This window comes from Tannerella sp., from assembly GCF_030528505.1.
Taxonomy (GTDB): Bacteria; Bacteroidota; Bacteroidia; order Bacteroidales; family Tannerellaceae; genus Tannerella.
This window is the reverse complement of record NZ_JAUMYS010000023.1, coordinates 1-40,502: the sequence shown is the minus strand read 5'-3', so window position 1 is coordinate 40,502 and position 40,502 is coordinate 1. Positions and strand designations below refer to the sequence as shown.

At 52.8% G+C, this 40,502-nt stretch carries 38 protein-coding genes; 17 read left to right on the top strand and 21 right to left on the bottom strand.

Going from position 1 to position 40,502, the window contains the following annotated elements; translation table 11 throughout:
• Positions 1-154 precede the first annotated feature (154 nt).
• From nagB to Q4A89_RS05240, 9 genes are all read right to left on the bottom strand, one after another.
• On the bottom strand, positions 155-967 hold the full coding sequence (gene nagB / locus Q4A89_RS05280) for a glucosamine-6-phosphate deaminase (RefSeq protein WP_303184199.1): 813 nt from the start codon (positions 965-967) through the stop codon (positions 155-157).
• A gap of 28 nt (positions 968-995) precedes the next feature.
• Positions 996-2,186 (bottom strand): FprA family A-type flavoprotein, encoded by a 1,191-nt coding sequence (locus Q4A89_RS05275; RefSeq protein ID WP_303184200.1) that lies wholly within the window; start codon positions 2,184-2,186, stop codon positions 996-998.
• Positions 2,187-2,215: 29 nt separating this feature from the next.
• On the bottom strand, positions 2,216-3,061 hold the full coding sequence (lgt, locus tag Q4A89_RS05270; RefSeq protein WP_303184198.1) for a prolipoprotein diacylglyceryl transferase: 846 nt from the start codon (positions 3,059-3,061) through the stop codon (positions 2,216-2,218).
• A gap of 85 nt (positions 3,062-3,146) precedes the next feature.
• A complete protein-coding gene (locus Q4A89_RS05265; RefSeq protein WP_303184197.1) occupies positions 3,147-4,043 on the bottom strand; it encodes a diaminopimelate dehydrogenase in 897 nt (298 codons plus the stop codon).
• A gap of 1,048 nt (positions 4,044-5,091) precedes the next feature.
• A complete protein-coding gene (locus Q4A89_RS05260; RefSeq protein ID WP_303184196.1) occupies positions 5,092-6,222 on the bottom strand; it encodes an aspartate aminotransferase family protein in 1,131 nt (376 codons plus the stop codon).
• A 32-nt stretch (positions 6,223-6,254) separates the two neighbouring features.
• Positions 6,255-7,229 carry an N-acetyl-gamma-glutamyl-phosphate reductase gene (argC, locus tag Q4A89_RS05255; RefSeq protein ID WP_303184195.1) on the bottom strand — a complete coding sequence of 325 codons (975 nt, stop codon included), beginning with the start codon at positions 7,227-7,229 and terminating at the stop codon, positions 6,255-6,257.
• Positions 7,226-8,473, bottom strand: a complete 1,248-nt coding sequence (locus tag Q4A89_RS05250) for an argininosuccinate synthase (protein WP_303184194.1) — start codon at positions 8,471-8,473, stop codon at positions 7,226-7,228. Before Q4A89_RS05250 ends, argC begins: the two co-directional genes overlap by 4 nt.
• Before the next feature lie 22 nt (positions 8,474-8,495).
• Positions 8,496-9,146 carry a GNAT family N-acetyltransferase gene (locus Q4A89_RS05245; RefSeq protein WP_303184193.1) on the bottom strand — a complete coding sequence of 217 codons (651 nt, stop codon included), beginning with the start codon at positions 9,144-9,146 and terminating at the stop codon, positions 8,496-8,498.
• 20 nt (positions 9,147-9,166) lie between these two features.
• Positions 9,167-9,592 (bottom strand): arginine repressor, encoded by a 426-nt coding sequence (locus Q4A89_RS05240; protein ID WP_303184192.1) that lies wholly within the window; start codon positions 9,590-9,592, stop codon positions 9,167-9,169.
• Positions 9,593-10,281: 689 nt separating this feature from the next.
• Between Q4A89_RS05240 and Q4A89_RS05235 the strand changes: the two genes are divergently transcribed.
• Complete coding sequence (locus Q4A89_RS05235) at positions 10,282-12,003, top strand: tetratricopeptide repeat protein (RefSeq protein ID WP_303184191.1); 1,722 nt, start codon at positions 10,282-10,284, stop codon at positions 12,001-12,003.
• Positions 12,004-12,183: 180 nt separating this feature from the next.
• Here Q4A89_RS05235 and Q4A89_RS05230 read toward each other — a convergent pair whose 3' ends face one another.
• Complete coding sequence (locus tag Q4A89_RS05230) at positions 12,184-13,482, bottom strand: MFS transporter (protein WP_303184190.1); 1,299 nt, start codon at positions 13,480-13,482, stop codon at positions 12,184-12,186.
• A 205-nt stretch (positions 13,483-13,687) separates the two neighbouring features.
• Between Q4A89_RS05230 and Q4A89_RS05225 the strand changes: the two genes are divergently transcribed.
• The 9 genes from Q4A89_RS05225 to Q4A89_RS05185 all read left to right on the top strand — a co-directional run bounded on the left by Q4A89_RS05225 (position 13,688) and on the right by Q4A89_RS05185 (position 23,085).
• The gene (locus tag Q4A89_RS05225; RefSeq protein WP_124788932.1) at positions 13,688-14,968 is read left to right on the top strand and encodes a radical SAM protein; all 1,281 of its coding nucleotides are present in this window, start codon (positions 13,688-13,690) and stop codon (positions 14,966-14,968) included.
• Between the two features lie 12 nt (positions 14,969-14,980).
• Positions 14,981-15,901: a hypothetical protein gene (locus tag Q4A89_RS05220; protein WP_303184189.1), complete on the top strand. Its 921-nt coding sequence runs from the start codon at positions 14,981-14,983 to the stop codon at positions 15,899-15,901.
• 16 nt (positions 15,902-15,917) lie between these two features.
• Positions 15,918-17,057 (top strand): beta-ketoacyl-ACP synthase III, encoded by a 1,140-nt coding sequence (locus Q4A89_RS05215; RefSeq protein ID WP_303184188.1) that lies wholly within the window; start codon positions 15,918-15,920, stop codon positions 17,055-17,057.
• 20 nt (positions 17,058-17,077) lie between these two features.
• A complete protein-coding gene (locus Q4A89_RS05210; protein ID WP_303184187.1) occupies positions 17,078-17,476 on the top strand; it encodes a hypothetical protein in 399 nt (132 codons plus the stop codon).
• Positions 17,473-18,495, top strand: coding sequence for a BtrH N-terminal domain-containing protein (locus Q4A89_RS05205; RefSeq protein ID WP_303184186.1), 1,023 nt, complete (start codon positions 17,473-17,475; stop codon positions 18,493-18,495). Before Q4A89_RS05210 ends, Q4A89_RS05205 begins: the two co-directional genes overlap by 4 nt.
• Positions 18,492-19,232, top strand: coding sequence for an ABC transporter ATP-binding protein (locus tag Q4A89_RS05200; protein WP_303184185.1), 741 nt, complete (start codon positions 18,492-18,494; stop codon positions 19,230-19,232). The genes Q4A89_RS05205 and Q4A89_RS05200 overlap by 4 nt, the downstream gene beginning before the upstream one ends.
• Positions 19,233-19,243: 11 nt before the next feature.
• On the top strand, positions 19,244-20,506 hold the full coding sequence (locus Q4A89_RS05195) for an ABC transporter permease (protein WP_303184184.1): 1,263 nt from the start codon (positions 19,244-19,246) through the stop codon (positions 20,504-20,506).
• Positions 20,507-20,574: 68 nt separating this feature from the next.
• Positions 20,575-21,789, top strand: a complete 1,215-nt coding sequence (locus Q4A89_RS05190) for a dicarboxylate/amino acid:cation symporter (RefSeq protein ID WP_303184183.1) — start codon at positions 20,575-20,577, stop codon at positions 21,787-21,789.
• A gap of 18 nt (positions 21,790-21,807) precedes the next feature.
• Positions 21,808-23,085: a replication-associated recombination protein A gene (locus tag Q4A89_RS05185; RefSeq protein WP_303184182.1), complete on the top strand. Its 1,278-nt coding sequence runs from the start codon at positions 21,808-21,810 to the stop codon at positions 23,083-23,085.
• A 5-nt stretch (positions 23,086-23,090) separates the two neighbouring features.
• Here Q4A89_RS05185 and ispF read toward each other — a convergent pair whose 3' ends face one another.
• The 3 genes from ispF to Q4A89_RS05170 form a co-directional block, all read right to left on the bottom strand.
• Entirely contained in the window at positions 23,091-23,567 is a 477-nt protein-coding gene (gene ispF, locus Q4A89_RS05180) for a 2-C-methyl-D-erythritol 2,4-cyclodiphosphate synthase (protein WP_303184181.1), read from the bottom strand.
• Between the two features lie 27 nt (positions 23,568-23,594).
• On the bottom strand, positions 23,595-24,773 hold the full coding sequence (gene porV, locus Q4A89_RS05175) for a type IX secretion system outer membrane channel protein PorV (protein WP_303184180.1): 1,179 nt from the start codon (positions 24,771-24,773) through the stop codon (positions 23,595-23,597).
• Between the two features lie 168 nt (positions 24,774-24,941).
• Positions 24,942-25,319, bottom strand: a complete 378-nt coding sequence (locus Q4A89_RS05170; protein WP_303184179.1) for a RidA family protein — start codon at positions 25,317-25,319, stop codon at positions 24,942-24,944.
• 367 nt (positions 25,320-25,686) lie between these two features.
• On the opposite strand from Q4A89_RS05170, the gene Q4A89_RS05165 reads away from it, so the two are divergent.
• Positions 25,687-26,709 (top strand): threonine-phosphate decarboxylase, encoded by a 1,023-nt coding sequence (locus Q4A89_RS05165; RefSeq protein ID WP_303184178.1) that lies wholly within the window; start codon positions 25,687-25,689, stop codon positions 26,707-26,709.
• Complete coding sequence (gene cbiB, locus Q4A89_RS05160; RefSeq protein ID WP_303184177.1) at positions 26,685-27,629, top strand: adenosylcobinamide-phosphate synthase CbiB; 945 nt, start codon at positions 26,685-26,687, stop codon at positions 27,627-27,629. Before Q4A89_RS05165 ends, cbiB begins: the two co-directional genes overlap by 25 nt.
• Here the strand turns inward: cbiB and Q4A89_RS05155 are convergent.
• The 7 genes from Q4A89_RS05155 to Q4A89_RS05125 all read right to left on the bottom strand — a co-directional run bounded on the left by Q4A89_RS05155 (position 27,602) and on the right by Q4A89_RS05125 (position 34,790).
• Positions 27,602-29,095, bottom strand: coding sequence for a cobyric acid synthase (locus Q4A89_RS05155; RefSeq protein ID WP_303184176.1), 1,494 nt, complete (start codon positions 29,093-29,095; stop codon positions 27,602-27,604). The genes cbiB and Q4A89_RS05155 overlap by 28 nt on opposite strands.
• Before the next feature lie 214 nt (positions 29,096-29,309).
• A complete protein-coding gene (locus Q4A89_RS05150) occupies positions 29,310-29,468 on the bottom strand; it encodes a hypothetical protein (protein ID WP_185711553.1) in 159 nt (52 codons plus the stop codon).
• Between the two features lie 143 nt (positions 29,469-29,611).
• Positions 29,612-30,310, bottom strand: a complete 699-nt coding sequence (locus tag Q4A89_RS05145) for a YjjG family noncanonical pyrimidine nucleotidase (RefSeq protein WP_303184175.1) — start codon at positions 30,308-30,310, stop codon at positions 29,612-29,614.
• Complete coding sequence (locus Q4A89_RS05140; RefSeq protein ID WP_303184174.1) at positions 30,307-31,176, bottom strand: hypothetical protein; 870 nt, start codon at positions 31,174-31,176, stop codon at positions 30,307-30,309. The genes Q4A89_RS05145 and Q4A89_RS05140 overlap by 4 nt, the downstream gene beginning before the upstream one ends.
• A 29-nt stretch (positions 31,177-31,205) precedes the next feature.
• Positions 31,206-31,901: a 16S rRNA (cytidine(1402)-2'-O)-methyltransferase gene (gene rsmI, locus Q4A89_RS05135; protein WP_303184173.1), complete on the bottom strand. Its 696-nt coding sequence runs from the start codon at positions 31,899-31,901 to the stop codon at positions 31,206-31,208.
• Positions 31,902-31,913: 12 nt separating this feature from the next.
• The gene (locus Q4A89_RS05130; RefSeq protein ID WP_303184172.1) at positions 31,914-32,552 is read right to left on the bottom strand and encodes a hypothetical protein; all 639 of its coding nucleotides are present in this window, start codon (positions 32,550-32,552) and stop codon (positions 31,914-31,916) included.
• Positions 32,553-33,365: 813 nt separating this feature from the next.
• Positions 33,366-34,790, bottom strand: coding sequence for an ATP-dependent RecD-like DNA helicase (locus Q4A89_RS05125; protein ID WP_303184171.1), 1,425 nt, complete (start codon positions 34,788-34,790; stop codon positions 33,366-33,368).
• A 92-nt stretch (positions 34,791-34,882) separates the two neighbouring features.
• Between Q4A89_RS05125 and Q4A89_RS05120 the strand changes: the two genes are divergently transcribed.
• The 3 genes from Q4A89_RS05120 to Q4A89_RS05110 are packed head-to-tail and all read left to right on the top strand — an operon-like array spanning position 34,883 to position 36,930.
• On the top strand, positions 34,883-35,569 hold the full coding sequence (locus tag Q4A89_RS05120) for a hypothetical protein (protein WP_303184170.1): 687 nt from the start codon (positions 34,883-34,885) through the stop codon (positions 35,567-35,569).
• A gap of 6 nt (positions 35,570-35,575) precedes the next feature.
• Complete coding sequence (locus Q4A89_RS05115) at positions 35,576-36,388, top strand: DUF3822 family protein (RefSeq protein WP_303184169.1); 813 nt, start codon at positions 35,576-35,578, stop codon at positions 36,386-36,388.
• The gene (locus Q4A89_RS05110) at positions 36,376-36,930 is read left to right on the top strand and encodes an RsmD family RNA methyltransferase (protein ID WP_303184168.1); all 555 of its coding nucleotides are present in this window, start codon (positions 36,376-36,378) and stop codon (positions 36,928-36,930) included. The genes Q4A89_RS05115 and Q4A89_RS05110 overlap by 13 nt, the downstream gene beginning before the upstream one ends.
• Here the strand turns inward: Q4A89_RS05110 and cls are convergent.
• Positions 36,902-38,335 carry a cardiolipin synthase gene (gene cls, locus Q4A89_RS05105; protein ID WP_303184167.1) on the bottom strand — a complete coding sequence of 478 codons (1,434 nt, stop codon included), beginning with the start codon at positions 38,333-38,335 and terminating at the stop codon, positions 36,902-36,904. The genes Q4A89_RS05110 and cls overlap by 29 nt on opposite strands.
• A 105-nt stretch (positions 38,336-38,440) precedes the next feature.
• On the opposite strand from cls, the gene surE reads away from it, so the two are divergent.
• The gene (gene surE, locus Q4A89_RS05100; RefSeq protein ID WP_303184166.1) at positions 38,441-39,211 is read left to right on the top strand and encodes a 5'/3'-nucleotidase SurE; all 771 of its coding nucleotides are present in this window, start codon (positions 38,441-38,443) and stop codon (positions 39,209-39,211) included.
• Positions 39,212-39,217: 6 nt separating this feature from the next.
• Positions 39,218-40,357 (top strand): lipid-A-disaccharide synthase, encoded by a 1,140-nt coding sequence (gene lpxB, locus Q4A89_RS05095; protein ID WP_303184165.1) that lies wholly within the window; start codon positions 39,218-39,220, stop codon positions 40,355-40,357.
• Positions 40,358-40,502 lie beyond the last annotated feature (145 nt).

Here is a 40,502-nt window from a genome sequence, read left to right as displayed (position 1 = left end):
TCTAAACAGATTTATTTCCTGCAAGCTGATTGATTAAAATATCTAAACAGATTTATCTCCTGCATCGATGATTGTAATCAATCTTCGTGAAGATATTAAAAAGGCTGTGCCGAGAGTTCATTTCGACACAGCCCGACCTTTGCTTACGGTCTGTTTATTTCAGCAACGATTTCGGATCGAGGTTGTCTTTCTCGATGTCTTTGAAATAGTTGTATGTCCCAACCTTGATTTCGGCACACGCGGCCTCGTCGCATACGATGATACCCTTCGGATGCATCTGCAAGGCGGTGATCGTCCACATCTGATTCACACTACCCTCGATGGCCTGCTGCAAGGCGCGCGCTTTGTTATGACCGTTGGCGAGGATAACGACCTCCTTCGCGTCCATAACGGTTCCGACGCCGACGGTGAGTGCCGTTTTCGGCACTTTATTCACATCATTGTCGAAGAAACGCGAATTAGCGATGATCGTATCGGTTGTCAACGATTTGATACGGGTGCGCGATGTCAGCGAAGAGCCCGGTTCGTTGAAAGCGACGTGTCCGTCCGGGCCGATGCCGCCGAGGAACAAGTCGATCCCGCCTGCCTGACGGATCCGTTCTTCGTAACCGGCACATTCGGCTTCGAGGTCTTTGGCATTACCGTCGAGGATGTTTACGTTCTTTTCCTGAATGTCGACATGGCTGAAGAAGTTCTTCTTCATGAACGTATGGTAGCTCTCCGGATGATCTTCGGGGATGCCTACATATTCGTCCATATTGAACGTAATCACATGTTGGAACGATATTTTGCCATTCTTATAAAGGTCAATCAACGCTTTATACGTGCCCAGCGGCGAGGAGCCTGTCGGCAGTCCGAGTACGAACGGTTTTTCGGCTGTCGGCTTGGCCTGAATCATTTTCGCAGCGATATAGTTGGCTGCCCATTGAGATATCAACTCGTAAGTCGGTTCAATAATTACTCTCATGAGAATATATATTGGATTAGTTTAGTTGTTATTTGTTTTTCTTTAATGCTTCCGCCATCGACCGGCCGAGGGAAATACATTCTTCTTCCGAAGAGATGCTTTGTTTTTGCTCAACAGGCGTGCCGATACATTCCCATTTCATGCTCTCTCCGAATGCGCCCAGTCGTTTGACGGCCGCACCGGCCCAGGTGAACGAACCGAAATAACCGTACACTCTGTTCTTGATTTCGCGCAGTTCGATTTTCTGAAGCAACGCGTCAATTTCGGGGAACAGCTGATTGCTATAAGTCGGACTACCGATAATCACGCCTTTGTAATTGAATAAGTCGCGCAGGATATAGGAAGAATGGCTCTTGCTCACGTTATGCATGGCGATGTTTTTGATACCTCCTTCGGCCAGTGCCGTCGCGATGGTTTCGGCCATCAGTTCGGTGTTTCCGTACATGCTTCCGTAAACGAGCGTCACCCCTTCGATGCCTTCGTAGCGGCTGAGACGGTCGTAAATTTCAATGACGCGACCGCGTTGTTCCGTCCAGACAGGGCCATGCGTCGAACAGATCATTTGCACATCGACTCCCGAAAGTTTCTGCAACGCTTTTTGCACCGGGCCGCCGTATTTTCCGACGATGTTCGAATAGTATCGCATCATTTCACTCCAATAACGGTCCGTATTCATCTCCGTATCGAGCACTCCTCCGTCGATGGTTCCGAACGTACCGAAAGCGTCGGCCGAGAACAGTACTCGTTCCGTTTCTTCGTACGTAAACATCACTTCCGGCCAGTGCACCATCGGAGCCATGTAGAATGTCAGCTTATGTGTGCCCAAATCGAGGCTCTCGCCGTCTTTTACTTCGTGCAGTCCTTCCGTAATGTTGTGATAGCCGGCCAGCATGCCGAACGTCTGCCGGTTTCCGACGATTTTCATGTCCGGATACTGCTGGCGCAGCAGGCGGATACTTCCCGCATGGTCCGGTTCCATGTGACCGACAATGAGATAATCGAGCGTGCGCCCATTTAAGATTTTGGCGATTTTTTTGAAAAACATATCTGAGTAGCAGATATCAACCGTGTCGACGAGTGCGGTTTTTTCACCGTCGATCAGGTACGAATTGTACGAAACGCCACTCGGAAGCGGCCAAATGTTTTCAAACAACTGTTTCTGGCGGTCATTGACGCCCACATAATAAATATTCTTCGCAATAGCTTTCATATCGTGTATATTAGCCTCATATATAGAATTAAAATTGTTTATGTCCTGTTGGGTTTGATGGTGTTGAGATTCGAACGTCTCCATGCTCGCACGACGAAATAAATGCCCATCACGATGAACGGGATACTCAGGCATTGTCCCATGTTGATCGGCATGGCCGCCTCGAAATCTTCCTGATTATTTTTCAGAAATTCGATAAAGAATCGCGCCGTAAAGATACAAATCATAAAGATACCGAAGATCAAACCTTCTTTTTTCCACGCATCTTTCTTGAAGTAAAGCCACATGCAGAGTGCGAACGTGAGCAGATAGCAGGCGGCCTCGTAAATTTGCGTCGGGTGAGACGGTGCCGAGAAGATCGGCTCCGCGCCTTGTCGCCATGCGTGCAGATTTTCAATGAAACGGAAGCCCCACGGCAGATCGGTCGGCAGACCGTACACCTCGTGGTTCATCAAGTTACCGATGCGTATCAGAGCGGCAACGAGCCCCGTCGGTACGACGAGCTTATCGAATGTCCAGAGCATGCTCTGCCGCGATACGTATTTGGAATAGAAATAAATTGCGACAATAATCCCGAGCACTCCACCGTGGCTGGCCAAACCGCCTTCCCAAACTTTCAGGATATCGACGGGATGCGACAGATAGTAGCCCGGATCGTAAAAAAGACAGTGTCCGAGGCGTGCGCCGACGACTGTACCGGCCAGAGTATAATAAAGCAGCGGGTCGATCCATTTCGGATTGATACTTTCGCGTGTCCACATCCGTTCCACGATTTTATAACCGATGCCGAACCCGATGATAAACATCAACGAGTACCAGCGTATTTCCTTCGATCCGATGGAGAAAATTGCCGGGTCTGCTGTCCAAGTGATTTCCGATAACATGTTCTTATAAGCTGATAATCGAAGCCGCAGGCCGCCATTATCCGATAAATTGATTGGTTTGTATTTTTGTTGATTTAGATGCGTATTAAACGAGTTTTTTGATCCATTCTTCGCGATCGCCGGGGAGCAAGTCGATCACCGGTATTTCGATCATCGTGTAAGCGCCGGGGGCTTGTTTCATCGAGGCCCGGGCGGACGCTACGAGAATCTGAGCCGTCAGCGCAGGGTTGTTGATCTTCATATCGAACGCGATCTGCTGATTTTGCGTTTTGCCCGAAGCGCCTTTGCGAACGAGATGAACGCCATGTCCCATGTCTTGTAAATCTTCGACCGAATCGACTTGAATGACGTGGGTCTCGTCGTGTGCGAAGTAGTCGTCTTTCTTGATGGCCTCGGCGACGGCAGCAAAGTCGTGTCCTTCGTTCAGCTCGATGTACACCATCCGCCGATGAACGCCTGTGCCTAACGGAATCGTCATGCTCAAGGCGGCTTTAACCCCTTCGACGGCTTTGACGGCGACGGTGTGCCCCATGCTCATGCCCGGCCCGAAGTTGGTGTACGTAATGCCTTTCGGTACGATGGCTTGCAACAAGGCGCGAACGATGGAGTCGCTTCCCGGATCCCAACCGGCCGAAATGACAGACACGACACGATGCTTTTTGGCTTCTTCGTCCAGAGAGCGACGCAATGCCGCGATTCCGGTATGGATGTCGAAGCTGTCGACGGTGTTCATGCCGAGTGCGATGGCTTCTTTGGCGTATGCTTCAACCTGTCGGGTGGGGGTGGACAGAATGGCGACATCGGTATCATTCAGTTTTTTCAGCGAGTCTGTTACGAGATAACCTTTCAATTCGTCCGGAACGTTTTCCGGATGGCGGCGTACGATGCCCGCGACCTCAAAATCGGGAGCCGTTTCCAGCGCCTCCAGTACATATTTCCCAATATTGCCATATCCTACGATGGCTGCTCTTATTTTTTTCATTGCTACGTGACTCCGTACTTCTTCATCGAATGGCTTTTATTTCATGTGCCCTGACCGTCGCGCCGGATGATACTTCCGTGCAGTGATCAGGCCGGTCATTCATATCCCCATCTTTTTTATTTTTCTGTTGCCTATCTATCATTCCAATCGGAAAGCGCCCGAAGCGCTTTCTTTTCTCCCTAAACGGGGCGATTTGAGGGTTCAAAAGTATTCTTTTTTTGAACATTCTCCAAGCTTTTGAGCGAAAAAGATGTATTTCTACCTCGATGGCATTTGTTTAACCGCGAAGTGTCCGGTTGGGCAGGTTTATTCGGAAGAAAGAGTCAAATTTTCACACTTTTCTTCGTTTGGTTAATCTGATGGCTGGTTGCCGATAGCTGATTACTTATTGCAAATTACAGACACTCCGCCTTGTCATTCCGAACATAGTGAGGAATCCCGCCAGAGAAGGACAGATTCATCGCTTCGCTCTGAATGACAAATGTCCGAACGCGAATTTCGCAAATTTCGCAAATGGACACAGTACGCGCCGTAGAGACGCAATGAATTGCGTCTCTACAACATGTACCCTGCATAACAATTGACAATTAACCATTAACAATTGAAATATATCAGGCTTTCAGCCCTCCCAATGGGGGGCTACCTCTTTCCCCAACGCTTCGCATTGGGCTGAATTATTACGCCCTTTCAGGGCCTAGCACGTACCTTGCAAATAACCATTAACCAGTGACAATTAACAATTAAATTACGCTGACCGCTGATTACTGAACACTGACGGCTAAAAGAAAAACTTGTGAAACTTGTCATAAACTTGTGAAACTTGTGGTTAAATCTGAATGCTGATGGCTGAATGCTGAAAACAGACAGCCGAATGTCCGAACGCGAATGACGCAAAAGGCGCCAATCAGAGCAAATGAAAACTTGAGAACTTAGCGAAATCCCTTGTGTGCCTTGCAGTTTATCCGAATACCGGCAGCAAAACAACAAACACCTAAACAATTCAACGTCCGAAGGGCTGAATGCTGAACTCCGCCCAACTTTTTCGCCATCACGCTGTTTCGAGCGCTTTACGGAGTTTGTGCAGAAACTCGTCTGCTTCCGTAAACGAGAGCGAAAGTGGAGGGAGCAGGCGCAGGATATGCGTACCCGAGCTGCCGGTAAATACGTGCTGTTCGTAGATGAGGCGTTTGCGTAGCGTTTGGATCGGAAAGTCGAATTCGAGGCCGAGCATCAGCCCTTTGCCGCGCACTTCTTTGATCCGCGGGAACCGGACGAGTTCGTCGAGCAGGTATTGCCCGACGGCGGAGGCATTTTCGACGAGCTTCTCTTGTTCGATGACGTCGAGCACGGCCAAGGCGCCGGCGCACGCGAGATGATTGCCTCCGAAGGTGGTGCCTAACTGTCCGTGCACGGCCGTAAAGCGTGGCGAGATGAGCAGAGCGCCCATGGGGAAGCCGTTGGCGATTCCTTTGCCGACGGTAATCAAGTCGGGCTTGACGCCGAGATGTTGGTGCGCGAAGAAGAGGCCTGAGCGTCCGTAGCCGCATTGTATCTCGTCGCAGATAAGGAGGGTGCCGTATGCGTCGCACGCTTCGCGCAGTCCCTGCATGAATGCGTGCGTGGCCAGACGGATGCCGCCCACGCCCTGAATACATTCGACGATACACGCGCACACATCGCCCTTAGCCAGTTCGGCATGCCACGCGTCGAGATCGTTCAGCGGCACGAAGGTGGCATGTCCGTTCGCGTTGACGGGCGCTGTGATTTTTGCATTATCCGTTACTTCGACGGCCAGCGAGGTTCGTCCGTGAAACGAATTCGTGGCGCAGAGCACTCGTCGGCGTCCGTTGTGAAACGAAGCAAGTTTGAGGGCGTTCTCGTTCGCTTCGGCGCCGCTGTTGATCAGGAAGAGCGCGTAATCATCGTATCCCGACACGTGTCCAAGCCTTTCGGCAAACGATTGTTGGAGTCTGTTCACGACGGAATTCGAATAAAACCCTAACGTTTGCACTTGCCGGGCGATGGCGGCCGTATAAACCGGGTGACTGTGCCCGATGCTGATCACGGCATGACCACCGTACAAATCTAAATAGTCGTTGCCTTGTTCGTCTCGGATACGACAGCCTTCACCTTTCGTGATGGCGATGTCGAAAAGCGGATAGACGTCGAAAAGATTCATGCTTTTGTCTTTGTTTTTAAGGTGTTTGATGATTAAAAAGCCACGGGCTTCAACCGCAAGCCCGCTGTTTCGTCCAGACCGAACATCAGGTTCATATTTTGGACGGCCTGTCCGGACGCGCCTTTGAGCAGGTTGTCGATAACCGCTGTGACGAGCCATTTATCCTCAAACGCGTCGGCGTGAACCAGTGCTTTGTTGGTGTTAACCACTTGTTTCAGGTCGGGAACCTGAGCGAGGTAGTGCGTAAAGGCGGCGTCGGCATAAAAATCGGCAAAGAGCTTGTCGGTTTCTTCCTGCGTGAACGGTTTTTCCGTTCTGACGACGGCGGTACAGAAAATACCTCGTGTGAAATCTCCCCGATAGGGAATGAATTCGATATCGCCGGCAAAGGCGGGTTGCAGTTGCCGCAGCGACTGTTTGATTTCGGGCACGTGGCGATGCCGGAAGGCCTGATAAATGCTGATGTTGCCGTTTCGCCAGCTGAAATGCGTCGTTTCCGTCGGTTTGACGCCCGCGCCCGTGGAACCGGTGATGGCATTCACCGCAACGTAACCGGAAAGCAGTCTGCGAGCAGCCAAAGGAAGGAGCGCGAGTTGAATACACGTGGCGAAGCAGCCGGGATTGGCTACGTGGCGCGCATGGCGGAGCGCGTCGCGGTTTATTTCCGGCAGGCCGTACACAAAATCGTGATCGGGCGAGGCCAAACGGAAATCCTGTGCCAAATCGATGACCTTGACGCGCGCAGGAATGTCGTGCGATTGCAGAAAACGCGTGCTTTCGCCGTGTCCGGAGCAAAGAAACAGCACGTCGACGGTATCGAGCAGTATGTGATCGGTAAAGCGCAGGTCTGTTTCGCCATAAAGTCCGGCATGGACGTCGGTCAGGGCGTTGCCGGCGTTGCTCGACGAGTGCACGAAAGCAATCGTCGCCTGCGGATGGTGCAGTAGCAGGCGTATCAGCTCGCCGGCGGTATAGCCCGCGCCTCCGATGATTCCCACATGTATCATATCAAGTTCCGTTCTTCCTGATGGTTCGTATAATAGACGCGCAACGGCGTGGAAAGGACTTTGATGAAGCCTTTCGCTTCGTCGGCCGTCCAGCCTTTCTGGGTTTCCCCGTATTCTCCGAACTTCGTCTTCACCAAATCGTCTTTCGACTCGACGCCGACGGTCGAGAACGAATAGGGACGCAGTTCGAGCGTAACGGTTCCGTTCACGTTCCGCTGACTTTCGGTCAGCATCGCTTCGATATCGCGCATCACGGGTTCGAGATACTGACTCTCGTGCAGAAACATCCCGTACCAGTTGGCCACTTGGTCTTTCCAGTATTGCTGCCATTTGGAGAGGGTATATTTTTCGAGGAAGCGGTGCGCTGCGATGATCATCATCGGCGCGGCAGCCTCGAAGCCCACGCGTCCTTTGATGCCGATGATAGTATCGCCCACGTGCATGTCGCGCCCGATCGCGTAGGCGGCGCCGATTTTCTCGATGGCCAGAATGGCTTTGATTTTGTCGGTATATTTTTTGCCGTTCACCGCGACAATTTCACCTTGCTTGAATTCGATTTTCAGTTGTTCGCTTCCGGTTTTCTCCACTTGCTTGAGATAAGCCGTTTCGGGCAGTCCCTGAGCCGAGTCGAGGATTTCGCCTCCGCAGATCGAGGTGCCCCAAATACCTACGTTATAGGAGTATTTGAGTTTTTCGAAGTCGGCTTTGAAGCCGTTTTGGTTCAGATAATCGATTTCGAACTGCCGGGTCAGGTTCATGTCGCGCGTAAGCGTGATGATTTCGACGTCGGGGCACATGACGAGGAACGTCATGTCGAAGCGCACCTGATCATTGCCCGCGCCGGTCGAGCCGTGAGCGATGGCTTGCACTCCGATCTCGTTGGCGTAGCGCGCAATGGCCATGCCTTGAAAGATTCGCTCGGACGAGACGGACACGGGGTAGGTGCCGTTGCGGAGAACGTTGCCGAAGATCATGTATTTTAAACTCTTTTCGTAATATTCTTTCGTGACGTCGAGCGTAACGTATGCTTTGGCGCCGAGTTTGTAGGCGTTGGCTTCGTTTTTGCGGAGCTGCTCTTTGGTAAAGCCTCCCGTGTCGGCACATGCGGCGTAGACTTCGTAGCCTTTCTCGCGCGCCAGATACATAACGGTAAACGACGTGTCGAGTCCGCCGCTGAAGGCGACGACAACTTTCTTTTTCGCGCTTTTTGCCGTCGAGGCGGCGTTTTTACTTTCCTTTTTCATCTGTTTTGAATGATTGCGTTGTTTATGATTTTGTTTCTTTAGGCTTGGAACGTGAGGCGCCGCGCCGTTTCGCCCATGTCTTGTTCAGTTTTTCGAGCATGAGGCATCGCGGATCTTCGGGATCGAAGAGCATGGCGGTGCAGATGCAGTATTGACGCTGCGTGCGCGTAAGCACATCGTGGTTGACACAGCCGCTACAGCCGCGCCAGAACGCTTCATCGTCCGTCAGGTCGCTGAACGTGACGGGCACGTAGCCTAATTCGGTGTTCATCTTCATGACGGCGCTGCCCGACGTCAGACTGAAGAGCTTCGCCTTCGGCCACCGTAGCCGCGCCAGCTGAAACGCCGCGTGTTTGATGCGTTTCGCCAGTCCGTGGTTCCGGAACTTGTCGGCCACGATCAATCCCGATGTGGCCACATACTGTTTGTTTCCCCACGACTCGATATAGCTGAATCCCGCGAATTCATCGCCCGCGAGCGCGATGATCACCTTTCCTTCGCGCATTTTTTGAGCGACGTACTCGTGCGTACGCCTTGCAATGCCCGAACCGCGTTTGCGAGCGGCGATTTCGATCGTATCGAGGATGGTGTCGACGTATCTTTCGTGACTTTCGTCCGCTACCATTACGTCAAAATCTACTTCGTCCGTTTGTTTTTTAGTCGTTTTTGTCATTTCTTTCCTGCTTCATGGGCCTACCGGCCGGTTAAAAACGGCTCTAACGCTTTTGCTACCTGTATATTCGAATACCCGTCGCGCGGAATGACGAGGATGGTGTCATCGCCGGCAATCGTGGCAAGGATTTCGTGCGGCGCGACGCGGTCGATGTCCGACGCGATGGCCATGGCGTAGCCCGGCGGCGTTTTAAGCACGGCCAGATGCCCCGAAAACTCAACGGCCGGTTTGCCGGCCGGCATCGCGCCGGGCAAAACGTAGATATACCGGTTATCGCCGTCGTGTCTTTTCACGATTTTCAGTTCGCGAATATCGCGCGAGAGGGTCGCCTGCGTTACATCGAAGCCTTTATTGCTCAGGGCTCTCTGCAATTCGTCCTGATTCCGTATCATCTCCGAGCGGATAATCTTCTCAATCGCTTCCAAGCGTTTTTGTTTGATGTTCATGATGAATAAATATTATGAATACGCCGCAAATATACGAATTATTATGAATAAATATTCTCGGAGGATATTTTTTTTGAATTTTTATTCCATTCAAGACAACTTATTCGATTCCCGATGTGTCATTTTGAATCATGTTGGTGTCCTGATAAGGAATGAATGGAGCTAAATTAACAGTGAGCGGATCATATTTTATCGTTTGTCCGCCGGAATGAACAGACGAGATATAAAAATTGAAAGGAAAAGCAAAATAATCGACAGGAGAGGCGTCATAATTGATTGTGAACTGACCATATTTCATGCTTTACGCGTCATATTCGATTGTTCATGCGTCATATTTGACGTGTGAACTGACCATATTTATATCGCAACTGACAATATTTCATTGTTTCACGCGCCATAATCGATTGTTCATGCGTCATATTTGATGTGTGAACTGGCAATATTTATATCACAACTGACAATATTTCATTGTTTACGCATCGTAATTGATTGTGAAGGTGTAAAAATGGATGATAAAGATGTGATAAATATAAGGTGTCATCGATCGAAGGGGGGCGTTGGCTGTTCAAATCATTCGTCGCGGAGCATTATTCGCTTCCGCCTCGGACAAAGAGGGAAAAGAGACGGGTGTTATTTTTAAATCCGGATGAAACTGCTATTTTTGCATGGATTTTAGAAATGAACAACGTATGAAACGATTATTACTATGGATTTGGGTCGCTTCGCAGAGCGTATCTCTGACGGCTCAGAAGCAATTGCCCAAATGGGCGGAGAAAGCTAAGAAGGCCGTTTTCACGATAGAGGCGGTAGACAAGAGCGGAAACGTAACGAAAGGTACGGGATTCTTTATCACCGAAACGGGAGAGGCGGTGTCGGACTATTCGCTGTTTATCGGCGCGGAAAAAGCGACGGTGACCGATGCGGAAGGGAAGCGCTTGCGCGTGACGCATATTCTCGGCGCCGACGAAATGTATGACGTTGTTCGTTTTATGGTATCCGTGCCCAAAAAAACGGCTTGGCTGACGGTTACGAATGAGTTGCCTGCCGTCGGAGCGGCAGCTTACTTGCTTCCGGCCGGACTGTCGAAAGGGGCTTCGCTTCCGAACGCAGCCGTTTCGGAAGTGTCGAAAGTAAAAGACCGTTACGGATATTACAAAGTCGAGATGCCGCTGAGCCGGGAGCAAGTGAGCGCGCCTTTGCTGACCGAAAACGGCGAGGTTTTCGCCATGGCGCAGGCCGATGCGTCGGGGAAAGGGAAAACATACGGTATCTCGGTGCCGTATATTCAAGATATCCGGATCGGACAGATGGACATCCTGAACAAAGCGTATTCGTCGATCGGCATACGGAAAGCGTGGAGCGACAAAGTGGAAGACGCGCAGGTGGCTTTGATGCTCTACTCGTCGCAACAGGACGCGCCGACGTATTTGGAGACACTGAACGAGTTTATTGCCAAATTTCCGAACGAGCCGGACGGTTATCTGAGCCGCGCATCGCATTATGTCTATCAGCGAAAGCTGCTGACGGACGTGGGAACCGAAGCGCAGTTGCTCGAACGCGCCCGCGTCGACATGGAAACGTCGCTGAAGCATTTCGGAGACAATCGGGGCGAAGGATATTACAATCAGGCGAAACTGATTTACGGCGTGGCGGCTAACGATACGACGCTCAAGTCGGCCGAATGGAGCATGGAGCGAGCAGCCGAACTGATCGGCAAAGCGCTTGCCGCAACGGATATGCCGCTATTCCATCAGTTGGAAGGCGATATCGCTTTCTTTCAGGAAGATTACCGTAAGGCGGCGGCATCGTACGCGTTGGTGAATCAAAGTTCGATGGCATCGGCCTCGTCATTCTATATGGCGGCGAAAGCAGAAGAGCAGATCGAAGGGGCAAACCTCGGCAAGGTGATCGCATTGATGGACAGCGCCTGTGCACGCGCCATGACGACGAACCCAACCTACGCGGGAGCTTACCTTCTCGAAACTGCCGGTCTGAAAATGCAGATGGGTCAGTATGCTGCCGCCGTGAAAGATTACGATCGATATTACGAACTGGGAGGAGCCGATGAAGAAGAATTGTTTTATTATTATCGCGAGCAGGCTAAATTCCGTGCGGGCGATATGGACGGAGCGTTGGCCGATATTCAGTCGGCGTTGGCCAAGGAACCGGAGAACGCGCTGTATTATGCCGAAGAGGCGTCGATTTATCTGCGCAAGCAGGAGCTGGAAAAGGCGCAGGCGAGCCTTGAAAAGTCCATCAGCCTGCAACCCGACTTCGCGGCGGGGCATCGTTTGTTAGGACTTTGCCTTATTCGTCAGCATAAGAAGGAAGAAGGTTGCCGGGCTTTCCAGAAAGCGAAGGAATTGGGCGATCCCGTCATCGACAAGCTGATAAAAGAGCATTGTTTTTAATGGTAATTGTCAGTTAGCGTTCAGCCGTCAGTAATCAGCGTTCAGATACCACAAGTTGCACAAGTCTATGACAAGTTTCACAAGTTTTAATTTGCGTTGATTTGTGCTATTTGTGTTTATTTGCGTTCGGATATCGTAATTCGTAATTTTAATAAGCGTTCAGCATTCAGTCATCAGCGTTCAGCCAGTCTGATTAAACTTGCCATGTCCTGAGTTCTTTACCGGTTCGTGTTTGTACCGGAAGAAGATGGCGAAAAGAATCGTGACTGCGAGGGCATAGCCTGCGAAGATGTACCATGCCGTCTGCCAGCCGGCCAATTGCGCGGCCGGGTCGGCGATTTGCGAATAAACCGTGCGATTAACGACCGTTTGCGCGGCCAACATCCCGATCGATGCGCCCAAACCGTTTGTCATCATCATAAAAACGCCTTGCGCGCTGCTGCGAATCTCCGGATTCGTCTCCCGGTCGACAAACAGCGAGCCGGAAATGTTGAAGAAGTCGAACGCGATGCCGTAGACGATCATCGAAAGAACAAACATCCACACGCCGTCGCCGGGGTTGCCGGCTCCGAACAGTCCGAAGCGAAGCACCCACGCGACCATGGCCATCAACATCACCCGTTTGATGCCGAAACGGTTCAGGCAAAACGGAATCAGCAGAATAAAACATGTTTCGGACATTTGCGAGATCGAGATCAGGATATTGGCGTGTTGTACTCCGAAGGTCTCTTTATAGAGAGGGATTTCGGCGAAGGTCGCAATGAAAGGGTTGGCGTAGCCGTTCGTGATCTGCAACGATACACCGAGCAACATGGAGAAAATAAAGAAGACGGCCATTTTCTTTTCCTTGAAAAGGTTGAACGCGCGCAGGCCGAGCGCGTCGACGAGCGAACCGCTGCTCTTTTTATGGCTGACTGCGCACCGCGGAAGCGTGAACGAATAGGCCGCGAGCAGAAGTCCCAGTACACCGGAAACGGCGAACTGCTTCGGTCCTGCCTGATATCCGACCAGATCGATGAAAATCATGGTGCAGATGAATCCGATCGTGCCGAATACGCGAATCGACGGAAAGACCTTCACCGCATCCAGTTTGGCTTTGGCCAGCGCCGAGTAAGCGACCGAGTTGGCCAAGGCCACCGTCGGCATATAAAAGGCGATGCTGAGTGTGTAAAGCGTAAAAAGCACCGGGAAGGAGACGTCGGCCCCGGCGGAAAGACCATACATCGAAACGGCGAGCATAAACGACCCAGCCAGAAAATGACAAAGCCCGTATACGCGTTGCGCTTCCATCCATCGGTCGGCCACAATCCCCATGAGAGCCGGCATACACAGCGAGACAAATCCCTGTACCGAATAAAACCAGCCGATGTGGCTACCCATACCGACCTGACTCAGGTAACGACCCATCGATGTGAGGTACGCTCCCCATACGGCGAACTCCAAGAAGTTCATGACAATGAGCCGAGTCTTTAAATTCATATCGAATGATGTTTTTATATTTGACTTTATTTGTTTTTCAGTCGGGCAAAGTTAAAAAAACTTTTTCAGGATCGCAATAACCGGTTTTTTGAGGAATTATTTTTTTGCCTTACCTTTGCGAACGCATATAAAAACAAAGCATTCAGGAGGTTTATTTGACAGAGCAGTAGACTGCGTGACCTCCAAGCATTAACAAACTGATTGTATGAAGTTAAAATTGATATACCCTAAGTGGAAGAAACTCAAAGGACAGACAACGTTTAACCTCCCTCCTCACGGGCCGGTCGTCTTTGCCGCCACTCTTCCCGAATATGTCGATATATCATTTACGGACGAGAACGTCGAAGCGCTCGACTTTGATGAAGAGTGCGATCTGGTGGCCATCTCGATGATGCTCAGTACGCAGGTGAAGCGGGGCTGGGCTATTGCCGACGAATATCGGCGGCGGGGCAAACAGGTGATCTTCGGAGGCATCTCGACCATGTTGCATGCCGAAGAAACGATCGAGCATGCCGATGCAGTCTTCCTCGGCGAGTCGGAAGGACGGATGGAAGAAGTGTTGAACGACTGGCGCAACGGCCGACTGAAGAAAGTCTACAACTATATGACGCAGCAACCGCCTATCGGCGATGTCGGGCCCGCGCGGCGCGACCTCTATAAACGCGAATTGTATAATCACAAGGGCGTGCAGATGGTCGATCTCTTTCATGCTTCGCGCGGATGCCGTTTCAGCTGTTATCCGTGTGCCGTGTCGTACCTCGGTGGACGTATTTTCCGCCCGCGACCGATCGACAAGGTGATCGAAGACCTTGCTTCGATCGAGAACAACCGCCTCTTTATCGTCGACAATTCGCTGGCTCAAAATAAAGAGTGGGAGATGGAGCTCTTCCGCGAAATGATTCCGTTCAAGAAAAAATGGATCAGTCATACGATCGAAGACGATCCGAAAGTACTTGATCTGGCGGCGCAGGCCGGCGCGTGGTACGTGTATCAGGCGGTCTATGACACGTCCGACTATATCAAAGAGCGGGTGAAACGTTACCACGATCATGGCATCGGAGTGGAAGGGACAATCCTGCTCGGTATCGATAACCAGTCGGAGGACGATATCAAACGGCTCATCGATTTCCTGCTCGAAATTGACCTCGATCTGGCCGAATTTACCGTGATGACGCCTTTCCCGCATACGAAAGGATATGACGATTACCTGCGTCAGGGACGCATCTTTGATTTCGACTGGGATCATTACAACGCAGGGCAGGTCGTTTTTCATCCGAAGCAGATGTCGGCAGAGCGATTGCAGGAATTGTATGAATATGCGTGGGACACGTTCTATCAGGACGAAAGTCAGGAGCAAAAAATGTTCCGTCTGTTTACGCAAGTCGTGATGCGCGAGATGGAAGACGGTACGTTCCGTCCGAGAAACCGTGAGCTGGCCAACAAATCGTTCGGCAAAGACGTGGTGAGAAATATCAAGGTGAGTTGAACGGCCGTACAGATGAAGCAGGCGTTTAAGATCGCTGTTTTTTATTATACGCAGACCGGACAGGCGCTGGCTATCGCCCAAAAAATGTGCGAGCCGCTGGCGAAAGCCGGTTGCAGCATCGTTTATCAGGAGATCGTACCCGAAAGTCCATATCCTTTCCCTTGGTCGGCCAATGATTTTTTTCAGGTCTTTCCCGAATCGCGTCTGGGCATTGCCTGTCCGTTGAAACCGATTGATTTGGATGATGTATATGATGCCGATCTGGTGATCATCGCCGGGCAAAGCTGGTATCTTTCGCTTTCCGTACCCTTGCATGCTTTCTTTCAGTCGGATCACGTCAAAGCGTTCCTGAAAGGGCGTCGTGTCGTGTTTGTCAACGGTTGTCGGAACATGTGGATGATGACGCAACAGAAAGTGCGTGAATATATCCGCGAGGCAGGGGGTGATTACGTCGGTTGGATCGTCTTGCAGGACCGGTCATCTAACTTGATTGGCGTACTGAGCACGGTTCGCTGGCTGATTCGCGGCCGAAAAGAAGCCACGCGATGGTTGCCGGCTGCCGGGGTATCGCAGGCAGAGATCGACGGAGCGACGCGCTTCGGCGAGGTGCTTCTAACGACCTTGCGCGACGGAGCATTTGACCGTCTGCAGGAACGGTTGATGGAAAAAGAGGCGATCACGTTTATTCCCAACCTTTACTTTATCGAGCGCAATGGCTACCGTATCTGGGGGCGATGGGCGCATTTCGTGCGGAAGAAAGGAGGCTATCTAAGCTCTGCGCGTAAGCCTCGGCTCGATTTGTTCCGCGTCTATCTGTTTTTTATTCTCTATGTCGTTTCTCCTTTCGGCCTTTTATTTCACTATATTACTTACCCGTTTCGCAAGCAGGCGTTCGTAGAAGCGAAGCGGAAAATGTGTTACGAACGCGCATAATCTAATGAAGAAACGAATGAATCCCGTTTATATTACGCGTCTGTCGGCATTCTTCCCGAATCGTCCGGTCGGGAATGACGAGATGGAAGATTACATCGGCCTTGTCAATGCGAAATCGTCTATTGCCAAGCGGCTTATTCTGGAGAAGAACGGTATCAAACAGCGTTATTACGCGCTCGACAAGTCGGGGCAGGTGACGCATACGAATGTCGAAATGGCTGCGCTTGCGGTGCGCGGATTGTTCGACGAACAGGTGACGCCGGCCGATATCGACTTGCTGGCTTGCGGCACAGCTTCGCCTGAGCAGCTTATACCGTCGCATGGCGTGATGGTACACGGCGCTTTGGGAGGTGCTGCGGAGACGGAAGTCGTCTCGTTCGCCGGATCGTGCTGTACGGGGATGCACGCGTTGAAATACGCGTACCTGTCGATGCTTGCGGGCGAATCGGAGCATGCAGTATGTGTGGCTTCGGAGCGTCTTTCCGCATGGATGAGGGCGTCCTATTTCGAGAAAGAGGCCGAGCTGATCGGCCGTTTGAATGAAAAGCCCATCCTTGCGTTCGAAAAGGAATTTTTACGGTGGATGCTTTCGGACGGCAGCGTGGCGGCTCTGCTCAGCCATATGCCGGCAGGAGGCAAGTTGTCGTTCCGTATCGAGTGGATCGAAACGATGTCGTATGCCGATCGGGTGGAGACGTGTATGTATGCAGGAGGAGAAAAAGACGAGGCCGGAAGGCTGATGGGGTGGGCGCAGTTTCCCGAAGAAGAGTGGTTGACTCGTTCGCTGTTCTCGTTGAAGCAGGATACCCGGCTGTTGGAGCAGCATATCATCGCTCTTGGCGGCCGGTTTTTGCAACGCATCGTGAAGAAACGGCATTTCGACCCTGAAGGTGCGGACTGGTTCTTGCCGCATCTCTCGTCGATGTATTTTAAGGAGAAAATCGCGTCCGAACTCCGGCAGGTCGGCTATCGTATACCCGAGGAGAAATGGTATGTCAATCTGCCCGAAGTCGGCAATATTGCGTCCGCTTCGGCATTGGCCATGCTTGACGGGTTAGAGCGTTCGGGACGGTTGAAGCAAGGAGACACGATCCTGCTCATGGTGCCCGAGAGCGCGCGGTTCTCGTATGCGTATGCGTTGCTAACTGTTGTTTAAACCGGAAAACGGATGGTGTGATGAAGACAAAAGATGTTCCTCAGGATTTGAAGTATTTTAAAGACAAAGTGATCCGCGATGTGATGTACGCGGTCGATGAAGAAGGGCGTTACACGGGCGTGGTCAGTGACGGCTGGTCGGTCAAGAACGATGTGCTGGCCGCTGTCTGGGAAGATATTCTGGAAGATTGCGAACCGATCCGTCAGCAGGTGTTGAGGAAAGAAGCCAGTCCGCTGGCTTATCATATGAAAAAGAACTTGCAGGATGTCGCGATGCTGGCTGCGTATGCCGGTATTCCGAAGCGCAAGGTCAAGAAGCATCTCGAGTACGAAGCCTTTGCTGAGTTAGATGATCAGACTCTTGCGCAATATGCCGACGCTCTGCGTATAACGGTCGATGAGTTAAAACGGGTAGAATGATGGAAATCCCTTTTGAACACCGCAGTGCGGCGCATTGCGAAAACGGTGTCACCGGCAACCTGCTGCGCTTCTATGGTTACGACTATTCCGAGCCGCTCATTTTCGGCTTGTCGGCGTCGCTCTATTTCGTTCATTTGCCGTTTGTACATCTCGCGGGCTTTCCCGTCACGTCGTTCCGGCCGTTGCCGGGTACCATCTTCGCACGCGCCACGCGTTTGTTGGGTTTCAAAGTCGGCCGGTCGATTTTCCTGCGTCCGAAACGTGCGGAAGCGAAATTAGATCGTCTGCTTGCCCAAGGCATTCCGACGGGTGCGGTGGTGGGCATGTATTTTCTGCCTTATGTGCCGAACGAATACCGGTTTCATTTTAATGCGCACAATATCTGTGTGATCGGGAAAGAGGGCGACGATTACCTCGTCAGTGACCCGGTGGCCGTTGAAAAGGTGAAGCTGTCGGCACGCGATATGATGCGCGCACGTTTCTCGAAAGGCACGTATCCGCCGATGGGTAAGCTGTATTGGATACGGTCGTTACCGAAAAAGCAGCCCGATTTGCCCAACCTCATACGCAAGGCCATCCTGAAAAACTGTTACCGTATGCTTTATGAGCCCGGCCCTGTGCCTTGGGTCGGCATCAACGCGTTCAAGCATCTCGGCAACAAGATTCCGAAGTTCCCACAGAAATACGGTGCGCGTCGGGCAGCCTTGCATCTGGCACAGCTTGTGCGGATGATGGAGGAGATCGGCACGGGCGGTGCCGGATTTCGCTTTCTCTATGCCGCGTTCCTTCAGGAAGCGGCCACGCTTACCGGCATCGCCGGGCTGAACGCCTTTTCCGAACGCCTTACCGCTATCGGCGACGAGTGGCGCACGTTTGCGGCGGAGGCCGCACGCATCTGCAAGAACCGTTCGGCGGCTAACGTCGATTATCAGACCATCGGCGACCGTCTGAAAGCCATCGGTGAAAGGGAGAAACAATTCTTCGTCGAGTTAGAAAAACTCATCAGGAAGCATCGATGAACCCTCTGATGATCGATATTCGGGCGTTGAGTAAGACGTATCGCGGAGCTGCTCATCCGTCGGTCGACGGTTTGACGCTGCAAGTATCCGAAGGGACTTTCTTCGGGCTGCTCGGCCCCAACGGCGCAGGAAAGACGACAACGCTCTCCGTCCTTTGCGGCTTGTGTCCGTACGACAGCGGCGAGGCCAAGGTGGGCGGGTTGGACGTACGTCGCGAGATGGGGCGGATCAGGCGGATGATCGGCGTCGTACCGCAGGAGATCGCGCTCTATCCCGAGTTGACGGCACGCGAGAACCTGCATTTCTTCGGTGGGATACAAGGCATACCTTCGGCGACGTTGCGCGAGCGCATCGACGACTATATCGAACGGTTCGACCTCGCGCCGCATCTCTCGAAAAAGACGGCGCACCTTTCGGGCGGTATGAAACGCAAGGTCAACTTGATGGTGGCGATGCTTCACCGTCCGCGAGTCCTTTTTCTCGACGAACCGACCGTCGGTGTCGATGTGCTGTCGAGGCAAGAGATCGTGACGCATCTGCAGGCGCTTCACCGGGAGGGGATGACCCTCGTTTACACTTCGCACGACATGGCGGAGGCCGAAAAGCTCTGCACGCATGTGGCGTTGATGAACCGTGGCCGGACGGTATGTGAAGGCCCTCCCGCCGAACTGCTGAATCGGACGGGGACGGCGTCGCTCGAAGAACTGTTTATGGCTCGGACGGGTAGTGAGGTATGAAGCTCCGGGCGTTGATATATAAAGATCTGTTGTTGCTTGTGCGCGACGTGTGGGGCATCGTGTTGCTATTCCTCATGCCGTGGGCGCTCGTGCTGCTGATGACGTACCTGCAGGACGGCACCTTCCGTTCGATCAACGAAAACCGCATCTCGCTTTACCTGCTCGATGCCGACCGCGACTCGTTAGGCCGGCGCGTGAGCCGTCAACTCGCGGCAAGCCGTATTTTCAACGTCTCGACCGAAGCAGACGGCCGGTCTCTTACGGCCAACGAGGTGGAAGAGGCCATCGCGCGTGGCGATTACTTGATCGGTATCATCATTCCCGAGGGCACGACAGAGCATCTGCGTGAGCAGGTGCGTCACGGTGTCGAACGCGCATTCGACGGAGCATCTCCGGCCGATGCCGATACGGCACGGGTTCCCTTAACGATCAGGGTGTTGGTAGACCCGACGGCCAAACCGTCGTTCCGTTCTTCGGTGATGTCTGCCGTACGTGAGGAGATGCTGACGATTCAGAACCGGCTGCTTCTTCAGGAAATATCGGCGCAGGCCGGCCGTTTGCTCCCCATCCCTGTCGACCTGAATATCGAGACGGGTGAATGGCTCACGGTCGACGAAGCGTACGCCCGAAGCGAAGAGGGGCGAATCGTCCCGAACGCTACGCAACATAACGTGCCGGCATGGAGCATGTTCGCCATCTTCTTTATCGTCGTTTCGCTGGCGGGCAACATGATCCGCGAGCGTGAAACGGGCTGTCTCAACCGGCTGATGACGATGCCTTGCTCGTACGCGGCGTATCTGTTCAGTAAAATGTTCGTTTACCTGGGTGTTTGTCTGTTGCAGCTTGCTCTGATGATGGTGACCGGCATGTATCTGACGCCTCTGCTCGGACTGCCCGCGCTCAAACTCGGACATCATCTCTGCGCGTTGCTGCTGATGTCGGTGTCGGCGTCGCTGTCAGCCATCGGTTACGGGCTGGCTATCGGGAGCATCGCGCGTACGAACCAGCAGGCAAGCATCTTCGGCGCCGTATCCGTCGTGATGCTGGCCGCTCTCGGAGGGGTATGGATTCCCACCTTCGTGATGCCTTACTTTATGCGTCTTGCCAGTCGTATCTCTCCGCTGAACTGGGGGTTGAACGGTTTTAACGAACTCTTTGTTCGCGATGCGGGCATGGCGGGTATTCTTCCGTATGCCTCGGCGTCGCTGCTGTTTTTTGCCGTGATGCTCGGCGTCGCGGTCTACGGCCGAACGTCGCGCCACCGGAAAAATTAACCGGCCGGCGACGTCTCATTCGCTTTTTTTTACTACGTTTGCCATACGTATAACGACCGAATTGAATCATGAAAAAGAAACTTCGCATATCCTTGTTAGGTTGGGTGGCTATTGCCATTGTGAGCGGTATCGTGTTGGGACAGGTGATGCCCGCCGGTATGGTTCGTCTCTTTGTCACGTTTAACGGCCTCTTCGGCAACTTCCTGTCGTTTTCTATTCCGCTGATTATTCTCGGACTCGTAGCACCGGCTATCGGCGAGATCGGGAAAGGAGCGGGGCGGTTGCTCCTCGTCACCGCGCTTATCGCTTACGGGTCGACGATTTTTTCCGGCTTCTTCACCTATTTCAGTGCCTCGGCTGTTTTCCCGACGATCCTGACTCCCGATACGCAACTGACGGCGATGGAGAATCCCGAAACCCTGATGCTCGCTCCTTATTTCACCGTCGCCATGCCTCCGCTCATGGACATTATGACGGCCCTGCTCCTTTCGTTTGTCATCGGGTTGGGGTTGAGTGCGATGCTGGGTGATGCGCTGCATCGCGCTTTCGTCAACTTCCGCGACATCATCACACGGCTTATCGAATCGGTCATCGTTCCGCTGCTGCCGCTCCATATCTTCGGGATTTTTCTGAATATTACGGTGAGCGGACAGGTGGCCGGTATCATGGCCATGTTTCTGAAAGTGATTCTTGTCATCTTTGTGCTTCACGTTCTGTTGCTTCTGACGCAGTTTACGATAGCCGGCGCCATCGGCCGACGTAATCCATTGCGGCTGCTGATGAATATGTTGCCCGCGTATGCTACGGCGCTCGGCACCCAGTCGTCGGCCGCGACGATCCCCGTCACGCTGCGGCAGGTGATCAAAAACGGCGTGCGCGAGAACGTGGCGGTGTTTACCGTGCCGCTCTGCGCGACGATTCACCTGTCGGGCAGTACGATGAAGATCGTTGCCTGCGCCATGGCCATTCTGATGATGTCCGGCGAGCCGGTCACGCTTGCTCAGTTCGGCGGATTCATCCTGATGCTCGGCATCACGATGGTGGCGGCTCCCGGCGTACCCGGCGGAGCGATCATGGCCGCGCTCGGCCCGCTTCACAGCATGCTGGGCTTTAACGAGACCTTGCAGGCGCTGATGATCGCGCTGTATATCGCCATGGACAGCTTCGGCACGGCCTGTAACGTGACGGGCGACGGAGCTATCGCCGTGGTGGTAGACCGTATCGCACCCTGTCATGTCCTGAAAAAAGTTGACCAGTCGCTTCCCTCCTCCGTTTCCCATTAATTTTTCTATCTTTGTGCCATGAGCCAGCCTTTAGCAGAACGGTTACGTCCCACGACGCTCGACGAGTACATCGGTCAGAAGCATCTGACGGGCGAACGTGCGGTACTACGACGGATGATCGAAGCCGGACGCGTGCCCTCGTTTATCCTTTGGGGACCGCCGGGCGTCGGCAAGACGACGCTGGCCAAAATCATTGCCAAACGTCTCGATGCGCCCTTTTACACGCTCAGCGCGATCAGTTCGGGAGTGAAAGACGTGCGCGAAGTGATCGAAAAAGCGGGAAGCAATCCGCTGTTTCAGACGACCGTCTCGCCTATCTTGTTTATCGACGAGATACACCGTTTCAGCAAGTCGCAGCAAGACTCGCTTCTGAACGCGGTCGAGACGGGTATCGTTACGCTGATCGGCGCCACGACGGAGAATCCGTCGTTCGAGGTGATCCGCCCGCTCCTTTCGCGATGTCAGGTGTACGTGCTCAAGCCATTAGATGAAGAGGACCTGCTGACGCTCCTGAATCGCGCCATTACGGACGATATCGTCCTCAAAGAAAAAAACATCGTTCTCCGTGAGATGGCCGCCCTCATCCGTTACTCCGGCGGCGACGCTCGCAAGCTGCTGAATATCCTCGAACTTATCGTCTCGGCCGAGGAAGAGGGCCATACGATCGAGATCACGGATCAAAAAGTCGTGGAGCGTCTTCAGGAAAATCCTGCCGCTTACGACAAAGGGGGAGAGATGCATTACGATATTATTTCGGCGTTTATCAAATCGATCCGTGGCAGCGATCCGGATGCCGCCCTGTACTGGCTGGCGCGCATGGTGGCCGGGGGCGAAGACCCCGAATTTATTGCCCGCCGTCTGCTGATCTCGGCGGCCGAAGACATCGGGCTGGCCAATCCCAACGCATTGTTGCTGGCCAATGCCTGCTTCGACGCGCTCAAAAAAATCGGTTGGCCCGAAGGACGCATCATCCTCGCCGAGACAACCGTCTATCTGGCTTGCAGCGCCAAAAGCAATTCGGCTTACTTAGCCATCGACAAGGCGCTGGCGCTCGTGCATGAAACGGGCAACCTGCCGGTGCCGCTCCATTTGCGCAACGCTCCGACGAGCCTGATGAAAGAACTTGATTACGGAAAAAACTACAAGTACGCGCACGACTACGAAGGAAATTTCGTCAAACAGGATTTCCTGCCCGACGAACTGCTTCGCACACGTATCTGGGAAGGGCAACCTAACGCCGCCGAAGACAAACTGATCGAGCGCATGAAGCACCTTTGGGGCGAACGGTACTCTTAAGACTCCTACGCTTTCCGGGTGATCAGGGCTACGGCATAAGCCGCCATTCCTTCCCGTCGGCCTACGAAGCCCAACTTCTCCGATGTCGTCGCTTTGATGGAGAGCGCATCGGGCGAGACGCCCATCACGTCGGCCATGGTCTGTTGCATAGCAGGAATATGCGGGTTGAGCTTCGGCTGTTCCGCGGCGATCGTCGCGTCGATATTACCCAATTCATAGCCGGCATCGCGCAGTAGTGCCATCGTGCGACGAAGCAGGATTTTGCTGTCGATATCTTTGTATTCGCCGGCATGGTCGGGGAAATGATAACCGATGTCGCGCATGTTGGCCGCGCCGAGCAGCGCGTCACAGACGGCGTGAATCAGCACGTCGGCATCGCTGTGTCCCAGCAATCCTACGCTGTGTTCGATACGTATACCGCCGAGCCACAGCTCGCGCCCTTCGGCGAGAGCATGTACGTCATATCCGAATCCGATACGCATAGCTTTCAGATGATTGCAGATTGAAGATTATTCAAAAAGGCTTTTCAGTCCGTCCATATCGAACGACAGCGAGAAGCGCAACGTCTGATCGAGCGGGTTATTCTGTACGGTACTGATCAGATAAGCGGCATCGAGTTGAAATACGTTCATTTTGAAGCCCGCCCCCATCGAAAAATACTGGCGATTCCCCTTCATGGCGTTTTCGTAGTAATAACCGCCACGCACAAAGAACTGGTTATTATAACTGTATTCGGCGCCAAGCGAGATATTGATCTCTTTCAGTTCCTCATTGAAGCCGCCCGGTGCATCGGAAAACGATTTGAACACGCCCGACAATGAGTTCATATCATTGTAATCCTTCAGCCTTTGGCTGAATGCCTCGTCACTCTCTCCCTCTTTCTTCTGCGGCACGGTCGGGACGAGATACTTGTTCAGGTCGAGGTAAACGCCGAACTGATTGTATTCATCGATCGGGTAGAGCAACCCCGTACCGATCTTCAGGTTAGCAGGCAGAAAGTATTGTTTCGCTCCACCGTTGAACGATACTTTGGAACCGATATTTGAGATATTGTACCCCAAGCTCCAGAGACTTTCTCCTTCTCCGATGTACACGTATTTCTCCATATAACCGGACACATCGACAGCCACGGCATTGGCAGCCTGCATGTCCTGCTCGGCGTCGGCGCCCAAATCGGAGCGGATATAACGCAGAGCTACAGCCATCGAGTAGGCATCCGAAAGTTTCATCCCGTAACTCAAGTCGAACGTCATTTCGTAAGGGTTGATATTCATCAGCTCCTTGCCACCGTAATCGGTGAGAGGAATGGCACCCAGCGAAAAATAACGGAGCGAAGCGCCGATGGCCGAACGATCGTTTTGTCCGGGTTTATAATACCCTGCGGCATGCGCCATATAGACGTCTCTGACCAACTTGCGTAACCACGGCGTATAAGAGATTGCCACTCCCGCCTTGCTCTCCATAAACGCATACTTCGAAGCGTTCCAGAATTGCGAGTTGATATCCGGAAGCGTGGCAGCCCCATTATCGCCCATACTTCCTCCACGAGCGTCGGGCGCAATCGAAAGCGACGGAATAGCCGTATGAATCGGGCTGAATGTCTGATATTTGTCTTTTTCAGCATGTGCCGGAAAGGTCACCATACTTATGATCAGCAGCATCAGGCTGCTTTTGCTAAAAATCTTCATATATACGTTTCAAATCAAATTCGTACCTATATAAACTCCGTTCTTCTTGCTTTATTGTGCAAAGCTCACAAAAGAGCCCCTCATTTTTCGACCGACAAAAAAGGCTGACCACCCGAATAGACGATACGTCGATCAGGGCGGTTCAGCCTTTTTCTTGCTGTTACGCGATTATTTCGCAGCAATCACTTCGACCTCTACCAGTCCGTTCTTCGGCAAGGTCTTGACGGCAACGGCCGAGCGTGCGGGATAATCGCCTTCGAACTGTGCGGCATAGACTTCGTTCACGACGGCAAAGTCGCTCATGTCGGCCAGGAAAACGGTTGTTTTCACGATGTCCGCCATCGTATATCCGGCCTCGGCCAGAATGGCTCTCATGTTCTTGAACAATTGCTGAGCCTGCGCTTTGACGCCTCCTTCCACAAATTCGCCCGTCGACGGGTCTAATCCTAACTGTCCGGAGACAAACAGCAGATTGCCTGCCTGAACGGCCTGACTATACGGCCCGATAGCCGCAGGCGCCTGATTGGTGTTGATTACTTTTTTCATCTTGATCTTTTTGATTAATTTTCGCAAAGGTACGTATTTCGAGACATAACAGCCCCATGCGACAGACAAAACTTCTTACTTTTTCCCGACAAACAACATGAGAAAAGCGGTGAAGATAGCGACTTTTCTTTTTTTGCAAAGTCTTTATTGTTTCGATGCGCATACGTTTTCCATCCGATAAGCATCGGTTTCAAAACCGATAGGCATAGAAAAAAATCCGATAGGCATCGGATCCGAAACCTGTGCCTGCAAAATATAAGGAAGAAGGAGAGGCATGAAGAGAGGTAAACCCGATTTCTATGAGCCGATATGCATCCATCCTGACTTTTTTTATTTATGTTTGTCCTCCTGTTTTTATCGGTCAATTATGTTACACGGACACGGAGACGACATGTATAACTGCTCACAGGCAGTCAGAAGTAATTTCAGTTCAAATATTTTCGGAGCGACGGATTTATCGGGACTGCGGGAACATCTTACGGCGCGGATGGAACGGCTGTCGAGTTATCCCGAACCGGAGCCTCTTACGCTCGAGGCCAAATGGGCTTCCGCGCATGGCTTACATCCCGGCGAGGTGTGTGTGACAAACGGCGCCACCGAGGCGATTTACCTCATTGCGCAGGCGTTTCGGCACGCACGCAGTTATATCTGGCAACCGACGTTCAGCGAATATGCGGATGCCTGCCGGATGCACGGACACACGGTCAAGGCGATTTTCACCGCCGAAAGTATCGACGATCGGGCAGACCTTGTTTGGTTGTGCAATCCGAACAACCCGACCGGCGAAGCGCGTACGAAACGCATGCTTTCGAAGCTGATCGAAGCGCATCCTTCGGTTTGCTTCGTCATCGACCAGAGCTACGCCCCGTTTACCCGCGAGCCGCTGTTCACCGCGGCCGAAGCCGCCGCCATCCCCCACGTAATTTTGCTGCATTCGGCCACGAAGCGCTATGCCGTGCCGGGATTACGATTAGGATGCCTGACCGCCTGCCGGGCACTGTCCGACCGGATTCGTGTACAGCGTATGCCGTGGTCGGTCAATGCGCTGGCCATCGAGGCCGGGGAATTCTTTCTGAAGCACAACCCACCGCTGCAACCATCGATCGAAGCGCTGTTGAGTGAGACGAAGCGTCTGACCGACGCGCTGTCCGCACTGAAGATCGCGGACATCTGGCCTACGGACACGCACTTTTTTCTCGCCCGGTTACGGATCGGGAATGCGGCGGCGCTGAAAAAATACCTGCTCGATACGCACGGCATCTTAATACGCGACGCCTCGAACTTCGAAGGGCTTGACGAGACTTTCATCCGCATCGCGACGCAGACGCCCGAAGATAACGATCGACTCATCCACGCACTCGACGAATGGAAACAAGTTGTTTTCTCCTGATCCCTCTTATCGCCGGCTGGCTGCTCGATAAGGCGCTCGGCGATCCGCTGTGGTTACCGCATCCGATCGTAGGTTTCGGGCGACTGATCGCTTGGGGCGAACGATCGCTGAACCGCGGGAAACATCGTGTGACGAAAGGAGCGTTTCTCGCTGTCGGACTGATCCTGTCGGCGTATGGCGCCGCATGGTCGATCGTGCACGGCGCGCTCTGCCTGAACGCGTCGGCCGGTATCGCCATCGCTTCCGTGCTCGTGTTCTATTGTCTGGCGGGAACGACCTTGGTGCGCGAGGTGCGCGAAGTGTTTCGCGCCTGCGACCGCTCGATCGAAGAAGGACGACGGCAGGTGGCCCGTATCGTCGGACGCGACACTTCCGCTCTATCGGCTCAGGAAGTACGCGCCGCGGCGCTGGAGACGTTAGCCGAAAACCTGAGCGACGGCGTTATCGCTCCATTGTTCTGGTACCTGCTGCTCGGCGTACCGGGGATGGTTGCCTATAAAATGGTTAATACGCTCGATTCGATGATCGGCTACCGGAACGAACGGTACGGCTTGTTCGGACGTGTCGCCGCACGCATCGACGACGCGGCCAACTTCCTTCCCGCGCGACTCACGGCCGCTCTGATGGTGCTCGTCTGCGGAAAGCTTTCGCTCTTCTCTTTCGTCAAGAAGTATGGCCGGCAACATTTAAGTCCGAACGCAGGCTATCCTGAGGCGGCGTTGGCCGGAATCCTCGACTGCCGTTTCGGTGGCGCACACGATTATTTCGGGAAGCGGGTGGAGAAACCGTATATCGGCGAGAACCCGCGCGAACTGACGACGGACGACATGCGCCGTTCGGTCGCGATCGCAAGACGTGCGGAGATCGTAACCGTCGCCGTAATGGCTGCGGTTTACTCCTCTCTCCTCATGATGGCGTAGATCCGCTCCATATCGACATGACGGCGCACGTGGGCGGCCAGCTTGTCGTACTGCTCGTTCTTGAAAGCCGCGTGATCGAACGTCGTGCGGGCTGCGGCCTTATCGACAAACGGTTCGAGCAGAAAATCGATCGCCGCGGCATTGTCCAGAATACCGTGGATATACGTCCCCATACACCGGCGTCCCATGAGGCATCCGTTATCCTCCGTCGCGGAGCGGGTCAGCGGCTCGACCTTCGCCTGAGGCTCGTGCGTCGTTTCTCCCATGTGTACCTCGTATCCGTGGCATTCGCGGTCATCGCCGGTCATGCGGAACACGACTTGCCTCGTCGTCTTCTCTTTCGTCAGCCGGGTCGTTACCGGCAGCAGGCCGAGACCGGGCAGCCGTTCGATATCGCCTTCGACGTGCTCGGGGTCGCACACCTCGCGCCCCATCATCTGATAGCCGCCGCAGATACCCATCACCGTCGTGCCATCACGATGTGCGCGGACAATGGCCTGCGCCACACCGTTGCGGCGCAATTCGGAAAGATCGGAAAGCGTATTCTTCGTGCCCGGCAGCAGGATGATGTCGGCCTTGCGGAGTTCGTCCGTATTATTCGTATAGAATAAATGTACGCGTGGATCGCGTTCGAGCGTGTCGAAATCGGTAAAGTTGCTCAGATGCCGCAACAACACGACGGCCACGTTGATCTTTCCCTCTTCCGACTCCCGCTTTTTCGTGCGCAGCACGACGCTGTCCTCCTCCTCGATATAGATATCGTTGAAATAAGGTACAATACCGACTACGGGGATACCGCACAGTTCTTCGATCATCTTCGCGCCATCGGTGAAGAGGCTCATATCGCCTCGAAACTTATTGATCAGGATGCCTTTGATACGACGCCGGTCTTCTTCGTTCTGCAACATGACGGAACCGTACACGCTCGCGAACACGCCGCCCCGGTCGATATCGGCTACGAGGATAACGGCCGCGTCGGCATACCGTGCCATCGGGAGGTTAACGAGATCGACTTGTCGCAGGTTCAGCTCCGAGATGCTTCCCGCCCCTTCCATCACGATCGGGTTATACTGTGCCGCCAGACGATCGAAAGCCAGATGTACTTCGCGCTCCAGCTCCGCGCGTCCCTCTTTGCGGAAGTACGATCGCGCGTCCTGATTGCCGGTAGGGCGTCCGTGCAGCACGACCTGCGAGGTACAGTCGCCCGACGGTTTGAGCAGGAGCGGGTTCATATCCGTATGACACGGTATGCCGGCCGCTTCGGCCTGTACGGCCTGTGCGCGTCCAAGTTCCAGCCCGTCGGCCGTTACGAACGAGTTGAGCGCCATATTCTGCGCTTTAAAAGGAGCCGGACGATATCCGTCCTGCAGGAATATCCGGCAGAAAGCAGCCGCGATAACACTTTTCCCGACATCGCTTCCGGTGCCGGCGAACATGATGGAACGAAGAGGAGACGTTGGTTGCATATTCTTGTTTTAGGAAGCAAATGTACATGATAATATCGATTCCCGCATACAGGAAGGACGAAAGGAGGAAAATAAAAAAGGATTCGTAATCCGGCATATTCCGAATTCAAACCCTTCATCGCTGAATGGCAGCGGAGAAATTCCGCTGCGGTGATAACCTAAATGTATAACTGTTTGTCCTCTCTGTACTATAGGGGCGAGGACGTTCCCCCTATCAATTCCCTTCTACCAGCATCAGTTTTTCCTGCAATTTGCGGATCTGGGAGTTCAAATGCTGACACATAAATCCATTGCCAGCTAAGCGATACTTATCGGCCTGATATTGTAACATGGCCAATTCACGCAAGTTTTGTTTATTTGCAATCATTCTCATAATTTCTTTTTCTATTAAAATCACGGTGCAAAGATACACACTTTTCTGGAAAACATGTTGTACAACATAACAAATCGACCCCTGTTTAGCATTATTTAAAGGATAAGCGGCCTGATAAAGCCTTTTTAGCAAACGCGAACCACTTATAAAAGCTCTTGTATTTCGGCTAACGAACGGACATTAAACGTAGGCGTGAAGCCGTGAACCGGCAAACGTTCGGGGTTGAGCCAGAGCTGATCGATTTTCGAGCGGTAACTTCCTTCGATATCGGCCTCCCAGCTGTCGCCGATCATCAGCGACTCATGGCGCCGCGAATTCGTGCAACGGAGGGCATAATCGAATATTTTACGATGCGGTTTCTGGACCCCCACATCTTCCGAGAGGATCAGTCGTTCGAAATATGGTGCGAGTCCCGAGTTCTCCAACTTGAGCTGTTGCACTTCCCTGAATCCGTTGGACAAGATGAACATGCGGTAGAAAGGGCGCAAATATTCGAGCAGTTCGATGGCGCCGGGGACGAGTCGCGTTTTTCGCGTGGTACGTTCCAGAAAATCACGGTTCAGTTTGAGGGTCAAGTCCACATCGTCTATCCCCATCGGCCGAAGCATGTACAGCAACCGTTCGAGGATCAGCGTGCGGCGGTCTATTTCATGATTCCGGTATTGCTCCCAGAGTTTAAGGTTATGAGGCATATAACGGTCAAAGAACATCTCGAAGGAATCATAATGCCGATCGAACCGATAGTCGACATAAATTTCTTCGAGACATTCTTTGTTGTTGTGGTACGTATCCCACAAGGTATCGTCCAAGTCGAAAAACAGGGACTTGTAACCTGTTCTCATCCTACTTCCACCACCAGATGCTTGCTCAGGCTCCAGAAGACTTGCGGATCGAGGATGTTCAGCACGAGGTTACCATCGCCGTCTTTTTCAAACTTGTAAGAACGGTCGGGGTGATTGGAGCGCACGGTGGCTTTGCGGGCATACAATTGTATGGATGTTACTTCGCGCGTATCGATCGAGATGAAGTAATCTTCATTGAAGTTCCCTTGCAACGCCTTCGTTTTGGAGAAGAGGCCGCCGCCCGTCAGGATGTGCTGTTCCTTCAGCTCTTTTTTCGTGCCGAAGCAGTAATAGGCTCTGTGCAGTTTTTTGTCCTGTTCGGTAATCTTCTGCGATTGGGCTGCCGTTGTTACAGACAGGTTCTCCACGTTTTCGTTCAAGTTCGTCACGAGTTCGTCCAGCTCCTGAATACGGATATCTTTCTTCGCCAAGTCTTCCTGCAGGGCGGCGATCATCGTCGCTTTCTGGTTCAGTTCGGACGAGAGCCGGTCAATTGTTTTCTGCAAAGCCGAAGACTGGATATTGCTCTTTTTCAACTTTTCTTGCAACTCACTCAGTTGCGCTTTGTTGTTCTTCAGCGTCTCGGCAATCAGGCGCATATTGTTCTTGATCTGCTCCTTTTTGTTCGGATTCATTTCGCCGTTCGACTGCTCGATGGCCAGATAGTTCTCAGCATCGCGAATAGCCTGAATATCGGTCTGAATGTCGTTCAGCGTCGAGAGCATTTCGTTCAGTTCGGTCGTGCTCTGCGCCTTTTCGGCTTTGAGCATCTCGTTTTCACTTTTCAGCTTTTTGTACTCGGCCGAATTCTCCACACACGAAGTCCATATCATTGCACTAATGATAAATAATATAACTTTTTTCATTTTGGATTGAATAATTATATATGTTATGTTCATTTCTCTTTTTCCGGCACCGGCACTCCGGAGCCGGACACTATTATAACAAATTCTCCTTTCGGTTCGTTCACGGAAAAGTGAAAAATCAGTTCTTCGAGCGTGCCCCGGCAGGTCTCTTCGAAGCGTTTCGACAGTTCGCGCGAAACGGAAGCCTGCCGTTCCTTCCCGAAGAATTCAGCCAATTGCTTCAACGTTTTGACGATCCGGTAAGGCGATTCATACAGGACGATACTTCGTTCTTCGACAGCCAGCGAGCGCAGGCGAGTCTGTCGTCCTTTTTTCGGAGGCAGAAACCCTTCGAAGCAGAAGCGGTCGGTCGGCAGCCCCGAGACGACGAGCGCCGGCACGAAAGCCGTAGCGCCCGGCAGACATTCCACCTCGACGCCCTGACGGATGCATTCGCGTACGAGCAGAAACCCCGGATCGGAGATGCCCGGCGTACCCGCGTCGGAGATCAGAGCGATGTTTTCGCCAGCTATGACCCGTTCGGCCATTTCTTTCACCGTGCGGTGTTCGTTGAACTTATGATGCGACTGCACCCGGTTCCGTATCTCGTAATGTTTGAGCAAGACACTGCTCGTTCGCGTATCTTCGGCCAGAATCAGATCGGCCTCTTGGAGGATACGCACCGCGCGAAACGTCATATCTTCAAGGTTTCCGACCGGAGTAGGTACAATATACAGTTTGGCCATGACGCGACGTGTTTACACGAACCGACGTTCCACGAGCTTGAGGAAGTCGAGTACCGAATCGTTTTCGAAATCCCAGTCGGTCACGCTTTTCAAATGAGCGAGTGACTCTTCGTACGAATACGTTTCGTTCAGCTCGCCAACCACGCGATTCATCCGTTGTTCGTCGCCGCCGAACAGTTCGCGGCAGAAGCGAAAGCGGTCGTTCAGCGTAAAGGCCTTGCGCAAATCGGTCAGTTTCGTCTTTTCCATCTTGTCGTTCAACGACGGCTCCGTCTTGTCGCGGAAAGACGGAGACGCGGCCGGCAGGGCCGTATTACGGCTTACCGAAGCAGGCGCGGCAGAGGGGACAGGCGGTACTTCGTCGGCGGCAGGTACCGGAGGATGAACTGCCTCTGCGGTGGCGGCAGCCGGTCGTCCTATCGGTCGTTCGACCGATGATATCTGAGCCTGATGCTCCCGTATTTGCCGGTCGAACAGCTCGATCTGCGCCACCTCGATAGAATGGAACTGCTCCCGTACCCTGTTCGTTAAATCAAAAGCCTCGTTAAAGAAAGAAACCGGATAGATCGCTGTCTCCCGCATCTGTTCCGTCAGCTCCGTCAGTCTCCGGAGATAGCTTGTCAATTGTGCTAATTGCTCTTTATCGGTCATAAGTTCATCCTTATTTTAGGAAGAAAGTGCAAAAGTAAACATTATCCTTATTATATCATCACGAAAACAAAATTAATCCCCGTTTTGTTCGCCCGCATAAACATCCCTTTTTCCCGCTGATGTAATAATGGTCAATGGTTAGGCGTTGAGGTGTTGGGGCGTTTAATTGTTGAGCTGTTGGCTACAATAATTACGAATGACGATACCCGAACGCAAATGGCGCAAATGAACGCGAATGAATAAAATTACGAATGACGAATTATAATGTACGATTGCAAATACATCATTGTACGCCCCGTGAATCGGTTGTTATGGCGGCGGTGTGTCATAACGGGCAAACTGCTTCGTTGCTTGCGGAATGAGAGCTCGGTCACATACCTTAGTATGCTCCCTCACCCTCATCCTTAGCGCCTTGCTTTTTAACCATTCTTACACACCTAAAGAGGGTGTGCCCAAACATTGCATTTTGACACACCCTCCTACACGGCGTACCTGCAGGGGGGGGGCGCAAAACCATCCCAAACCAATCAACAACTAAACAACTAAACGACTAAACGCCCAAAGGGCATAACAATTAACCATTGACAATTAATTTATGTCAGGCTTTCAGCCCTCTGGCGGGGTACGTCCTTTTTTCCCAACGCTCCGCTTCGCTCCACATTGGGCTGAATTAATACGCCCCTGCGGGGCTGTTACAGTGGTCAGTATTCAGCAGTCAGTCATCACGGGCCAAGCCAACAAATCAACAACTAAACCTCTCAACAACTAAACGCCCGCAGGGCTGAATGCTGACCGCTGAATGACAATTAACCACTATCCCCCTCCTTCCTCAAATTCTTTAGGCAGATTGACCAGATAGAGGCGATGGGTAGCGCGGGTGAAGGCGGTATAAAGCCAGCGGTAGAAATCTTCGCCCAGCATCTCTTGCGTCATATAGCCGATATCCAGAAAAACATTCCGCCACTGTCCTCCCTGCGCCTTATGACAGGTGACGGCATACGCATATTTCACCTGCACGGCATTATAGTAAGGATCGACTTTCAGCTTCTTCATCTTCGCGGCTTTTGTTGGCTCATCGGCATAATCTTCGAGGACGCTGAAAAAGAGTCGATCACTTTGTTCTTTCGGCAACGCCGACGTATCGCTTTGCAGCGTGTCGAGCAAGATACGCAGGTCGATCTCCAGATCGTAGTCCTGAAACCGTAACGACACATCGCAAAAGCGAAAGCCGTACATCTCGATCGTACGGCGGATGCGCAGCACTTCGACCATCTCGCCGTTCGCAATGAAATCCATCTCTTTGTACGAAGACGTCCAGAAATAATTGTTTCGTACCACCATCAGCCGGTCGCCCGTCGAAATCTCCTCCTCTCTGTACAGAATCCGGTTCCTTATACCATTATTATAAAGTGTTGCCCGTTTGTTGGATCGACAGATCACGATCGTCTCGTCCGCTCCGTCGCGACTGTAGGCCGATGCGATTTCTTCGATCAGCTCCTCGCCGCTCACCTTGCGAATATCTTCGAAGCCTGCAAGACGGAGGATAGGATACCGGTCGATCTGTCGGCGGTGCAGGCTGTCGCGGATCAGCGTCGCGTTGAAAAGAACACCGGAATCTTTATCCTGCCTCACGACCTGTGTGAGCGAGCATTCCCTCACGTGCAACGAATAGCCTTTGAGGTAGTCCGGATTCATAGCCGGACTTTCGCTTTGCGATACAGGCGGGAGCTGCGCGCCATCGCCGAGCAGGATCAGTTTGCAGCCTTCTCCGCCGTAGACGTAGCGCATCAAGTCGTCGAGCAGCCGCCCGCTGCTGAACGAAGCCATGCCGGCATCATCGTTCGAAATCATGGACGCTTCGTCGATAATAAACAGCGTGTTTCTATGCAGGTTGGGTGCCAACGAGAACCCGGTGAACTCGTTCGAAAACGTTTTCTGACGGTAGATTTTCCGATGAATCGTCAACGCATTGCGTCCCGCGTATTCCGAAAACACTTTGGCCGCCCGTCCGGTAGGCGCCAGCAAAACGACCGACTGCTCCAACGCCGTCAGCGCTTTGACTGTGGCTCCGAGCAGCGACGTCTTCCCTGTTCCGGCATAACCTTTCAACAAAAGCACGTCGTTCGGCGCCGGAGATGACAGAAAATGCGCGAGCGTATCGATCGCCTCACGCTGTTCGGCTGTCGGTTCGTAAGGAAAAGCGTTAAGAATCTGTTGAAAAATAAACCGATGAATCATTTATGTGAAATTATTTTCGCGATAAAGTTACAGCTTTAAATAATCTTCTTTATATTTGCAGCAACGAAATCATAAAAAAACGAATATACGACATGAAAATTACACTGAAAGTATTATTAGTTGCGGCGGCTTTGCTGCTGGTTTACATGTGCTACCGAAGCGTTATGGGTCCGATAGAGTTCGAGCTCGAACAGAAAACCCGCGAAACGGCTATCCAGCATCGGCTGATCGATATCCGCAAGGCGCAGATCGAGTACAAAAACAGACATGGAGTACATGCTGCAAATTTTGATGAGTTGGGAAAATTCTTGAAAGAAGAAAAATTACCGTTTGTCGTGAAAGAAGGCGTTTTGTCTGACGAACAGTTGGAGTCGGGCTTGACGGAAAAGAAAGCCGTGGCGATCATCGAGAGAGCCCGCAAGACCGGAAAGAACGACGAGGTGATTAAAAACGGACTGGAAAACTTCAGACGTGATACGATGTGGGTACTGGCCAAAGATACTTTGTTCGGGGCCAATTATAACGTCGACTCGATCGCCTTTGTACCGGTTGCAGCAACAAATGCCCGGTTCGAAATGGATACGGCAACGCTCTCTTCGTCGTCGGGATACACGGTGAAGGTATTCGAATGTCGTGTACCCTACGATAGCTATCTGAGCGATTTGAACAGCCAGCAGCTTGCCAATCTGAAAGACAAGATGCGCAAGATGAAACGGTATGAAGGACTGAAGGTCGGATCGGTTACGGAGATCAACAACAACGCCGGAAACTGGGAGTAGTCCGTTATGACCCTTCGTGTTCCTGACACGTTAACTGCTAAAAATTCGGAGAAATATAGAGTGTCTATCCGGCTGTCGCCGGGTGGACTTTCTTTTGTTGGATATATCCCATCGCAGCCGGACAGCTTTTTCTACGCGCCCCTCGGCTTAGACCGATCCCGATCGTACGCACAAAGCGTCAAGGACGTTCTTGCCGGACACTCCTTTTTTTCATACGCGTATGAAGCTGTCTCCGTCGTAAGCACCGGACAGCCCTATACCCTCGTTCCCGAAACGATTTTTGCGGAAGACCGGGCAGCGCAGTTGATGGCGTTTACCTTTTCTTCGCCCGGCGAGGAGGTGCTCTTTCAACCCCTGAAGGAGCTCGAAGCCGTGCTGCTCTTCGGAATCGACCCCGAAATACACACATTCCTTCCACGCTTACAGCCCCAAGCGACATTCGTGCATGGGATGGCTCCGCTCCTGCTCCACTGGCAGAAGCAAAGCCGGACCGCTTATCCCAAACAGGTATACGCCGTACTGCAGGAAGACAGGATGGACGTAGCGTGCTTCGACAAAGGAACTTTGTTGTTCATCAATGCGTTTCGTATCGACGACCGGGCCGATGTCTTGTACTATTTGCTTTATATCTGGAAGCAATTGAGACTCGATCCGATCGAGGATCCGCTCTTTCTTTCAGCTACGCCTGCGGTCTTCTCCGACCTGCACGATACGCTGCGAAACTACCTGATGCAAATCGAACCGATGAATCTACCGGCCGCACCTTCCAACGCACAAATACCGGCCGATGTAATGGCGTTGATGGAATGCGAATCATAAGAGGAATCTACGGACGCCGCCGGTTTCAGGTACCCTCGTCGTTCAGTGCTCGCCCGACGACGGACTTTGCCAAAGAAAACCTGTTTAATGTACTCGAAAACCTGATCGACTGGGAAGAGATGACCGCCCTCGATCTGTTTGCCGGCACGGGAAGCATCTCGTTCGAGTTGCTGTCGCGAGGCTGCCGGCGTGTGACGGCTGTCGAAGCGAACCGGGCGCATGCGGCATTTGTCGCCAAGGTTGCCGGCGAACTCAAGACCGACGCTTTCGAACTGATTCGCGGTGATGTATTCCGCTATCTGTCTTCCGTTCCGAAACAAACATTCGACTTCATCTTCGCCGATCCGCCGTATGCCCTGCCGGAGTTATCGAAGCTGCCGGAGCTTGTGATGACCGGAAAGCTCCTTTCCGAAGGCGGTATCTTTGTGCTGGAGCATCCCAAAACGTTCGACTTTTCCGCACATCCCTGCTTCAGCCAGCAGCGTGTCTACGGCTCGGTACATTTCTCCTTCTTCAGAGAAGAGGCGAGAACAGACGCATAAACGATTCGATCAGTCGTTTGGTCAGCGGGCGATTCAGCCATTGAGCGGGATAAACAGTCTCGCAGTTTTTCAGATCATCCATAAACAATTGTTTCATCTCCCGCGCGAACGGCTGATGGTAGACGAAGGCATTGACCTCGAAATTGTGTTCGAAGCTACGGAAGTCGAAGTTCGCCGAGCCGATACACGCCAGTTCATCATCGACCAGAAGCACCTTGGAATGCAGGAAACCGGCCTTATAAAAGTAAACCTTCACACCTGCGCGCAGCATATCGTCCAGAAACGAATGAGCAGCCAGATGAGCGCTCCGCGTATCGGAATGCTCGGGTAGCATCAGCCGCACGTCGATGCCTCCCAGCGCCGCCGTCTGAAGCGCCTGATTCATACTGTCCGTAGGCAGGAAGTAAGGCGTCTGGATGTAGACATACTTTTTGGCATTCGTGATGCAGAAGATAACCGCCTGAAGCAAGGTACGCCATGGCCCGGTAGGTCCGCTGGCAATGACTTGCAGGATGTTATCGCCGAAGATGGCTTCGTCGGGGTAGTAGTCTTTGCCTTTGATCAACTGCTTGCTGACGACATACCAGTCGATCAGAAACACCGATTGCAGGCCGTGAACGCCTTTCCCCTCGATCCGGAAGTGCGTGTCGCGCCATCCCCCCCACGACACCCCTTTGATGTACCGATCGGCAATATTCATCCCGCCGATAAAACCGATCTTCCCGTCGATCACGACAATCTTGCGGTGGTTGCGATAGTTAACCTTGCTCGTAAGCACAGGAAAAGCGACCCGCAGGAACGCATACACCTCGATACCCGCCGCTTTCATCTCCCGAAAGAACTTCTCCTTTACATTCCAGCTTCCCACGTCGTCATACAGCACACGCACCTGCACGCCTTCACGCGCCTTGGTGATCAGCAGACGCTTCACCTGCCGCCCGATTTCGTCGTCGGCAAAGATATAATATTGTATATGGATATGATGGCGAGCCTCCCGTAACGCCGTCATAAACGCCTCGAATTTATCCGTTCCGTTCGTATAGGTCGTAATGGAACTCCCGTAGAGCAGCGGGTTGTGATCGTCACGATTCAGCAAATTCACCAAAGGCTGATAAGCCGGCGAAACGACACACTTATCCTGCTCCGGCACATCGGAGTGGAGAGGTTTCATGATGCGTTTGTAAGTGCGCCGCGAGATGATGCGTTGGCGGCGGTTATCCTGTCCGAAGAAAAAGTAAAAGATCAGCCCGATGCCCGGCAACGTCAGCAGGACGATGACCCATGAAATCGTTTTCAGCGGGTTCCGGTTTTCCAACAGCACGACAAGCACCAGACCCAAAATGGAGATGGCGTACAGCGCAAGCAGCGTCAGGCCGACGACGGTATGTAACGGTATATCGAGCATAGACCTTCCGGTTGAGGGCATAAAGATAGGCCTATGCGGCGTGAAATGCAAATTTGGGGATGATTTAACAATTCCGTATTTTTGCGGTCGACAAAAAAGAAAAGCATGAAGAAACAAACGTTGATTTTAGTTACGAACGACGATGGCATCGAAGCGCGAGGCATTCGCGCCCTGACCGACGGTCTGCGCACACTGGGCGATGTGGTCGTCATGGCGCCGGACGGGCCACGATCGGGCATGTCGACAGCCATCACGACGAGCGTCCCCATATCCTATACTTGCATCGAACGTACCGAAGGGCTGACGGTTTACCGTTGCACGGGCACACCGACCGATTGCGTCAAACTGTATCTGAACGAAGTAGCCGATCGCAAGCCCGACCTCGTGGTGTCAGGCATTAACCACGGCGGTAATCAGGCCATCAGCGTACATTACTCGGGAACGATGGGCGCCGTTGTCGAAGGGTGCGCGTTCGATATTCCCTCCGTCGGTGTCTCGCTGTATCAATGCAAGCCGGGCGCCGATTTTTCCGAGTCGGTACGTCTGGCACGGCAGCTTGCGAAAGAGGTGCTGCGCCGGGGATTACCGCACGGCACATACTTGAACCTGAATGTCCCGAACGTCGCAAAAGTCAAAGGCATGGCCGTTTGCCGACAGGCCGACGGACGGTGGATCAAGGAGTACCGGCAAACACGCGACGAGAACGGAGAACCCCTGTTCTGGCTCACCGGAGAGTTCCTGAACTACGAACCGATTTTTCCGGACAACGATACGAGGATGCTTGACGAAGGATACGCTTCGCTCGTGCCCTGCAAACTCGATGTGACCGACTATGCGTTCATGGAAACGCTGAAAAGCTGGCCAATCGATGATTAATCTCCAATGAAATACTACCTTATTGCCGGTGAAGCCTCGGGCGATCTGCATGCCTCGAATCTGATGGTCGCGATCAAAAGGGAAGATCCGCATGCGGAGTTCCGTTTTTTCGGAGGTGACCTCATGCGGGCCGTCGGCGGAACGCTCGTCAAGCATTACCGCGAGATGGCCTACATGGGCGTGATTCCCGTCCTGCTGCATGCCCGCACGATCCTGCGGAACATGCGCCTTTGCCGCGACGACATCCGCGCGTATCGCCCCGATGTGGTCGTGCTCGTCGACTATCCGGGGTTCAACCTGAAAATCGCCCGGTTTGTCAAAACGACGTTGCAAATCCCTGTCTATTATTATATCTCGCCGAAGATTTGGGCGTGGAAGAAGTACCGCATCCGATCGTTCCGTCGCTACGTAGACCGTATGTTCTGCATCCTGCCTTTCGAGGTCGACTTTTTCAGGTCGCTCGACTATCCGGTCGATTATGTGGGTAATCCTTCGGTCGATGCCGTTGCCGCGTTCCGGGAGGCACAGCGCGAACGACCCGATACGTTCCGGCGCGATCACGGCCTGACGGATCAGCCCGTGCTGGCATTGCTCGCCGGCAGTCGCCGCCACGAAATCCGTCAAAATCTTCCGGTGATGCTCGACGTAGCCGCCCGATTTCCCGATTTCCAAATCGTTGTAGCAGGCGCTCCCGGACTGACGGCCGACGATTACCGCTCTTGCCTCGGCGAGAGAGCCACGCCGAAGATCATCTACGGACAGACGTACCACCTGCTCTCGCACGCCGGTGCCGCGCTGGTCACGTCGGGGACGGCGACACTCGAAGCCGCCCTGTTCCGTGTGCCGCAAGTGGTCTGTTATCATGTTTCGGGCGGACGGCTCGTCAATTTCGTGTTCGACCATTTTTTCCACGTGCCCTACATCTCGCTCGTCAACCTGATTGCCGGGCGCGAGGTCGTGTCCGAACTGTTCGGGGCGAAGTTCTCGGCCGAACGTATCCATGCCGAGCTGAAACGCATCGTCGAAGACCCGCCCTACCGTAAACGTATGCTGGAGGGTTACGATCGCGTGATCGCCGCCCTCGGACAACCCGGAGCCTCACAGCACACCGCCCGCCTGATCGTCAACGAACAATTACGAACGTAAGTAAGTGAAAAGTGAAAAACGAAGAGTGAAAAGTGGAGCCCTTGCGGGGGTTGAGGGGGGTAGGTGTTGAGTTGTCATGTCCTGAAAAAAGTTGACAATTGTTTTTGTTGTTATTGTTTCTTTTTTCTTTCATGATTTACGCCAC

Bases quoted from the DNA above. Each gene is read 5' to 3' on its own strand.
- nagB (WP_303184199.1), bottom strand. From the start codon at position 967: ATGAGAGTAATTATTGAACCGACTTACGAGTTGATATCTCAATGGGCA.
- lgt (WP_303184198.1), bottom strand. From the start codon at position 3,061: ATGTTATCGGAAATCACTTGGACAGCAGACCCGGCAATTTTCTCCATC.
- Q4A89_RS05265 (WP_303184197.1), bottom strand. From the start codon at position 4,043: ATGAAAAAAATAAGAGCAGCCATCGTAGGATATGGCAATATTGGGAAA.
- Q4A89_RS05260 (WP_303184196.1), bottom strand. From the start codon at position 6,222: ATGAATCTTTTCGACGTCTATCCGCTTTTCGACATCGCCATCACGAAA.
- argC (WP_303184195.1), bottom strand. From the start codon at position 7,229: ATGATACATGTGGGAATCATCGGAGGCGCGGGCTATACCGCCGGCGAG.
- Q4A89_RS05250 (WP_303184194.1), bottom strand. From the start codon at position 8,473: ATGAAAAAGGAAAGTAAAAACGCCGCCTCGACGGCAAAAAGCGCGAAA.
- Q4A89_RS05245 (WP_303184193.1), bottom strand. From the start codon at position 9,146: ATGACAAAAACGACTAAAAAACAAACGGACGAAGTAGATTTTGACGTA.
- Q4A89_RS05240 (WP_303184192.1), bottom strand. From the start codon at position 9,592: ATGAACATCAAACAAAAACGCTTGGAAGCGATTGAGAAGATTATCCGC.
- Q4A89_RS05235 (WP_303184191.1), top strand. From the start codon at position 10,282: ATGAAACGATTATTACTATGGATTTGGGTCGCTTCGCAGAGCGTATCT.
- Q4A89_RS05230 (WP_303184190.1), bottom strand. From the start codon at position 13,482: ATGAATTTAAAGACTCGGCTCATTGTCATGAACTTCTTGGAGTTCGCC.
- Q4A89_RS05225 (WP_124788932.1), top strand. From the start codon at position 13,688: ATGAAGTTAAAATTGATATACCCTAAGTGGAAGAAACTCAAAGGACAG.
- Q4A89_RS05220 (WP_303184189.1), top strand. From the start codon at position 14,981: ATGAAGCAGGCGTTTAAGATCGCTGTTTTTTATTATACGCAGACCGGA.
- Q4A89_RS05215 (WP_303184188.1), top strand. From the start codon at position 15,918: ATGAATCCCGTTTATATTACGCGTCTGTCGGCATTCTTCCCGAATCGT.
- Q4A89_RS05210 (WP_303184187.1), top strand. From the start codon at position 17,078: ATGAAGACAAAAGATGTTCCTCAGGATTTGAAGTATTTTAAAGACAAA.
- Q4A89_RS05205 (WP_303184186.1), top strand. From the start codon at position 17,473: ATGATGGAAATCCCTTTTGAACACCGCAGTGCGGCGCATTGCGAAAAC.
- Q4A89_RS05200 (WP_303184185.1), top strand. From the start codon at position 18,492: ATGAACCCTCTGATGATCGATATTCGGGCGTTGAGTAAGACGTATCGC.
- Q4A89_RS05190 (WP_303184183.1), top strand. From the start codon at position 20,575: ATGAAAAAGAAACTTCGCATATCCTTGTTAGGTTGGGTGGCTATTGCC.
- Q4A89_RS05185 (WP_303184182.1), top strand. From the start codon at position 21,808: ATGAGCCAGCCTTTAGCAGAACGGTTACGTCCCACGACGCTCGACGAG.
- ispF (WP_303184181.1), bottom strand. From the start codon at position 23,567: ATGCGTATCGGATTCGGATATGACGTACATGCTCTCGCCGAAGGGCGC.
- porV (WP_303184180.1), bottom strand. From the start codon at position 24,773: ATGAAGATTTTTAGCAAAAGCAGCCTGATGCTGCTGATCATAAGTATG.
- Q4A89_RS05170 (WP_303184179.1), bottom strand. From the start codon at position 25,319: ATGAAAAAAGTAATCAACACCAATCAGGCGCCTGCGGCTATCGGGCCG.
- Q4A89_RS05165 (WP_303184178.1), top strand. From the start codon at position 25,687: ATGTTACACGGACACGGAGACGACATGTATAACTGCTCACAGGCAGTC.
- cbiB (WP_303184177.1), top strand. From the start codon at position 26,685: ATGGAAACAAGTTGTTTTCTCCTGATCCCTCTTATCGCCGGCTGGCTG.
- Q4A89_RS05155 (WP_303184176.1), bottom strand. From the start codon at position 29,095: ATGCAACCAACGTCTCCTCTTCGTTCCATCATGTTCGCCGGCACCGGA.
- Q4A89_RS05150 (WP_185711553.1), bottom strand. From the start codon at position 29,468: ATGAGAATGATTGCAAATAAACAAAACTTGCGTGAATTGGCCATGTTA.
- Q4A89_RS05145 (WP_303184175.1), bottom strand. From the start codon at position 30,310: ATGAGAACAGGTTACAAGTCCCTGTTTTTCGACTTGGACGATACCTTG.
- Q4A89_RS05140 (WP_303184174.1), bottom strand. From the start codon at position 31,176: ATGAAAAAAGTTATATTATTTATCATTAGTGCAATGATATGGACTTCG.
- rsmI (WP_303184173.1), bottom strand. From the start codon at position 31,901: ATGGCCAAACTGTATATTGTACCTACTCCGGTCGGAAACCTTGAAGAT.
- Q4A89_RS05130 (WP_303184172.1), bottom strand. From the start codon at position 32,552: ATGACCGATAAAGAGCAATTAGCACAATTGACAAGCTATCTCCGGAGA.
- Q4A89_RS05125 (WP_303184171.1), bottom strand. From the start codon at position 34,790: ATGATTCATCGGTTTATTTTTCAACAGATTCTTAACGCTTTTCCTTAC.
- Q4A89_RS05120 (WP_303184170.1), top strand. From the start codon at position 34,883: ATGAAAATTACACTGAAAGTATTATTAGTTGCGGCGGCTTTGCTGCTG.
- Q4A89_RS05115 (WP_303184169.1), top strand. From the start codon at position 35,576: ATGACCCTTCGTGTTCCTGACACGTTAACTGCTAAAAATTCGGAGAAA.
- Q4A89_RS05110 (WP_303184168.1), top strand. From the start codon at position 36,376: ATGCGAATCATAAGAGGAATCTACGGACGCCGCCGGTTTCAGGTACCC.
- cls (WP_303184167.1), bottom strand. From the start codon at position 38,335: ATGCTCGATATACCGTTACATACCGTCGTCGGCCTGACGCTGCTTGCG.
- surE (WP_303184166.1), top strand. From the start codon at position 38,441: ATGAAGAAACAAACGTTGATTTTAGTTACGAACGACGATGGCATCGAA.
- lpxB (WP_303184165.1), top strand. From the start codon at position 39,218: ATGAAATACTACCTTATTGCCGGTGAAGCCTCGGGCGATCTGCATGCC.